The 56,844-nt window shown below is 64.3% G+C and carries 50 protein-coding genes, 1 tRNA gene, 1 pseudogene and 1 riboswitch; of the genes and pseudogenes, 38 read left to right on the top strand and 14 right to left on the bottom strand.

Features of this window, described 5'->3' with window-relative positions; translation table 11 throughout:
- Positions 1 to 21 precede the first annotated feature (21 nt).
- From HMPREF2559_RS00615 to HMPREF2559_RS00565, 11 genes are all read left to right on the top strand, one after another.
- Positions 22 to 1,269: a M18 family aminopeptidase gene (locus HMPREF2559_RS00615; protein WP_066488186.1), complete on the top strand. Its 1,248-nt coding sequence runs from the start codon at positions 22 to 24 to the stop codon at positions 1,267 to 1,269.
- A gap of 29 nt (positions 1,270 to 1,298) precedes the next feature.
- Positions 1,299 to 2,135 carry a tRNA (adenine-N1)-methyltransferase gene (locus HMPREF2559_RS00610; RefSeq protein ID WP_066488184.1) on the top strand — a complete coding sequence of 279 codons (837 nt, stop codon included), beginning with the start codon at positions 1,299 to 1,301 and terminating at the stop codon, positions 2,133 to 2,135.
- Between the two features lie 131 nt (positions 2,136 to 2,266).
- Positions 2,267 to 3,883 carry a proteasome ATPase gene (arc, locus tag HMPREF2559_RS00605; RefSeq protein WP_083297733.1) on the top strand — a complete coding sequence of 539 codons (1,617 nt, stop codon included), beginning with the start codon at positions 2,267 to 2,269 and terminating at the stop codon, positions 3,881 to 3,883.
- The gene (gene dop, locus HMPREF2559_RS00600; RefSeq protein WP_070539208.1) at positions 3,868 to 5,424 is read left to right on the top strand and encodes a depupylase/deamidase Dop; all 1,557 of its coding nucleotides are present in this window, start codon (positions 3,868 to 3,870) and stop codon (positions 5,422 to 5,424) included. The genes arc and dop overlap by 16 nt, the downstream gene beginning before the upstream one ends.
- A 20-nt stretch (positions 5,425 to 5,444) precedes the next feature.
- Positions 5,445 to 5,633, top strand: a complete 189-nt coding sequence (locus HMPREF2559_RS00595; protein ID WP_066488174.1) for a ubiquitin-like protein Pup — start codon at positions 5,445 to 5,447, stop codon at positions 5,631 to 5,633.
- Positions 5,634 to 5,638: 5 nt separating this feature from the next.
- Positions 5,639 to 7,027, top strand: a complete 1,389-nt coding sequence (gene pafA / locus HMPREF2559_RS00590; RefSeq protein WP_066512275.1) for a Pup--protein ligase — start codon at positions 5,639 to 5,641, stop codon at positions 7,025 to 7,027.
- Positions 7,028 to 7,084: 57 nt separating this feature from the next.
- Positions 7,085 to 8,062, top strand: coding sequence for a helix-turn-helix transcriptional regulator (locus HMPREF2559_RS00585; protein ID WP_083297732.1), 978 nt, complete (start codon positions 7,085 to 7,087; stop codon positions 8,060 to 8,062).
- Positions 8,063 to 8,067: 5 nt separating this feature from the next.
- Positions 8,068 to 9,174, top strand: a complete 1,107-nt coding sequence (locus tag HMPREF2559_RS00580; protein WP_066488168.1) for a helix-turn-helix transcriptional regulator — start codon at positions 8,068 to 8,070, stop codon at positions 9,172 to 9,174.
- Between the two features lie 69 nt (positions 9,175 to 9,243).
- On the top strand, positions 9,244 to 9,597 hold the full coding sequence (gene tatA, locus HMPREF2559_RS00575) for a Sec-independent protein translocase subunit TatA (RefSeq protein WP_066488161.1): 354 nt from the start codon (positions 9,244 to 9,246) through the stop codon (positions 9,595 to 9,597).
- Between the two features lie 247 nt (positions 9,598 to 9,844).
- Positions 9,845 to 10,984 carry a twin-arginine translocase subunit TatC gene (tatC, locus tag HMPREF2559_RS00570; protein ID WP_082723233.1) on the top strand — a complete coding sequence of 380 codons (1,140 nt, stop codon included), beginning with the start codon at positions 9,845 to 9,847 and terminating at the stop codon, positions 10,982 to 10,984.
- Positions 10,985 to 11,023: 39 nt separating this feature from the next.
- Entirely contained in the window at positions 11,024 to 13,819 is a 2,796-nt protein-coding gene (locus HMPREF2559_RS00565; protein WP_066488155.1) for a DEAD/DEAH box helicase, read from the top strand.
- A 67-nt stretch (positions 13,820 to 13,886) separates the two neighbouring features.
- Here HMPREF2559_RS00565 and HMPREF2559_RS00560 read toward each other — a convergent pair whose 3' ends face one another.
- On the bottom strand, positions 13,887 to 14,177 hold the full coding sequence (locus HMPREF2559_RS00560) for a VOC family protein (RefSeq protein WP_066488152.1): 291 nt from the start codon (positions 14,175 to 14,177) through the stop codon (positions 13,887 to 13,889).
- Entirely contained in the window at positions 14,170 to 14,790 is a 621-nt protein-coding gene (locus tag HMPREF2559_RS00555; protein WP_068801769.1) for a trypsin-like peptidase domain-containing protein, read from the bottom strand. Before HMPREF2559_RS00555 ends, HMPREF2559_RS00560 begins: the two co-directional genes overlap by 8 nt.
- 33 nt (positions 14,791 to 14,823) lie before the next feature.
- Here HMPREF2559_RS00555 and HMPREF2559_RS00550 point away from each other — a divergent pair, with 33 nt between their 5' ends.
- A complete protein-coding gene (locus HMPREF2559_RS00550) occupies positions 14,824 to 15,945 on the top strand; it encodes a M24 family metallopeptidase (RefSeq protein WP_066488146.1) in 1,122 nt (373 codons plus the stop codon).
- Positions 15,945 to 16,673 (top strand): SDR family oxidoreductase, encoded by a 729-nt coding sequence (locus HMPREF2559_RS00545; RefSeq protein WP_066488143.1) that lies wholly within the window; start codon positions 15,945 to 15,947, stop codon positions 16,671 to 16,673. The genes HMPREF2559_RS00550 and HMPREF2559_RS00545 overlap by 1 nt, the downstream gene beginning before the upstream one ends.
- Positions 16,674 to 16,759: 86 nt before the next feature.
- Here the strand turns inward: HMPREF2559_RS00545 and HMPREF2559_RS00540 are convergent, their stop codons facing one another.
- Positions 16,760 to 17,716 (bottom strand): hypothetical protein, encoded by a 957-nt coding sequence (locus HMPREF2559_RS00540; RefSeq protein WP_070539206.1) that lies wholly within the window; start codon positions 17,714 to 17,716, stop codon positions 16,760 to 16,762.
- A gap of 128 nt (positions 17,717 to 17,844) precedes the next feature.
- Here HMPREF2559_RS00540 and HMPREF2559_RS00535 point away from each other — a divergent pair, with 128 nt between their 5' ends.
- The 9 genes from HMPREF2559_RS00535 (at position 17,845) to HMPREF2559_RS00495 (ending at position 28,052) form a co-directional block, all read left to right on the top strand.
- Positions 17,845 to 18,408, top strand: a complete 564-nt coding sequence (locus HMPREF2559_RS00535; RefSeq protein WP_068801765.1) for an FxsA family protein — start codon at positions 17,845 to 17,847, stop codon at positions 18,406 to 18,408.
- Positions 18,405 to 19,955, top strand: coding sequence for an apolipoprotein N-acyltransferase (lnt, locus tag HMPREF2559_RS00530; protein ID WP_246818441.1), 1,551 nt, complete (start codon positions 18,405 to 18,407; stop codon positions 19,953 to 19,955). Before HMPREF2559_RS00535 ends, lnt begins: the two co-directional genes overlap by 4 nt.
- Positions 19,952 to 20,842 carry a polyprenol monophosphomannose synthase gene (locus HMPREF2559_RS00525; RefSeq protein WP_066488120.1) on the top strand — a complete coding sequence of 297 codons (891 nt, stop codon included), beginning with the start codon at positions 19,952 to 19,954 and terminating at the stop codon, positions 20,840 to 20,842. Before lnt ends, HMPREF2559_RS00525 begins: the two co-directional genes overlap by 4 nt.
- Before the next feature lie 205 nt (positions 20,843 to 21,047).
- Positions 21,048 to 22,181, top strand: a complete 1,134-nt coding sequence (locus HMPREF2559_RS00520; RefSeq protein ID WP_066512266.1) for an ABC transporter ATP-binding protein — start codon at positions 21,048 to 21,050, stop codon at positions 22,179 to 22,181.
- Positions 22,182 to 22,215: 34 nt separating this feature from the next.
- Positions 22,216 to 23,478 (top strand): DUF4032 domain-containing protein, encoded by a 1,263-nt coding sequence (locus HMPREF2559_RS00515; protein WP_066488093.1) that lies wholly within the window; start codon positions 22,216 to 22,218, stop codon positions 23,476 to 23,478.
- A gap of 514 nt (positions 23,479 to 23,992) precedes the next feature.
- Positions 23,993 to 25,333, top strand: a complete 1,341-nt coding sequence (locus HMPREF2559_RS00510) for an ABC transporter substrate-binding protein (protein ID WP_066488091.1) — start codon at positions 23,993 to 23,995, stop codon at positions 25,331 to 25,333.
- Positions 25,334 to 25,571: 238 nt separating this feature from the next.
- A complete protein-coding gene (locus HMPREF2559_RS00505) occupies positions 25,572 to 26,417 on the top strand; it encodes a carbohydrate ABC transporter permease (protein ID WP_066488087.1) in 846 nt (281 codons plus the stop codon).
- 3 nt (positions 26,418 to 26,420) lie between these two features.
- Positions 26,421 to 27,341 (top strand): carbohydrate ABC transporter permease, encoded by a 921-nt coding sequence (locus HMPREF2559_RS00500; RefSeq protein ID WP_066488082.1) that lies wholly within the window; start codon positions 26,421 to 26,423, stop codon positions 27,339 to 27,341.
- 69 nt (positions 27,342 to 27,410) lie between these two features.
- On the top strand, positions 27,411 to 28,052 hold the full coding sequence (locus HMPREF2559_RS00495) for a MusI family membrane protein (protein ID WP_066488079.1): 642 nt from the start codon (positions 27,411 to 27,413) through the stop codon (positions 28,050 to 28,052).
- 352 nt (positions 28,053 to 28,404) lie between these two features.
- On the opposite strand, the gene HMPREF2559_RS00490 is transcribed toward HMPREF2559_RS00495, so the two are convergent.
- Entirely contained in the window at positions 28,405 to 28,782 is a 378-nt protein-coding gene (locus tag HMPREF2559_RS00490; protein ID WP_066488077.1) for an RNA polymerase-binding protein RbpA, read from the bottom strand.
- Between the two features lie 175 nt (positions 28,783 to 28,957).
- Between HMPREF2559_RS00490 and HMPREF2559_RS13165 the strand changes: the two genes are divergently transcribed.
- From HMPREF2559_RS13165 to HMPREF2559_RS00470, 6 genes are all read left to right on the top strand, one after another.
- A complete protein-coding gene (locus tag HMPREF2559_RS13165) occupies positions 28,958 to 29,299 on the top strand; it encodes a hypothetical protein (protein WP_077210065.1) in 342 nt (113 codons plus the stop codon).
- Between the two features lie 2 nt (positions 29,300 to 29,301).
- Positions 29,302 to 30,006: a YceI family protein gene (locus HMPREF2559_RS00485; RefSeq protein ID WP_066488069.1), complete on the top strand. Its 705-nt coding sequence runs from the start codon at positions 29,302 to 29,304 to the stop codon at positions 30,004 to 30,006.
- Positions 30,007 to 30,045: 39 nt separating this feature from the next.
- A complete protein-coding gene (locus HMPREF2559_RS12895) occupies positions 30,046 to 30,213 on the top strand; it encodes a hypothetical protein (protein ID WP_168162224.1) in 168 nt (55 codons plus the stop codon).
- A 508-nt stretch (positions 30,214 to 30,721) separates the two neighbouring features.
- Complete coding sequence (locus HMPREF2559_RS00480) at positions 30,722 to 31,633, top strand: Dyp-type peroxidase (RefSeq protein ID WP_066488056.1); 912 nt, start codon at positions 30,722 to 30,724, stop codon at positions 31,631 to 31,633.
- A gap of 72 nt (positions 31,634 to 31,705) precedes the next feature.
- Entirely contained in the window at positions 31,706 to 32,059 is a 354-nt protein-coding gene (locus HMPREF2559_RS00475) for a heterodisulfide reductase-related iron-sulfur binding cluster (RefSeq protein WP_066488053.1), read from the top strand.
- A 276-nt stretch (positions 32,060 to 32,335) separates the two neighbouring features.
- Positions 32,336 to 33,730, top strand: a complete 1,395-nt coding sequence (locus HMPREF2559_RS00470; RefSeq protein WP_066488050.1) for an MFS transporter — start codon at positions 32,336 to 32,338, stop codon at positions 33,728 to 33,730.
- A gap of 74 nt (positions 33,731 to 33,804) precedes the next feature.
- Here HMPREF2559_RS00470 and HMPREF2559_RS00465 read toward each other — a convergent pair whose 3' ends face one another.
- On the bottom strand, positions 33,805 to 35,088 hold the full coding sequence (locus tag HMPREF2559_RS00465; RefSeq protein WP_070539204.1) for an SAM-dependent methyltransferase: 1,284 nt from the start codon (positions 35,086 to 35,088) through the stop codon (positions 33,805 to 33,807).
- A gap of 203 nt (positions 35,089 to 35,291) precedes the next feature.
- Here HMPREF2559_RS00465 and HMPREF2559_RS00460 point away from each other — a divergent pair, with 203 nt between their 5' ends.
- Positions 35,292 to 36,632: an NAD(P)/FAD-dependent oxidoreductase gene (locus tag HMPREF2559_RS00460; RefSeq protein WP_066488045.1), complete on the top strand. Its 1,341-nt coding sequence runs from the start codon at positions 35,292 to 35,294 to the stop codon at positions 36,630 to 36,632.
- 100 nt (positions 36,633 to 36,732) lie between these two features.
- Positions 36,733 to 36,835: riboswitch (TPP riboswitch) on the top strand.
- On the top strand, positions 36,823 to 38,406 hold the full coding sequence (locus HMPREF2559_RS00455) for a bifunctional hydroxymethylpyrimidine kinase/phosphomethylpyrimidine kinase (protein WP_233423567.1): 1,584 nt from the start codon (positions 36,823 to 36,825) through the stop codon (positions 38,404 to 38,406). (Overlaps the previous riboswitch by 13 nt.)
- 344 nt (positions 38,407 to 38,750) lie before the next feature.
- Here the strand turns inward: HMPREF2559_RS00455 and HMPREF2559_RS00450 are convergent, their stop codons facing one another.
- Positions 38,751 to 39,356 (bottom strand): class I SAM-dependent methyltransferase, encoded by a 606-nt coding sequence (locus tag HMPREF2559_RS00450; RefSeq protein ID WP_066488044.1) that lies wholly within the window; start codon positions 39,354 to 39,356, stop codon positions 38,751 to 38,753.
- Between the two features lie 142 nt (positions 39,357 to 39,498).
- Here HMPREF2559_RS00450 and corA point away from each other — a divergent pair, with 142 nt between their 5' ends.
- A complete protein-coding gene (corA, locus tag HMPREF2559_RS00445; protein ID WP_070539203.1) occupies positions 39,499 to 40,572 on the top strand; it encodes a magnesium/cobalt transporter CorA in 1,074 nt (357 codons plus the stop codon).
- A 21-nt stretch (positions 40,573 to 40,593) separates the two neighbouring features.
- Here the strand turns inward: corA and HMPREF2559_RS00440 are convergent, their stop codons facing one another.
- The gene (locus tag HMPREF2559_RS00440) at positions 40,594 to 41,079 is read right to left on the bottom strand and encodes a PaaI family thioesterase (RefSeq protein WP_066512250.1); all 486 of its coding nucleotides are present in this window, start codon (positions 41,077 to 41,079) and stop codon (positions 40,594 to 40,596) included.
- A gap of 176 nt (positions 41,080 to 41,255) precedes the next feature.
- Between HMPREF2559_RS00440 and gndA the strand changes: the two genes are divergently transcribed.
- Positions 41,256 to 42,710: an NADP-dependent phosphogluconate dehydrogenase gene (gene gndA, locus HMPREF2559_RS00435; protein WP_066488038.1), complete on the top strand. Its 1,455-nt coding sequence runs from the start codon at positions 41,256 to 41,258 to the stop codon at positions 42,708 to 42,710.
- Between the two features lie 111 nt (positions 42,711 to 42,821).
- Here gndA and HMPREF2559_RS00430 read toward each other — a convergent pair whose 3' ends face one another.
- Positions 42,822 to 44,357 carry an SLC13 family permease gene (locus HMPREF2559_RS00430; protein WP_068801758.1) on the bottom strand — a complete coding sequence of 512 codons (1,536 nt, stop codon included), beginning with the start codon at positions 44,355 to 44,357 and terminating at the stop codon, positions 42,822 to 42,824.
- A 335-nt stretch (positions 44,358 to 44,692) separates the two neighbouring features.
- Here HMPREF2559_RS00430 and HMPREF2559_RS00425 point away from each other — a divergent pair, with 335 nt between their 5' ends.
- From HMPREF2559_RS00425 to HMPREF2559_RS00415, 3 genes are read left to right on the top strand one after another with little or no spacing between them, the layout of a single operon-like run.
- Positions 44,693 to 46,171 (top strand): DEAD/DEAH box helicase, encoded by a 1,479-nt coding sequence (locus HMPREF2559_RS00425; protein WP_070539201.1) that lies wholly within the window; start codon positions 44,693 to 44,695, stop codon positions 46,169 to 46,171.
- Positions 46,171 to 47,058 (top strand): 3-methyladenine DNA glycosylase, encoded by an 888-nt coding sequence (locus tag HMPREF2559_RS00420; protein ID WP_070539199.1) that lies wholly within the window; start codon positions 46,171 to 46,173, stop codon positions 47,056 to 47,058. The genes HMPREF2559_RS00425 and HMPREF2559_RS00420 overlap by 1 nt, the downstream gene beginning before the upstream one ends.
- Before the next feature lie 60 nt (positions 47,059 to 47,118).
- Positions 47,119 to 47,985, top strand: coding sequence for a vWA domain-containing protein (locus tag HMPREF2559_RS00415; protein ID WP_070539196.1), 867 nt, complete (start codon positions 47,119 to 47,121; stop codon positions 47,983 to 47,985).
- Positions 47,986 to 48,275: 290 nt separating this feature from the next.
- Here HMPREF2559_RS00415 and HMPREF2559_RS00410 read toward each other — a convergent pair whose 3' ends face one another.
- From HMPREF2559_RS00410 to secA2, 5 genes are all read right to left on the bottom strand, one after another.
- Positions 48,276 to 48,845 carry a MerR family transcriptional regulator gene (locus tag HMPREF2559_RS00410; RefSeq protein WP_066488192.1) on the bottom strand — a complete coding sequence of 190 codons (570 nt, stop codon included), beginning with the start codon at positions 48,843 to 48,845 and terminating at the stop codon, positions 48,276 to 48,278.
- 337 nt (positions 48,846 to 49,182) lie between these two features.
- Positions 49,183 to 49,758 carry a bifunctional nuclease domain-containing protein gene (locus HMPREF2559_RS00405; protein WP_066488027.1) on the bottom strand — a complete coding sequence of 192 codons (576 nt, stop codon included), beginning with the start codon at positions 49,756 to 49,758 and terminating at the stop codon, positions 49,183 to 49,185.
- A 52-nt stretch (positions 49,759 to 49,810) separates the two neighbouring features.
- Entirely contained in the window at positions 49,811 to 50,488 is a 678-nt protein-coding gene (locus HMPREF2559_RS00400; RefSeq protein WP_082723232.1) for a transcriptional regulator FtsR, read from the bottom strand.
- Positions 50,489 to 50,755: 267 nt separating this feature from the next.
- Entirely contained in the window at positions 50,756 to 51,184 is a 429-nt protein-coding gene (odhI, locus tag HMPREF2559_RS00395; RefSeq protein ID WP_070539194.1) for an oxoglutarate dehydrogenase inhibitor Odhl, read from the bottom strand.
- Positions 51,185 to 51,272: 88 nt separating this feature from the next.
- Positions 51,273 to 53,564, bottom strand: coding sequence for an accessory Sec system translocase SecA2 (gene secA2 / locus HMPREF2559_RS00390; RefSeq protein ID WP_070539192.1), 2,292 nt, complete (start codon positions 53,562 to 53,564; stop codon positions 51,273 to 51,275).
- Between the two features lie 230 nt (positions 53,565 to 53,794).
- Here secA2 and HMPREF2559_RS00385 point away from each other — a divergent pair, with 230 nt between their 5' ends.
- From HMPREF2559_RS00385 to HMPREF2559_RS00375, 3 genes are all read left to right on the top strand, one after another.
- On the top strand, positions 53,795 to 54,961 hold the full coding sequence (locus HMPREF2559_RS00385; protein WP_066512230.1) for an alpha/beta hydrolase family protein: 1,167 nt from the start codon (positions 53,795 to 53,797) through the stop codon (positions 54,959 to 54,961).
- Between the two features lie 75 nt (positions 54,962 to 55,036).
- Complete coding sequence (locus HMPREF2559_RS00380; RefSeq protein ID WP_066487997.1) at positions 55,037 to 55,450, top strand: YchJ family protein; 414 nt, start codon at positions 55,037 to 55,039, stop codon at positions 55,448 to 55,450.
- A gap of 65 nt (positions 55,451 to 55,515) precedes the next feature.
- A tRNA-Pro gene (locus HMPREF2559_RS00375) sits at positions 55,516 to 55,589 on the top strand.
- 222 nt (positions 55,590 to 55,811) lie between these two features.
- Here the strand turns inward: HMPREF2559_RS00375 and HMPREF2559_RS12240 are convergent.
- Positions 55,812 to 56,844 (bottom strand): annotated as a pseudogene (locus HMPREF2559_RS12240) (hypothetical protein); the annotation flags it as partial.

The following is a 56,844-nucleotide window of genomic DNA, read 5'->3' as shown; positions in this document are numbered from 1 at the left end:
AAACGTGGCAAGCTAGAGGGCATGAGTTACGCAGAGGATTTTATTGATTTCATTGCCGCCTCGCCGTCGAGCTACCACGCCGCCCACGAGGTCGCGCGCCAGCTCGTCGAGGCAGGCTTTACCCAACAGGACGAGGCCGCCGAGTGGTCCGCCGCACCCGGCGGGCACTTCCTCATCCGGGGCGGCGCCGTGATGGCGTGGTTCGTCCCGTCCCATGCCTCCCAAGACAGCGCCTTCAAAATCGTCGGATCCCACACCGACTCGCCGGGCCTGGCGCTCAAGCCCACCCCGGACTTCCAGAACGCCGGTTGGTCCCAGGTCGCCGTGGAGGTCTACGGCGGCGCGCTACTGCACACCTGGTTCGACCGCGAGCTCACCGCCGCGGGCCAGGTCGTCACCAAGGACGGGACGCAGCACCTCGTCACCACCGGCCCGGTCCTGCGCCTGCCCTCGCTGGCCATCCACCTCTACCGCTCCGACGAGTTCAAGCCGGACCGCCAGGCCCACATGCAGCCGGTGCTCACAACGGCTGAGGGGTCCATCCTCGACGTCGTCGCTGCCCAGGCGGGCATCCAGCGCGAGGATATCGCCGCGTTCAACCTCATTACTGCCGATGCCGCCCGCGGCGCCGTCTTCGGTCCCCGCAACGAGTTCATCGCTGCAGGCCGCATGGATAACTTGAGCTCGGTTTACGCCTCGCTCGTCGCGCTGCTGAACGCCGCGACGTCCTATGACGGCACCGACGTGCTCGTCATGGCCGCCTTCGACCACGAGGAGGTTGGCTCGTCGTCGCGCTTCGGTGCGGCGGGCCCCATCCTCGCCGACGTCCTCGACCGCACGGGCCGCGCTTTAGGGGCAGATGAGGAGGCGCTCCACCAGATGTACGCGCGTTCCTCGTGCGTGTCTGCCGATGCCGCCCACTCCGTCCACCCCAACTACGCGGGCAAGCATGACCCGGGCCACCATCCCATCATCGGCGGCGGCCCCGTGACCAAGGTCAACGGCAACCAGCGCTATGCTTCCGATGCCACCACGGTCGCCTTGTGGGAGTCCGCCTGCGCCCGGGCCGGGGTTCCGGTCCAGCGGTTTGTGGGCAATAACGATGTGCCGTGCGGCTCGACCATTGGCCCGATCACGGCGACGCGCCTGGGCATCGACACCGTGGACGTGGGCGTGCCCATGCTGTCCATGCACTCGGCGCGCGAGATGGTCGGCGTCGACGACCAAGTGTGGCTCTCCCAGGGCCTTGAGGCATACTGGGTAGGTTAGTTTCACCCATCTCGAGGAGAGAACCGCCCATGCCTTATTCCGGCCCGTTCCACTACGGCGACCGCGTCCAGCTCACGGACGCCAAGCGCCGCCACTACACCCAGGTCCTGGAAGAGGGCGGGGAGTTCCACTCGCACAAGGGCCTTATCAAGCACTCCGACATCGTCGGATTGGACGAAGGTTCCGTGGTCCGTTCCACGCTGGGCTCGGACTTCCTGCTCTTCCGCCACCTCCTCGTCGACCACGTGCTGTCCATGCCCCGCGGCGCGGCCGTCATCTACCCGAAGGACGCGGCGCAGATCCTCGTCGAGGGCGACATCTTTATGGGCGCCCGCGTCTTCGAGGCTGGCGCTGGCTCCGGCGCGCTGTCGATGTCGCTGCTGCGTGCCGTAGGTCCTGAGGGCCACGTCTACTCCTACGAGATTCGCGAAGACCACCTCGAGTTCGCCGTGAACAACGTGCAGGAATACTTCGGCGAGCAGCCCGAATGGTGGACCCCGCGCTTGGGCGACCTCGGCGACGTGAAGGTCGAAGACTTGGGCGGCCCCGTCGACCGCGTCATCCTCGACATGGTCGAGCCGTGGCACTACCTGGACACCGTGCGCGACATCCTCATCCCGGGCGGCGTGTTCATGACCTACGTGGCGACGGTGCCGCAGCTCATGAACGTCATGGAGGGCATCCGCGAGCTCAAGTGCTTCACCGAGCCGAAGGCGTGGGAGTCCCTCGTGCGCGAGTGGAAGGTCGAGGGCCTGGCCACCCGCCCGGAGCACCGCATGAACGCACACACTGCGTTCCTCGTGTGGACCCGCCGCCTGGCCGACGGCGTCACGCCGCCGCGCCCGCAGCGCCGCGCCCGCAAGTAGTCCGGCACGCCGGACGACGCAGAACCCGTAGAACCGCCGCCTGGTCTGCGGGTTTCGCGATCCTGGGCCGCCGGTCCGCCACGATAGGGGTGCCTTACCAGGGTGACGCAGCCGCGCGCTAGGGTGGAGATATGAATGACGCCACTTCCTCGCATCAGAGTAGACACGTCAGAGAGGCACGCACGGCGACCAACCTGCGCGAGTCCGCCGAGCTTAAGCGCCACATCGAGCAGTTATCCACCCGCAACACCAAACTCGCGGGCCTGCTCCACGAGGCCCGCACGAAACTGGGCGAGCTCGCCGCGGACTTGAACGCGCTGGCCGAGCCCGCTTCCACGTACGGCACGTTCCTGCGTTATTCCAGCGCACCGCGTGGCGAGGACGGCCGCCAGGACGCCGAGGTCTACACCAACGGCCGGCGGATGCGTCTTAAGGTCGCGCCCCAGGTCGAGCCGGGCAGCCTCCAGCCGGGGGAGTCCGTACGCCTGGGCGACGGCTTCATCGTCGTGGAAGCTTGCGGCATCGAGCCGACGGGCACGCTCGTGAGCCTCGTCGAGGTCCTCGACACCGAGCACGCTGTCATCGCCACCCCCTCGGGCGACGAGCACGTCGTGCTGCTTGCCCAGCCACTGCGCGGCGCCGCCCGCGCTGGGGACAACGTCCTCGTGGATCTCAAGGCTGGCGTCGCGTTCCAGGCCATTGAGAAAACCGAGGTCTCCCAGCTCTCGCTGGAGGAAGTCCCGGACGTCCACTTCGAGGACATCGGCGGCCTTGACGCCCAGATTTCCCAGATCCGTGACGCCGTCGAGCTGCCTTTCCTCCACCCGGACCTCTACCGCGAGTTCGACCTCCACCCGCCCAAGGGCGTGCTGCTTTACGGCCCGCCGGGCTGCGGTAAAACGCTCATCGCAAAGGCTGTCGCGAATTCGCTCTCGGCGTCGCTCGGCGCGTCCACTCCGAGTTATTTCATTAACGTCAAGGGCCCCGAGCTGCTCAACAAGTATGTGGGCGAGACCGAGCGCCGCATTCGCCTCATCTTCGAGCGCGCCCGCGAGCTCGCCAGCGGGGGCGACCGCCCGGTCATCGTCTTCTTCGACGAGATGGAGTCCATCTTCCGCACCCGCGGCACGGGCGTGTCCTCGGACATGGAGACCACCGTCGTCCCGCAGCTGCTCACGGAGCTCGACGGCGTGGAAGACCTGCGCAACGTCATCGTCATCGGCGCGACCAACCGCGAAGAGCTCATTGATCCGGCGATCATGCGCCCGGGCCGTCTCGACATCAAGATTCGCGTCAGCCGCCCGACGCGGCAGGGCGCCCGCGAGATCTTCGCGCGCCACTTCCCGGACACCGTGCCGCATGCCCAGCCCGTGGACGATCTCATCGACGCCGCGGTGGGAGAGCTCTACGCCGACCGTCCCTTCGTCGCCCTGCACTTCGTGGGCGTCGACGAGCCGGGCGTGCTGCACTACCGCGACTTCGTCTCTGGCGCGATGATCGCCAATATCATTTCGCGCGCGAAGAAGCTCGCCATCAAGGAGGCCCTCGGCGCTGGCACGCCCGCCGCCATGTCCAGCGCGCACTTGCACCAGGCCATCGCCGCCGAGCAGGCCGAAAGCGAGCACCTGCCCACCTCCACGAACCCGGACGAGTGGGCGCGCATCGCGGGCAACGGCTCGCGCAGCGGCCGGTCCATTGAACGCGTCGAACTACTCGGATTCAGGAGCCCGACATGGCACAGCAACTAGAGAGCACGCGCGTCCCGCGTTTTATGGGCACGGAGACCGAATACGGCATCTCGTGCCCCACGAACCCGGCGCTGTCACCCATCGTCACCTCAACGCACGCCGTCGTCGCCTACGGCGCGCTGCACACCACCGCGCGCTCGCGCTGGGATTTTGCCGAGGAACACCCGCTGCGCGATCAGCGCGGCTTTGATCTCAAGCGCTACCAGACCGTGCCCGTGGTCGATCCCAACGCCATCGGCGTCGCCAACGTCGTGCCCAGCAATGGCGCACGTTTTTACGTCGATCACGCTCACCCGGAGTATTCCTCGCCGGAATGCCTCGGCGCGTGGGACGCGATGGTCTACGACGCGGCTGGAGACGTGCTTGCGCGGCGCGCGTTGGCCGGAGTGGCCGAGCTCTACGAAGAAAACAACTCCATCCTCCAGGGCCACGAGCCCTGCCCGCCGCTGCGCTTCTACAAGAACAACGTCGACGGCAAGGGCGCCTCGTACGGCGCGCACGAGAACTACCTCTATAACCGGGACACCGACTTTGACCGGCTCGCGCACGCACTCATCCCATTTTTCGTCGCGCGCCAGGTGCTCACCGGCGCCGGCCGCGTGGGCCTAGGCCACGATGGCGACAGGCCGGGTTTCCAGATTTCCCAGCGCGCGGACTACATCGAGCAAGAGATTTCGCTGGAGACGACGCTTAACCGCGGCATCATCAACACCCGCGACGAGCCCCACGCCGAGGCCGGCCGCTTCGGCCGCCTCCACGTCATCATTGGCGACGCGAACTGCTCGCAGACCTCGGCGCTGCTCAAGCTCGGCACGACCTCGCTCGTCCTCGACGCCATCGAGGACGGCGTGGACTTTTCCGACCTTCAGCTTGCCGATGCCGTCTCCGAGGTCGCCGCAGTCTCCCACGACGTCTCCTTGACGCACCGTCTCGTGCTGGGGGATGGCCGCGAACTCACGGCGCTGGAGCTGCTGGGGGAGTACCGCGCCCGCATCACCCCGCGTACCGCGGCGGACGAGAAGGTCATCGCCGCCTGGGACGAGGCAGCGGGCCTACTCGCCGAGGACCCGCTTAAAGCTGCGCACTTGCTCGACTGGGTCGCCAAGTGGCGACTCATCAAGGCTTTCCTCGACCGCGGCATGGACCCGGAAAACCCGAAGCTCGCGGCCATCGACATCCAGTACGCGGATATCGACCCGGCGAAGTCGCTCTACCACGCGCTCGTGCGCAAAGGCCAGATGCGCACGCTCGTCACCGACGCCGAACTCGAGCGCGCCTCGGTGACCCCTCCGCGCGAGACTCGCGCCTACTTCCGGGGTCGCGTAACCGAGAAGTTCGGTGACGCCGTCGTCGCGGCCAGCTGGCAAAACGTCACGCTGCGCGCGAAGGACAGCTACGCCCTGTTCCACCTCGACGAGGTCGACGCCGCGACGGGACCTGACATCATCGCGGCCCTCGAGGACACACCCGCCGGCGATGTCCACGCCCTTCTGGGGGCGCTCGCCAAGGCTGGCCTCAACCCCGAGTATCGTCATCTATAACCCAACCTCAAGGAGAAATCATGGCTGACAAGCAATCCCAGATCTCTGGCGGCGGTGCCGGCGAGGACGACGCCCTGGAGGGGGCATCGGCAAGCCAGGCGCAGATTAATACGGCAGGCACGGACGACTTGCTCGACGAGATCGACGGCCTGCTCGAGTCCAACGCCGAGGAATTCGTGCGCTCCTACGTGCAAAAGGGCGGCCAGTAAGCCTCATGAGCGTGCATTACCGCCGGATTATGGGCGTGGAGACGGAGTACGGCATCACGGCGCGCACACCTGCGGGAAGCCGCCAACTTCACCCGGATGAGATCGCGCGCGAGCTCTTTCGCCCGGTCATCGACGAGTATTCTTCGTCGAACGTCTTCGTGCCCAACGCCTCGCGTCTCTACCTCGACGTGGGCTCGCACCCTGAGGTCGCCACGGCCGAGTGCGACTCGCTGAGCCAGCTGCTCGCCTACGAGCGCGCCGGGGACGTCATGGTCGACCGCCTCGCGCGTCAGGCCGAGGACGCCACCGGCGCGCAGGTCTACCTGTTTAAGAACAACGTGGACTCCGCGGGCAATTCCTACGGCTGCCACGAGAATTACCTCGTGGGCCGCGACCTCGTTCTGCGCGACCTGGGTCGTGCGCTCCTGCCGTTTATGATTACCCGCCAGCTCATCTGCGGCGCCGGGCTTATCCAGCCGGCCAAGGGCGACCAGCCTGCGCAGTTCCTGCTCTCGCAGCGCGCGGACCAGGTCTGGGAGGGCGTGTCCTCCGCGACGACACGTTCGCGGCCGATCATCAATACGCGCGACGAGCCCCACGGCGACTCCGCACGCTTCCGCCGCATGCACGTCATCGTTGGTGACTCGAACATGGCCGAGCCCACGTTCGCGCTGAAAGTCGGCACGACGCTGCTCATGCTTGAGATGATCGAGGCCGGCTTCGAGCTGCCTAACCTGGAAATCGTCGAGCCTATCGCCCGGATCCGCGACATTGCGCGCGACACCACGGGCCGCACGGTCCTGGAGCTCGCGTCCGGCGGCACCATCACCGCGCTCGAGGTCCAGCAGGCGCTTCACGCCCGTGCCGTCGAGTGGCTCGCGCAGCGCCCAGACGAGGGCACTCCGCGCACCGAACTCGAGCGCGTGGTTAAGCTGTGGGGCCGCGTCCTCGACGCGCTGGAATCCGGCGACCTGTCCGACGTTGCACAGGACGTCGACTGGATCATCAAACTCCAGCTCCTCGAGCGCTACCGCGATCGCCTGGGCGGGGACTGGGGCCATCCCAAGCTCGCGCAGGTCGACCTCACGTACCACGACATCCGCCCGGGCCGCGGGCTGTACTCCGTCCTGGAATCCCGCGGGCTCATTAACCGCTGGACCACCGATGCCGCCATCACCCGCGCCGTCGACACCGCCCCGCCCACCACGCGCGCGTGGCTGCGTGGGCAATTCCTCGCCAAGGCGAAGGAGACCGGCGCGAACTACACCGTGGACTGGACGCGCATGAAGGTCAACCGGCCCGAAGCGCGGGTGGAGGAATTTAGCGATCCCTTCATTTCGGCGGACGCGCGCCTCGACGCGCTGCTAGAGTACATGGACGTACACGCCCGTTAACTTGCCGAATAACGGATAACCGACGCTCCCCACCACCACTTTTTTGGAAGGCACTTCATGTCGCGGTACGACGACGCAGTAGAACGCATGACCCGGCTCACCTTCGTGCTTCTTGGCGCGGCTGAGCATAGCCGCAACCCGGAGCGCTCCGCCGCGTGGATTATCGAACACGTCGAGGGCTATAGCGAGTCCAAAGAACCCAGCACCATGCTCAAGCGTGATGCCAAGGACCTGCACCGCGTGGGCGTGCCTATCCATCGCCGTTCCGGCGGCGGCGACGAGAACACGCTCTACCGCATCGACCGGGACAGCTACCGCCTGCCGGAAATTTCGTTTACGGCGGAGGAGGCCCTCGCGCTCTCGCTCATCCGCGGCTTCAACCAGTTTGGCGAGTTGTCCCGCTACTCCGATACCGGCTGGGCCAAGATGGCCGCCGCCGGCGTGACCTCAGCTCCTGGCGCCGAGGAGCACCCGCTTCAGCACGTCCTCGCCACCAACGACCTCAATCGTCTGCGCGCCGAAGACTTCTACATGCTCGTCAACGCCGTCGAGCGTTCCTACCGCATCAGCTTCCACTACCGCGCCACGCCCACCACGCCGCTCACCAAGCGCCGGATGGATCTGTGGGGCATGGTGACCCAGGGCGGCCGCGTCTATCTCGTCGGCTTCGACATCGACCGTCAGGCCCCGCGCGCGTTCCGCATCACCCGCCTGCGCGAGGTCGCCCTCCAGCGCAAGAGCCCCGAATTTACCCAGCCCACAGCGCCGCTCGACGATATCGTTGCGGACATCTTGCAGCCGCACGATCTCATCGACGCCGTCCTCGAGATCCCCGAAGGCACCGCCCAGGAGCTCGCCGTGCGCGGCACCCACCGCCCCGACGGCCGCTACGCGCTCACGGGCGTTTCGCTCGACTGGCTTACCCGCACCGCCGTCGGTTTTGCGCCCGAAGTCGATATCCTCGAGCCCGCCGCCGCGCGCGAGCGCGTGCGCGAACTGCTCCAGGCCGCCCCAACCACTACCGAGGAGGACTAATCGCCATGTCCACGAATCTCGATAAGAACCAAACCCTGGTGCGGTGGCTCAACCTCGTGCCGTACTTCCGCAATAAGCCGGAGGCGTCCATCTTCGAAGCAGCCCAAGACCTCAACATGGATGCCAAAGAGGTCAAGAGCGCCCTCGACGCGCTCACGACCACCGGCGTTGGCTCGTACACGGAAGAGATGCTCGACCTCATCGTCGACTACCGCGGCGTCAATATCCTCAATGATCAGGGTCTGGACAAGCCGCTGCGCTTGACCCCCACGGAGGCCGGTACGTTCCTCCTTAGCCTCGAGGCCCTCGAGGCCATCCCGGGCCTCGTCGACGCCGACGCCGTGCGCTCCGCCGCGGCCAAGCTGCGTGCCGTCCTCGACGAGCGCGGCGTGGGCATCTACGACTCCGCCGCGGAGCCCGACCCTGTCGAGTCGCCCCTGCAAGCCCAGCTTGCCGATGCCCTCCGCGACGGCGTCCAAGTTGCCTTCACGTACTGGGCCGCCTCGAGCGATACCACTTCGCACCGCACCGTCTCGCCCGCCCAAATCTATGTCCGGGAGGGGGAGAGCTACCTCATCGCGTGGCAAGAGGACCGCGGCGCTCACCGCACGTTCCGTCTCGACCGCATGCGCGACCTGCAGGTGCTCGACACGCCCGCCACGCCGCACAAGGACGAGCTCAAGTTCGATGCCGAGGATCCTTTCGGCTATGACCGCTACGAAGAGGCTGTCCTCGACATCCACCCGGATGCCACGTGGCTGGCCGAACACTATGACATTGAGTTCCACATCGTCGACTCGGATGACCGCGTTGTCGAGGGTGAGTTCGCACGCGTCGTGGATTCGGCTGCCCTCGATGCCGAGCTCTCCGGCGCTGACGATGACGGTTACGACCCGGACGATCCGGATGACGCGCCCATCGATGACCCGCTGCCGCAGCTGGCTACCGCCTCCGACGGCTGGGTGCGCGCCACGATGCCCGTCGCCTCCGAGGAATGGATGGTGCGTTTTTGCTTGGGGCAAGCTGACAGATTGCGGGTAATTGGCCCCCAAAAGTTGGTTGATGCTGTTGCTCGCGCCGCGTCTGCGGCCCGCGCCCGTTATACTCAATAAACGTTTCACCCCGGTCGTCGACACCGTCATGACGCCGCCGGATTAACTACCACTGAAAGAGGTCTTGCAATGGGCAGGATTGGCGCTCCCGAGATTATCATCATCGTCCTCATCATCGTTTTGCTCTTCGGTGCGAAGAAGCTGCCGGACTTGGCCCGCTCGCTGGGTCGCTCCATGCGCATCATCAAGTCTGAGGTCAACGAGATGAACAACGACAATGATCGTCCCTCGAGCGACCTCGAGCAGAACCAGCTCCCGCAGGGCCAACAGCAGTTCCAGCAGACCGCGCAGCAGAACTTCACGCAGCAGCCCCAGGCCCAGCAACCACTGCCGCCGCAGCAGCCCAACTACGGCTCTACTGGCAATTACCAGGGCGGCGACTACGGCCAGGCGCCACAGCAACAGCAGAACCCGAACGCCTAAGGCAGGCGTGCTCCAGTTCTCTCGCCTAGAGCTTCAGGCCTAGGCATGCTTAACGGCGCTCATCGTCACCGCGACTCCCGGTGACCGTGGGCGCCTCCTGTGTTGAAGATAAAGGTTGCCCTCCATGACCACAGCCCCGAACCCCGGTTCCGACCCGCAGCGTCCGCAGAGCCCCCGTGGCGCGAAACGCGCGGGTGCCCTCGCGCGTCTGCGCGCGGCGCGTAAGCCGAAGAACCCGACGGGGGACATGACGCTCGTCGAGCATCTCCAGGAACTGCGGCGCCGCCTCTTCTTCGCCGTGCTCTTCATCGGCATCGGCACCATCGTGGGCTTCTACTGGTATGCCCAGGCCCCGTTCGGCTGGCCAAGCCTCGGCGACTTCCTGCGCGGACCCTACTGCGACCTGCCGGCGAACCTTCGCGCCTCGTTTACCAACGACAACGAGTGCCGTCTGCTGGCCACCAAGCCCTTTGAGATGTTCATGCTGCGTCTCAAGGTCGGCGCGCTCGCGGGCCTCGTCATCTCCTCGCCGTTCTGGCTCTACCAGGTTTGGGCCTTCGTCGTGCCCGGCCTGCACAAGAACGAACGCCGCTGGACCTATATCTTCGTCTTCTTCGCCGTCCTGCTCTTCCTCGCCGGCGCCTTCTTGTCCTATTTCGTCATGAGCCAGGGCCTCGAGTTCCTCCTCTCCGTCGGCGACGAATTCCAGACCACCGCGCTCTCCGGCGGCGACTACTACAACTACTTCCTTGCGATGCTGGTCATCTTTGGCATCAGCTTCGAAGTACCGCTCGTCATCGTCATGCTCAACATCCTGGGCATCCTCGCGTACACCGCCATCCAGGGCAAGCGTCGCCTCATCATCGTCATCGTCATGATCTTCGCGGCGGTACTCACCCCGGGCGGCGAACCCATCGCGATGGTCACCATGGGCACCGCCGTGTGCCTCCTCGTCGAAATCGCCTTCCAGTTCTGCCGCATCAACGACAAGCGCCGCAACCGCGAGCGCCCCGAGTGGATGGACCTCGACGACGAGCAGGCTTCCGGCCCCATCAGCGCATCGGGCCCCATTGGCTCCGCGGGACTTGAAGCACCCCAGCCCGTCGATGCCCCCGCGCCTGTCGCTCCCTCCAGCTCCGGCTACTCCCGCGCCCAGGTCCGCCGCGAGCAGGGCCTGCCGCCCCAGTCTCCTCAGCAGATGCAGCAACCGCCGGTACCCGCGCGCCAAGCCAGCACCCAGCGACGCCCGCAGCCCGGCATGATGCCGCCGGCACCGCAGCAGCAAGCGCCGAACCAACAGGCTCCCCACCAGCAGACGCCGCAGGGGAGACAAACGCCGGACGGGGGCGCATCGGCAGGCCCGAGCATCTTTGACGACGTACTCTAAGCCCGCGCGGCGCGGGGCTGCCGTGTAGGGTGAGCAGATATGACTACCACCCACCTTGAGGCTTTCGCCGCTGGACTTTCCCATCCGCTCGATCCGTTCCAGGTGGAGGGCTGCCGCGCCATCGAGGAGGGCCATGGCGTCCTCGTCTGTGCGCCTACCGGCGCTGGCAAGACCATCGTCGGCGAGTTCGCCGTCTCGTTGGCGCTCTCGCAGGGCACGAAGTGCTTCTACACCACGCCGATTAAGGCGCTGAGCAACCAGAAGTATCACGACCTCGTCGCGGAGCACGGCGAGGACGCCGTGGGCCTGCTCACCGGCGATGTCTCCATCAACGGCAGCGCGGAGATCGTCGTCATGACCACCGAGGTTTTGCGCAATATGATTTACGCGGAGTCACCGGCGCTCGATCGACTCACGCACGTGGTCATGGACGAAATCCACTTCCTCGCAGACGCTTCACGCGGCGTCGTGTGGGAGGAGGTCATCCTCAACCTGCACCCCGCGGTCAACGTCGTGGGCTTGTCCGCTACCGTGTCCAACTCTGAGGAATTCGGTGAGTGGCTCTCCGCCGTCCGTGGAGACACGAAGGTCATCGTCTCCGAGCACCGTCCCGTTCCGTTGGATCAGTGGATGCTCGTGGGCCGCAAGATCTACCCGCTCTTCGAGCCCGAGTCCGGCGGCCAGGTCAACCGCGAGCTCGCACACCGCATCCAGCGCCTTGAGGCGGGCGACACGGATGACGGCCGCGCAGATTATCGCTCCGGCGCGTCCTTCCGTTCACGCTCCAAGCACGGCGAGGACCATGCGCCGCGGCGCTCCGGAGCCTCCCGCCAGCAGGACCGTTATCGCCCGCTAGGACGCCCGGAAGTCCTCAAGGTACTCCAAGCACAGAACATGCTGCCGGCGATTACGTTCATCTTCTCCCGCGCGGGCTGCGACGGTGCGCTATATCAGTGCCTACGCTCGCGCATGGTGCTCACCAGCCCGGAGGAGACTGAGGAAATCAAGGCCATCGTCAACTCAGGCGTCGAAGGCATCCCGGAAGAAGACCTCCAGGTCCTCGACTTCAAGCGCTGGCGGGAGGCCCTCTCGCGCGGCTTCGCCGCCCACCACGCCGGCATGCTCCCGGCGTTCCGCCACATCGTGGAAGAGCTCTTCGTCAAGGGGCTCGTCCGCGCCGTCTTCGCTACGGAAACGCTTGCACTGGGCATCAATATGCCGGCGCGCACGGTCGTGCTGGAGAAACTCATTAAGTACAACGGCGAGGCTCACGTCGACCTTACGCCAGGCCAGTACACGCAGCTCACAGGACGCGCGGGCCGCCGCGGCATCGACACACTGGGCAACGCCGTCGTCCAGTGGACCCCAGCCATGGACCCGCACGCCGTCGCCGGCCTGGCCTCCACGCGCACGTACCCGCTCGACTCGACGTTCACGCCCGGCTACAACATGGCCATCAATCTGCTGGGGCTCATGGGCTTCGACGACTCGCTGCGCCTTATCGAGCGCTCCTTCGCCCAGTTCCAGGCAGATGGTTCCGTCGTCGAGGAGGCCGCAGAAATCGAGCGCGCCGAGCAGCGCGTGCGCGAACTCCGTACGGAGCTTGCCAGTGCCGTCTCCGCCCTCGCCCCGCCCACCCGCGACGACGAGGACCCCGCGGAATTACTGGGCGAATACACGGACCTGCGCCATAAACTTACAGGCGAGGAGCGCAAGGCCGCCAAGGATTCCACGGCGCAGCGCAACGTCGAGGTAGTTAAGGTGCTCGCGCGCCTGCAGCTCGGCGACGTCATTGCGATGGCTGGGCGCAAGCACCCCATCCTCGCCGTGGTCAACACGCCAGCGAACCAGGCGCAGGACCCGCGCCCGTGGGTGACGACGGAGCAGGGCTGGTCGGGGCGCATCGATGCCTCTGGCATTGGCAATCCGCCCATCGTCGTGGGCCACATGCGCATTCCGCGCGGCATGAATAAGAACCCGCGCCGCCACACAAAGTTCTTCCAAGACCAGTTCCGCCGCAACCACTACGATCGGCCGCGCAAAATGAAAATGACAACGCGCAACCGGCCCAGCAAAAAGGTGGGGGAGTTGCGCGACGCCATCCGCCAGCACCCCGTGCACGCGTGGCCAGCGGCCGACCGCGAGCAGCTCGCGCGCCTCGCGGCGAAGCTCACCCGCCGCGAGTCCGAGCTCGCCAAGCTCAAGGGCGTTGTCTCCACGGCGCGCGACACCCTAGGCACGACGTTTACGCGCATCGTGGAGCTGCTTGCAGAGATGGACTACGTCGAGTTCGAAGGCTTCGGCGACGACCGCCGCCCGCTCGTCACGGACGAGGGCGACCGCCTGGCACACATCCACTCCGACGCCGACCTCCTCGTCGCGCAGTGTCTCAAGCGCGGCATCTGGAACGACCTGGACCCTGCGGAACTCGCTGGCGTGGCCTCGATGTGCATCTTTGAAAACCGCAAGGCCACCTCCGGCGAGCCCGAGGCCGCCACGGAGCCCATGGCCGACGCCATGAACGCCACTGTGCGCATCTACACCGAGCTCATCGCCGACGAGGAGCGCCACCGCCTGCCGCTCACGCGCCAGCCGGACGCGGGTTTCTCGCTCGCCATCCACCAGTGGACCGCGGGCGCCCCGCTGGGCTACTGCATGGCCGCGGCCAACGAGTCCGGCGCCGAACTCACGCCGGGCGACTTCGTGCGCTGGTGCCGCCAGGTCGTTGATCTTCTCCAGCAGATCGCCAAGACTGGCTACGAGGACGAAATCCGCGCTAACGCCCGGCGCGCCATCGACGCCATCCAGCGCGGCGTCGTCGCCATCGGCGCCTAAGCCGCCGGAAATCCCTCCCACACGGATAAGCCCCTCGCAGCGCTCGACCACGGTCTGAACGGATTTCTTAGGCGTCCTCGCCGGCGATGCCAATCTGGCACGTCACGCCGAAGGGGTCGACCATCCAGCCATGCTGGCCGCGCGCTGGGTCGGCGCTGAGGCACTCGTGCCACGACGCGGCCGCTTGGGCGGCATCGGCAGCCGTGGCGAAGAACGAGGCACCCGGCCGGGCTGTGCAAAGGAACGGGTCACCACGCGAGAGTCGGGGAAGGTCTCCAGGTAATAGTCGAGCGCTGCGGCGGCCTCGTCGACGGTGCGGTTCATCCAGAAGGTGGGAGTAATGATCGGCGTCAGGCATGGGCGCCTTTCATAAGGAGGAGTGCCCGGGCTGCGCGGCGCAGCGACGGAAGATGGGGTGCGACAAGACTCACGGTCGCCAGGCCGAGGTTCGTGCCGAACGGATCGAGGACGAGCGACTGCACGCCCGCCACTGTGTCGCCGAGGAGGACGGGGCCGCCGCTATCGCCTTTGACCGCGCCATGCGCCACGAGCGCGCCGTGGCGCACGCGTGTGAGCCCGTCCCGGGACACGGCCCAAGGCAGCGTCGCGACGAGCAGGCCGCGGTAGTCGTGCACGTCGAGTGCGCGCCCGCCAAAGCCGCGTGTACACGTGGTCTGGCCCAGCTGCACCCGGTCTCGCAGCAGGCCCGGCACCGCGCGCGGACCGGCGGGACGGTCAAGGAGGGCGAGCGCCAGATCCGTGCCGTTGATGACGCGCACGGCGGAAACGCGGGCAGAGACCCCGGCGCGTGTGACGCGGTACGGCCCTGGTTCCCGGAAGAAGTGTGCGCACGTGAGCACAAGCCGCGGCGCCACGTACGCGTGCGGCTGCAGGTCCGGGGCAACCAGGGTGCCCGAGCAGTAGCTCCCGGCGCGCGTGAGCCGCACGACGGGCAGGGGAGAGGTGTTCATTCCCACGACAGTACCGCGATTAAACTAACCAGCATGTCGCATGAGATTAAACCTTTTGCCCCGTCCGTCTACGCCGCGCGCGTGGCACGTGCCCAGGAGGTCCTGCGCGCGCAGGGGCTCGACGCGCTACTTGCTGCGACGGGCCCGGATTTCGCGTACCTCACTGGCTCGTGGATGACCTCCAATGAGCGCCTCACCGCGCTGGTCATCCCGGCCGAGGGGACGCCGCGTCTCGTCGCGCCGCAGACGGATGTGCTCGAGCTGCAGTCCACGGCCGTGCCTGAGATGGGCGTGGAGCTTTCCGGGTGGGCCGATGGCGAGGACCCGTACGGGCTCGCGCTGGGCGAGGCCGGCTACGCGCGGCTCGCGGTCTCGGCGTCGCTCACCGCGGACCACCTCTTTAAGCTCCAGGAACACGCGCCGGACGCGAAGCTCTCACTGGCGTCGACGGCGCTTTCAGAACTATTCATGCGCAAGGATGACGCGGAGCTCAAGCAGCTGCGCGGGGCGGCGGCCGCCATCGACCGCGTCCATGAAGCCGTTCCGGAGTTGCTGCGCGCTGGCCGCACGGAGCGCGAGGTCGCCGCGGATATCGAGGAGCGCATCCTCGCTGAGCACGTCTCCGTCGACTTCATCATCGTCGGCTCTGGGCCCAACGGCGCGAATCCGCACCACAGCTTCTCGGACCGCGTGCTGGCCGAGGGCGAGCCGGTCGTCGTCGACATCGGAGGCACGTTCGGCGCGGGCTACCACTCGGACTGCACCCGCACCTACGTCGTGGGTGGGCCCGAGCTTGCCGATGCCCCCTTCCGCGACGCCTACGCCATCCTCGCCGAGGCACAAGCAGCGGCCCGGGCGCTTGCCGCGCCGGGCGTGCGCGCCCAGGACGTCGATGCCGCCGCACGCTCCGTGATAGCCGAGGCGGGCTTCGGCGACGCCTTCTTTCACCGCACGGGCCACGGCATTGGTCTCTCGGTCCACGAGGAGCCGTTCCTTCTCGCGGGCAATGAGCTCGTGCTTGAGGAGGGCATGACCTTCTCCATCGAGCCAGGCATCTACCTCGAGGGTACGTGGGGCATGCGCCTGGAAGACATCGTGGTGACGACGGCGGACGGCTGTGAGTCGCTTAACGCCTGCCCGCGGGAGCTGCGCTAATGGGAGCGGTGCTGATCCTCGGCGGGCGCAGCGACATTGGCGGGGAGATCGCCCGGCTGCTCGCACTAGGGCGCCCGGTGGTGCTGGCTGCGCGCGGCTCGCATGGACTCGAGGCGCTGCAGCGCGAACTCACGGCGCGCGGCGCCACGGCCGTGTACATTATCGACTTCGATGCAGCGGACCTTGCCGCGCACCGTCGTGTGGTGGAGCAGGCCGTCGAGCTCGCCGGTCCCGTGACGACTGCGGTGGTAGCGTTCGGCATCCTGGGCGACCAGGAGCGGGCGGAACACGACGAGGCGCATGCGGCGGAGATAGCGACCATCGACTACGCAGCGCAGGTATCCATGCTCACGGTGCTCGCCGACATCATGGAGTCGGGCCACATCGCGGCGTTTTCGTCGATTGCAGGCTGGCGCGCCCGACGGGCGAATTACGTCTACGGCTCGACGAAGGCAGGCCTCGACGCGTTCTGTCAGGGGCTCGCGGACCGGCTGCATGGCGGGCCGCTGGCACTCATCACGGCGCGTCCGGGCTTCGTCATCGGCTCGATGACCACGGGCATGAAGCCGGCGCCGCTCTCGGTCACGCCGGACGTCGTGGCACGCGCGGTCGTGCGGGCGATGGATTCGGGGCGCAGCCGCACGCTGTGGATTCCGGGCGCGCTGCGGCTGCTGGCCTGGGTCATGCGCTGCGTTCCGCGCCCACTCTGGCGGCACATGCCCCGCTAGCCGGACCAAACCCCACCGACTCTCGCGAAATTTGTACACGATCGGCGAGTGTGGGTGGGGTTTCGTTCGCTGGGATGGCGAGGAACCTAGAGCAGCGGCGAGTTGATGTCGAAGACGAAGCCGCGTGGGGCGAGGAAGCGGACCACGACGTCTGCGTCAGCGACGGGCAGGTCAGGGAAGACGACGCCGCCCCACGGCGTGAGCACCGTGTCGACGTCCATGCGGCCGATCATCTCGGCGTACTCGGCAGGCATCGAGCCCTCGGGAAGCGCGGCGCCGAGGGCCGCATGACCGTCGGGGAGATGCTCCTCGAACCAGCCGATGGGCGGGTTCTTCGCCTCCTGCACCGGCGGGGTGGCAGGCCCCTGTCCCGCGTCGGCGTCGCCTGCGAGCAACGCGAGGGCTTCCTCGACGAGGTTGTCGAGGAGCATGCGCGCGGTAGCGCCCTGCATCTCCACCGGGGTGCGGCGCTCGCCGCGCGGGGTATAGACCGTCTGGTCCTTCGCCGGTGCGACGAGCAGGTGCGGGCGGTGACGATGCACATCACCTGTGGGGGAGCCGACGCCTACAACGAACGGGTCCGCGGCATCGCGACGTGCCAGCGCGCGGCGTGCCGGGCTGATGAGCGCGATGAGGTCCGCGTACTCAGCGGCGTCCTCATCGTCGGGGTCGGGGCGGACCTTCGGATCGAGGACAAAGCCCGGGGAGGAACCAAAGGCACCACCGTCCGGCTCGAAGTCGATGGCGTAGCGGCCGGCGAAGAGATCTTCCAGCGCCGCGCCAACGTGCTCGGCCATCTCCACGGCGGCGAGATCGAGCGAGTCAAGGAGAACGGGGACTGGGGCCTGGAGGGTCTGCGGGGCGGCGGCGCGGGCGGCATCGGGCTCCTGCACGCCGCGCAGTTCCACGGTGCCACGCGTGCCGAGATAAACCTGGCCGTCGCCATGCGTGCGGGCGAGCTCGGCGAGGGCCAGCCACTCTGGCGAGTGGAGAGCAGCGCCGGTGGGCACGAGGCGGACGGTCGATGGGGTAGAAGTGCTCATAGCGTCCCAGTCTAAGGCGCAGCCGCGCGGGGACGGTATCGGCTCGGGTGCTCGGCCGCACGCTGACAGCGAACGCGCGGGTTGCTATGCGAATTCTCTCGCCTCCAGACGCTAGGCTGGTGGGCACTATGCCAGCACTGTTCTTCTTCGCCTACTTCGTCTTCGAGACGCTCGCCTTCTACGGCGTGGCCAAGCTCCTCGGCGTCGGCTGGGCGCTCATCGCATTGTTCGTCACCATGTTCTTCGGCATGGCCGTGGCCATGTGGGAGGTGCGCCGCCTCATGGCGCGCCAAATCGTCCAGGACAAGGCCTCCGGCGCGCTGTATATGAAGCAAGAAGGCGCGGGTAAGCTCGCGGGCAACGTGGGCCTTACCATCGCCGGCGGCATCCTCCTGTCCATTCCCGGCTTCCTCACGGCTATCGTGGGCATCCTGCTGCTCCTGCCACCGACGCGCGCACTCACGCGCAAGCTCATGGGCTTTTCTTTCATGCGCGGCGTCGAGCGCATGGGCATGCGTATCTACAAGGCATCGCCCATTCCGGACGCGCAGCACAACTCGTACGGAACGTTCGGCTCCGGCGGCTACGAGGTCATCGACGAAGAAGAAATCCATCGCTGGAGCGAGTCCGTCAATCCCGAGGACTTCGGACGTCCGCAGGATCCTGGCAACTCCAAGGGCAACGCCCAGTGAGACTCCGCGCGGCCCTCTCGGCCACGGCGACGCTGCTCCCGCGCCTGCTGCTTGCGGCGTTGGCCGGCGTCGCCGTCTATTTTTCCTACGAACCGCACGGATTATGGTGGGCGGGGCTAGGGGGCATCGGCATGCTCTGGCTCTCGTGCGTGCCTTGGCGCGGCGTGCCTGTGCGCGCCGGCCGAGCCGCCCTCATCGGCTTTGTCCATGCGCTCACGCAATACCTGCTCATGCTGCCCTGGATTGGCGAGCTGGTGGGCACAATGCCGTACGTCGCGCTCGCGCTGTGGCTGTCCGTCTACGCGCTGCTGCTCACGCCCGGCGCCGTACTGCTCGCGCGCTGGCGCTGGGGCTGGCTCGGCTTCCCGTTCTTCTATCTGGCGATTGAGCTGCTGCGTTCCTCGGTGCCTTTCGGCGGTTTTGCGTGGGTGCGGCTGGCCTGGGGCCAGATGAATGGCCCGCTGGCGAACCTCGCGGCATGGGGCGGCACAGCGCTCGTCTCGCTCGCGGCGGCACTCGTGGGTACGGGCGTAGCGGCGCTCTACCTGGCAGTGCTACGGCACGCCTGGCGCGAGTCGTGGGCTGCGGCGGCCGTCGTCCTGCCGGTGGTGCTGGGGCTCGTGGCGGGGCTGGGTGTCAACGACCCAGGACGCACAGTGGGGACGACGAAGGTCGCGGCCATCCAAGGCAATGTGCCGCGGCCGGGGCTCGACTTCAACGCGCAGCGCCGCGCGGTGCTCGCGAACCATGTTCAGGCCACGGCGAAGGCGGCGAAGGCTGACCCTGACGTGGACCTGTATATTTGGCCCGAGAATTCCTCGGACGTCAATCCTTTCCGCGACGCCGAGGCCATGGCGCTCATCCAATCCGCGGTGCAGGCCGCGGGGGCACCGATTGTGGTGGGCACGCTCACCGTGGACGAGGTAGGCGAGCGCAACACCATGCAGGTCTTCAACGCAGACGGCTCCGTGGGCGAGCACCACTATAAGAAGTACCTCCAGCCCTTCGGCGAGACCATGCCGTGGCGCAGCTTCTTCCGCACAATCACGGACCTGGTGGACCTGGCGGGAGATTTCAAGCCGGGCAACGGGCCGGGTGTCGTGCACATGGGCGGCATCGCCGTGGGACTGGCCACGTGCTACGAGGTGGCGTTCGACGCGGCGTACCGCACGTCGGTGCGTAACGGTGCGCAGATTCTCGCCACGCCGACCAATAACGCGACGTTCGGGTTCTCGGATATGACGTTCCAGCAGCTCGCCATGAGCCGCCTGCGCGCCATCGAGACGGACCGCGCGGTGGTCGTTGCGGCAACCTCGGGCGTATCCGCCATCGTCCATCCAGACGGTCGGGTCTCGCAGGAGTCCGGTATTTTCGAGCAACAATATCTCATTGAGGAACTCCCACTGCGAGAAGGAATCACGCCTGCGGTAAAATATGGCGCGTTACTGCAAGCCGTGGCCGTTCTCATCGGCCTCGCCGCGGTCGCCGCCGCGTGGCGGTCCAACCGCCTCCCGCGCACGCAGAAAACTAACGAGGAGAATTCATGACCACCATTGCACCGGAGCGCCTGGAGAAGACGCTCGTCATCATCCCGACGTACAACGAGCTCGAGAACCTGCCGCTCATTACGGGCCGTGTCCGTAAGGCCCTGCAGCAGGTCCACATCCTCATTGTCGATGACAACTCACCGGACGGCACGGGCAAGGCCGCAGACCAGCTCGCCGCCGAGGACGCGCGCCTGCACGTCCTCCACCGTGAGGGAAAGGGCGGCCTGCTGGGTGCCTACCTCGCCGGTTTCGAGTGGGGTCTCGAGCGCGACTACCAGGTGCTGTGCGAGATGGATGCCGATGGCTCCCACGCGCCGGAGGAACTCCACCTGCTCCTCGAGGAGATCGAGAAGGGCGCCGACCTCGTCATTGGCTCGCGCTACGTGCCGGGCGGCAAGACCGTCAACTGGCCGGTCAACCGCCAGCTACTCTCGCGCCTGGGCAACGTCTACATCTCGATGGCGCTCGGCGCTGGCCTGTCCGATATGACGGCAGGCTACCGCGCCTTCCGCCGTGAGCTGCTTGAGTTCCTCGACTTCGATGATCTGTCCCGCAAGGGCTACATCTTCCAGGTCGACGTCGCCAACCGCGCCATCCGCGCTGGCTACGACGTGCGCGAGGTGCCGATTACCTTCACCGAGCGCGAGCTGGGCGAGTCCAAGCTCGACGGCTCTTTTGTCAAGGATTCCCTCGCCGAGGTCACCAAGTGGGGAGTCGCGCACCGCCGCGACCAGGTCGAGGGCTACGTCAACGATTTCGGCGCCGTGGGCAAGCGCATGATCCAGGACCTGGATCTGGGTACCAAGGTGGGCAAGAAGAAGGACTACCTCGTCGGCTTCTTTGGCGAGATGCGCAAGCTCGTCGAGCACGAACTCAACAAGAAGTAACAGCGCACTGCGCAGAATTCCCCGGGCACTCGTTCGGGGATTTTTTATACCGCCAGGACGGTGAGATATGTGACACCGCGCGATATTCAGGTTGAGCGAGTCACAGTGCTAGGCTCGAGGATAGGTCGTACATCAATCGGAGTGCGACGCCACCCACACTACGGATCGTTCGGCACGTACCTGCCGATGGAGGGACAGAAAACTCATGGCAACCGTTTCATTCAAGAAGGCCTCGCTCACCTACCCGGGGGCCGCGGAGCCCACGGTCAAGGAATTTGACCTGGAAATCGCAGACGGGGAGTTCCTCGTCCTCGTCGGCCCGTCCGGCTGCGGTAAGTCGACCACGCTGCGCATGCTCGCCGGCTTGGAGCAGGTCACCAGCGGCAATATCTACATCGGCGACAAGGACGTCACGAACGTCGCGCCCCGCGACCGCGACATCGCCATGGTCTTCCAGAACTACGCGCTCTACCCGCACATGACGGTCCGCGACAACATGGGCTTCGCCCTGAAGATCGCAGGAAAGTCCAAGGAGGAAATCAACGCCCGCGTCGACGAGGCCGCGAAGACCCTGGGCCTTACGGAGTTCCTCGAGCGCAAGCCCAAGGCCCTGTCCGGTGGTCAGCGCCAGCGTGTGGCCATGGGCCGTGCCATCGTGCGTAACCCGCAAGTCTTCCTCATGGATGAACCGCTGTCCAACCTGGACGCGAAGCTGCGTGTCCAGACCCGTACTCAGATTGCAGCCCTCCAACACAAGCTGGGCGTGACGACGGTCTACGTCACCCACGACCAGACCGAGGCCCTCACCATGGGCGACCGTATCGCGGTGCTCAAGGACGGCTACCTCCAGCAGGTGGGCAGCCCGCGGGAACTCTACGACCGCCCGGACAACGTCTTCGTCGCCGGCTTCATCGGTTCGCCGGCTATGAACCTGGGCACCTTCACCGTGGGCGCCGACGGCGTGGCAACCTCGGGCGAGGCGCACATTAAGCTCTCGCGCGAGACGCTCGATGCCATGGTGCCGGAGGACAACAACAAGATCACCATCGGCTTCCGTCCGGAGGCTCTCCAGATTATCGGCGAGGGCGAGTCCACCGAGCACTCTATTCCGATCCAGCTCGACTTCGTCGAGGAGCTCGGCTCGGACTCGTACCTCTACGGCAAGCTCGTGGGCGATGGCGACCTAGGCTCCAGCGCCGAAGACGTCGCCGAGTCCGGCCAGATCGTCGTGCGCTCGGCACCGAACACCGCGCCGGCGCCGGGCAGCGTCTTCCATGCGCGCATCGTCGAGGGCGGCCAGCACAACTTCTCCGCCTCGACGGGTCGCCGCCTACCGTAAGCAACCCCTGCCCTGAAGCGCAAAGGAGGGCGCCGTGCGCGAATCGATGAATATTACGTCGTCGACCTATGCGGCGGCGCTACTTACCCTGCCCTGGGGCGTGCCGCTGGAGCAGTGGCCAGCCGAGCTCATCACGGCCCTGCCACGCGGCATTTCGCGCCACGTGGTGCGGTTTATCGAGCTCGGCGCCGCGCCGACGCAGGGGGTCGACGCGCGCACCGGCGTCGTGGCTGTTAAGGAGATTGGCGTGCGCACGGCTCACCACGAGTACAAGATGCTGCGCGAACTCCAGCGCGTGGGCGCCCCGGCAGTGGCACCGGTCGCCGTCATCACCGGCCGCCAGCCCGTTAACCCGCGCGATGGCGAGCTCACGGCGGCGCTCATTACGGAACACCTTGAATTCTCGTTGCCCTACCGCGAGCTCTTCTCGCAGGACATGGTGCCGGGCCAGCCGGAGAAACTCATTCAGGCGCTCGCCGTCCTGCTCGTGCGCCTGCACCTCCTGGGGTTCTACTGGGGCGACGTCTCCCTGTCCAACACGCTTTTCCGGCGCGACGCAGACACCTACTCGGCCTACCTCGTCGACGCCGAGACCGGGGAGTTCCAGGCCCAGCTTTCTGATGCCCGCCGTGCCTACGACCTCGACATCGCGCGCGTCAACATCATCGGCGAAATGATGGACCTCCAGGCAGGCGGGTACCTCGCCGAGGACATCGACGTCATCGCGTTGGGCACGCTTGTGGAGTCGTCCTACGAGGACTTGTGGCGTGAGCTCACGGCGGAAGAAGCCATTGACGCGGGCGAACCGTGGCGGATTACCGAACGTGTCGAAAGGCTGGCGAGCCTCGGCTTCGACGTGGGGGAGTTGCGCGTCGAGACCGAGGCCGACCGCGCGAACGTCACACTCCGGCCCGTTGTCGTATCGCCTGGGCACCACCATCGCCTGCTCCTCGAGCTCACCGGCCTGTCGGCGGAGGAACACCAGGCACAGCGCCTGCTGGGGGCCATCCGCACCTTCCGCGCCTTGGAATGCGCCGAAACGGCGAGCCTCGAGCAGGCGGCGCACCGTTGGCTCACGGAGGAATACGAGCCGACCATCGCCGCCGTGCCGGAAGACGCACGCTTCAAGCTCGAGCCTGCGCAGCTCTTCCACGAAATTTCGGACCACAGGTGGTTCATGGCCGAGCATCGCGGCGCCGCCGTGCCCTTGGCCGAGGCCACGCAGTCCTATCTCATGACGGTCCTACCCAGCCGCCGTGATGAGGCGCGGCTTCTCCAGCCACCCCTCTCGGAGTGACCCGGAGTGACGACGCCGCCTTAGGATATAGCCTGCAGGAAAGTGGACACTACCGCAGGACGGTGGGATTTGTTCCGGATGGGACCGTTCCGCTCCGTATAAAAGATTTCAGACGCGAATTTACACCGAGCATTGACCGTTTATGCCCGTTCACCCCCCTATATGAGGGGCAGTTAACTGTGTTAACCTATGCAACATGTCACAAAATACCGCGCATGTTACATTCATGTTTGGCCCAGCTCAATAGAATCACTAAGCTGATTGTTGAGGTCAGTAGCACCTTGGACACCAGAAAAGTCCACACTCACGGACACAAGGCTGGGCATCGTCACCATTGGACATGTCCACACCGCGGCAAGGTACTACGACGCCACCCCGGTGGTTAGGACCAGTGACGAGCTTGACTCAGGCTCCCGCGCGACCACCAGGGGATAACTCCACAGGCATTCCGTAGCCTTGCCCGCCGAACATCGGCACCATCAGGGTAGGGCTTCACACCTAGAAAGAGGACCCGATGAAGCGTCTTACTCGCATCGCATCTATCTCCCTGAGCGCTCTGCTCGCCACCACCACCCTCGTTGCCTGCTCGTCGGGCGATTCGGGGGATGACTCCGGCTCCGTCTACTTCCTGAACTTCAAGCCGGAGCAGGACGCCGCCTACCAGGAGATCGCCAAGGAGTACACCGAGAGCACCGGAGTGCCCGTCAAGGTCGTCACGGCGGCATCGGGAAGCTACGAGCAAACGCTCAAGGCAGAAATCGGCAAGGATGAAGCCCCGACTCTCTTCCAGGTCAACGGCCCCGCCGGCTTCATCACGTGGCAGGACTACATGGCTGACATGTCTGACACCAAGATTGCCCAGGAGCTCACCGAGGACGTCCCGGCGCTTCAGGATGACGAGGGCACCACGAAGGGCGTGCCGTTCGCCGTCGAGGGCTTCGGCATCATCATCAACCAGGAGATCTTCGACAAGTACATCGCGCTGCCCGGCGCGAAGATCAAGTCCACGGACGAAATCACGAGCTTCGACAAGCTCAAGGAAGTCGCGGACGACATGCAGGCCAAGAAGGGCGAGCTCGGCATCGAGGGCGCCTTCGCTTCCACCTCGCTTACCCCGGGCGAGGACTGGCGCTGGCAGACCCACCTGGCCAACGCACCGATCTGGCAGGAGTTCCAGGACGACGGCGTCGAGGATAAGACGGAGGTCGAGTTCAAGTACTCCAACGAGTACAAGAACCTCTTCGACCTGTACCTCACCGACTCCACCGTGGAGAAGACCCTGGCCCCGGCGAAGACCGTCTCCGACTCCATGGCCGAGTTCGCACAGGGTAAGGCCGCGATGGTCCAGAACGGTAACTGGGCATGGTCCCAGATTTCCGAGACCAAGGGCAACGTGGTCAAGGAAGACAAGATCAAGTTCCTGCCCATGTACATGGGCCTGCCGAATGAGCAGGACTTCGGACTCAACGTGGGCACGGAGAACTACCTCGGCGTAAACGCCAATGCTTCCGATGCCGACCAGCAGGCCACCAAGGATTTCGTCGATTGGCTGTTTACTTCTGATGAGGGCAAGCAGCACGTCATCAACGACCTGGGCTTCGTCGCGCCGTTCAACTCCTACAGCGAGACCGACACCCCGAATGACCCGCTGGCCAAGCAGATCCAGGAGTCCATCTCCAACAAGGACATTACGACCATCCCGTGGGCATTCCAGTACTTCCCGTCCCAGCAGTTCAAGGACGACTTCGGCCAGGCGCTGAGCCAGTACGCCTCCGGCACCATGAAGTGGGAGGACGTCGTCACCCAGTTCAAGGATGACTGGAAGGCCGAGAAGGAAGCCAACTGGACTGAGTAGGCGAGCAGGCTCACCCGCCCGCATACCTAATACGCCGCGGCCCAAAACCCTACCGGGCCGCCTCCTCGGAACCTACCCGCGTCGCTGACCCCCATTGCCGGCTGGTGGCGCGGCGCAGGGGCGTGTGCTGGTTCCTTCCCGCCACCTACGGCAGGAAAGCACCAGCACATTCTCCTGCGAATGACTCCAGGCTCGCCGCAGAGCCCCTCACATACCAACCAAATTAGGTGAGATATTCATGCAAGCAACACTGAAGAAGTACTTTCCAGTCTTCGTCTTGCCCACCCTCCTCGCGTTCCTCATCGCATTCCTCGTGCCCTTCGTCATCGGCTTCTTCCTGTCGTTCACGAAGTTCACCACCATCACCAACGCCAAGTGGGTCGGCCTGAGCAATTACACCAAGGCCTTCTCTGAACGCGAGGGCTTCATCGACGCGTTCCTCTTCACGGTCCTCGTCGTCATCGTCTCCGTCATCACGGTCAACTTCTTCTCCTTCATGCTCGCGTGGATGCTCACACGCAAGCTCAAGGGCACCAACTTCTTCCGCACGGTCTTCTTCATGCCGAACCTCATCGGCGGCATCGTGCTGGGCTACACCTGGCAGACCATGATTAACGCGGTGCTCTCGCATTACGCCACGACGATCAGCGCGGACTGGAAGTTCGGCTACGCCGGCCTTATCATGCTTCTCAACTGGCAGCTCGTGGGCTACATGATGATCATCTACATCGCGGGCTTGCAGAACGTTCCGCCAGAGCTCATCGAGGCCGCCGAGCTCGACGGCGTGAGCAAATGGGAGATGCTGCGCCACGTCACCATCCCCATGGTCATGCCCTCGATTACCATCTGCCTCTTCCTTACCCTGGCGAACTCCTTCAAACTCTTCGACCAGAACCTGGCGCTCACCAACGGCGCGCCGGGCGGGCAGACCGAGATGGTCGCCCTCAATATCGTCAATACCCTCTTTAACCGCATGAACGTCGAAGGAGTGGGCCAGGCCAAGGCCGTCATCTTCGTCGTCGTCGTGGTCGTCATCGCGTACTTCCAGCTACGCGCGACCCGAAGCAAGGAAGTCGAGGCCTAAACCATGACTGCCCCCGTCACCAACAACCCGCACGAGGCCAAGAAGCCCGCGGCCAAGGTCCACAAGCTGCCCACGGACAACGCAACCAAGATGTCCGGCGGCGCGAAGACCATCATCTACTTTGTCCTCGCGTTCTTCACCGTCGTCTTCCTCGGCCCCATCCTGTTCATCATCATCAACTCGTTTAAGTCGAAGTTCGCCATTTCCTCGGACCCGTTTTCCATTCCGGTAGGAGAGACCTTCGTCGGGTTTGAGAACTTCGCAGTAGGCCTGATGAAGCAGGGCTTCCTCGAAGCCACCCTGTGGTCGTTTGTCATCACCATCCTGTCCGTCGCCGTCATCGTGTTCTTCTCCGCGATGACCGCGTACTACATCACCCGCGTGAAGACGTGGTGGACGAACCTTCTGTACTACCTCTTCGTCGTGTCCATGATTATTCCGTTCCAGATGGTCATGTTCCCCACGGTGAAGATCGCAGATATGCTCCACCTCAACAACCCGCTGGGCATCGTCGTACTTTACTTGGGCTTCGGCTCGGGCCTGTCGGTGTTTATGTTCGCTGGCTTCGTCAAATCCATCCCGGTGGAGATCGAGGAAGCCGCCATGATCGACGGCTGCGGCCCCATCCAGAACTACTTCAAGGTAGTCCTGCCCATGCTCAAGCCCACCGCCGTCACGGTGGCCATCCTCAACGCCATGTGGGTCTGGAACGACTACCTTCTGCCGTACCTCGTCATCGGCCTTTCCACCCGGTACAAGACCATCCCGGTCGTCGTCCAATCCTTCGTCGGCTCCAACGGTAACCGCGACATGGGCGCCATGATGGCCATGCTCGTGCTCGCCATCATCCCCATCGTCATTTTCTACTTCGTGACGCAGAAGCACATCATCGAGGGTGTCGCCGCCGGCGCCGTCAAGGGTTAAACGCCACGCACTCCGCCCCGCACGGCCTGTGCGGGGCGTTTCCATGTCCATCGAATAGGGTAGAGGCTTATGAATAGATTCCTGGGACCCGAATCCAAGTTCTACGAGGTGCTCTCCCTCTTCGCTGATTTGGTCATCGTCAACGTGTTGCTCGTGGTCTCCAGCTTCCCCATCTTCACGGCGGGCATGAGCCTGCGCACCGCGCACGACGTCATCGGGGACATGGTCCGCGAGGAAGGCACCAGCCGCGGCCGGACATTCCTGCGCCGCTTGCTCGTGCGCCCAGGCATCAATTCGGCATGGTGGCTCATCGTCCTCGCCGTAGGTGCATTGGCCGCCTATGAGTTCGCCATCATCGCCCGCGCTGAGCTCGGCACCGCGGGCCTCGTTCTCCGCGCGGGCCTACTCTCAGGCCTCATCGTACTCGCCGGCATTACCGTCTGGTTCTTCCATCTGGACCCCCAGCTTGCCGATGCCCCCTTCGCCCACCGTCTCGCTGCCGCCGCAACGTCCGCCGTGCGCTTCCTTCCGCGCACGCTTCTCGCGCTGGTGCCGTGGGCGCTGCTCCTCGGCTTTCCTTTCTTCGTGCCGAGCGCGTGGGGCGGCTGGCTCTTCTTCGTCGTCGCGGTGGGGCCTGCGCTGGCCATCTACCTGGGCGAGCTCGCGCTGCAGTGGCCGGCGCTGTCCATCAAAGACGACGCGGGGAGCTAGCCCGGAGTCGAGTGCAGCGTAGGGGGAGTATCCAGCAGGAAACTGTCAGGAATTGCCAGCCGACGCGAAGTTGCGCGGAAGCGTCCAAGCAGCTCCGTGCCCCATAATGAATTCATGCGTTTGAGAGAGCGCATACCTTGAGAGAGTTGAGAGCCCCTGGTTCCGGGGGCGGCGGCGTAAGACACCGCCGAGAGGGACCGCTTGCGAGAGATAGAGACGCCGCGAGCCCCAACCTTCGGGTTGGGGCTTGCGGTGTTTTCGGCGGCGGACGGGCGCACCGGCACAACACGGAAGCACCCCGCCACCAGCAGCGTGCTGGGACGGGGTGCTTCGGGGAAGTCTCGCGGGGGACTTACTTGGACTGCGCCTCTTCCTGCTCCTTGAGCAAGCGAGCGGCAGTGCGGCGGCGACTGCGCAGGTTCTCGATGCGCTGCTGCAGCAGCTCCTCAAGCTCGTCGATGGAACGACGCTCGAGCAGCATGTCCCAGTGGGTGCGCGGCGGCTTGGCCGGCTTGGACTCGACGCCCTCGCCCTCGACGAGGGTGCCCCACTTGCCGTTCTTGCACAGCCATTCCTCGGGGATTTCGGCCTCGTCCGCGAAGGGAACCTCGAATACGTCGCCATCTTCGGTGCGGTACTTCACCATCTGACGCGGCGCGAGATCGTGGTCGCGGTCGGTTTCATAGCTTACGGCGCCCATACGGCTGCCGCGCAGTACGCGATCTGCCATTGCCTCATCATCCTTTTTCTGCTTCTAGTCCGGCCGTGAACGCACTCGTTCGGCTCTGCCGCGCCGCAGGGGCGAAACAGGGGAGAGCGAGACCGTCCACACAAGGTATATAAGTATAACGGACCACCGGGTGCGTTTGTTCCCAAAGCACGCAAAGTGGGCTAAGATCGCCTAAGTGACTCAAACTTTTGGCCAGCGACAGCGCCCCGCAACGTGCCAATGGTGCGGTCGCGAACTGCACTCAACTGGTCGCGGACGGCCCCGCAAGTTCTGCAGTCCCGCATGCAAGCAACGCGCCTACGAGCAGCGTCATAACGTCTCCGGAACCACCATTCCTTCAGACGCAGTCATCATGACGCGAGCCCGGGCAGACAGCCTGCGCGATGGGCTTTTTGAACTGCGGTGTTCGGCCGAGGACATCGCCACGGCAACGAGCGAGGGCGCCGACGCTCACGAGGTTAAACAACTGTGCGACGAGCTGGTAGAACTCGCTCGCCGTTTGGAGGAATTGAAATAGCAATGAAGAATCTTTTGGCGAACCGCAAGCTCGTTATCACCTTTTTCATCGTGATCATCGTGCTGCTCACGCTCGTTGCGTTCGTGCCGCTGGTTATCTCTCTCGTGTCCGGCCGCGGCGTCCAGACCGAGGGAGTCAACGCGAGCCACGCGAAGGCCGCTGAAGTCGAGCTCGATGGCGACTGGACGGTCACGAAGGGCAAGCCGGACAACCACACGTCCGTGGGCTTTACCTTCCACGAGGTGCTGCCTGCCGAGAAGAAAGATACGTCCGGTTCGACCACGGCCGTGAGCGGCGACGCCACAATTGAAAATAATGTCCTTGAGCAGGGCACCATCACGGTGGACATGAACGAGCTGACCACGGACAAGAAGGTCCGCGATCAGAACATGAAGTCCAAGCTCTTTGAGACCACAACGTACCCGGAGGCCACCTTCATGGTCACCAAGCCGGTCGATCTCTCCGCCGTCCCGGACGATGGCACCATTGGCAAGGTCAGCCTCACCGGCGACCTCACCATCAAGGACCAGACGCACGAGGTCACCGAGGACTTCGACGTCCTGCGCGATGGCAAGGAGCTCGTCGTCGGCGGCGATATTCCCATCAACCGCACGGACTACGACGTCAATACGCCGGAACTCATCGCCGCTAAGATCGACGAGGACGGCTTCATCAACATCCGTATCTCGTTCAAGCACGCCAACTAAGCACGCGCCACGCACGCAGCGTCCAAGGGAAACACTCGTATGAACTCTCGCGTCATGATTCCGGTTATCTGGTTCCGGCTCATCATTGTCATCGCGTTTACGATTTTCGTCGCCACGCAAAAGATGTGGATCGTCGCGGGCATCGCGGCGCTGTTGGCGTTGCTCAGCGTCTGGCAGCTCGTCGCCGCGTATCGAAACCGCGACTAAACCCACGATCGCGGCACGCAGACCACCGAACCAACGTCCGGCGCTATAGCGCTAGTTTCGTAACTGTTACGTTAATGGGGTTGCATCGAGGACACGGGGAGAAGGGGAATTTCGCCCCAGCAGCGCAATCGGAACACAGCGACACAACAGTGCCGAAAGACTCGTTCTATACACGCGCCAGACATAAGGGACTGAATAGTTCTGCGGCGGTTTCGAAGTCACGATGAGCCCGGACGTGCCGAAGGAATTTCTGGCGACAGGCTCAGCGAAGGACGCTGAAGCCTAGGCGAGCACAACGGTGCGCCAGCGGACGGTGGACGGGAATGCGGCGGGCGATATTGGGGGCATCGGCAAGCGCTGCACGATAACATGCAGATCGTGATAGATGTCCGATAATGCACATTATGTCAAAACAGCGATGAGGAGACTTCCCCACGTTTGGGCCTGTCTGCCAGATTACTGCGCGCAATCCCCGTGGCACAGACGCCGAAGCCTTACTATTGAGTCCATGACTATTCAGCACATCGTTGACAAGCCGTCGCGCGCCGCCCTGTTCCTCGTTCTCGACGTCACTCCGGGCGGCGAAGTTGCCGTCCGCGACTTCATCGGCGGATTCAAGGGTCTGGTCAAGTCACTGAATTTCCGTTATAGCGCCGAGGATCTTTTCGCGGTCATCGGCATTGGCGCGAAGCTCTGGCCGCGGCTCACGTCCGCACCCGTGCCGGCGGGGCTTAAGGAGTTTGAGGAAATCTCCCAAGGCAAGTACACAGCCCCGTCGACGCCGGGTGATCTCCTCTTCCATTTCCGCGCGGAGTCCTATGACGTATGTCACGAGCTGGCGTCGCAGATTCTCACGAAACTCGGTGACGCGGTGCGCGTGCTCGATGAGACGCAGGGTTTCAAGTACCTGGACGGCCGCGACCTGTTGGGCTTCGTGGATGGCTCGGCTAACCCGACGGATAACGAGGCGCTCGAGACTGTCCTCCTGCCCGAGGACGCGGATTACCCGCGCGGTTCCTATGTCACCGTGCAGAAATACACGCATGACCTCAAGGCGTGGGCGCAGCTCACCGTCGAGGAACAAGAAGACGTCATTGGCCGATCCAAGGTCGACGACATCGAGATGGACGACGACGTCAAGCCGTCTAACTCCCACGTAGCACTCAACGACCTGGACGAGGATATCTACCGCGAGAACATGGCGTTTGGTTCTTTCGCCTCGGGCGAAATGGGCACGTACTTCATCGGCTACGCGCGCGACCCGGAGTTCGTCAACGAGCGCCTGCGCAATATGTTCATCGGCGATCCGGTGGGCAATTACGACCGTATCCTGGACTTTTCCACGGCCGTGACGGGCACGAACTTTTTCGTGCCGAGCCTCACCCTCATGGGCGAGTTCAGTGAGCTGCCACTTCCCTAGCCTGCTGTATTAAATAGTAAAGCGCGGTGCCAGGACGGTCCCGCGCTTTTAGCGTTAGTTAAGCGCGCGGCGATGGATGAGTGCCGCGACGACCGCGCCGGTGATATGGGCGTCCACCCGACATGCTCGATGCACCACATGGGTATCAGTGACTCGCTGCTAGCCCTGGCCAACGCGAGCGGCGAGGCCAAGGTGCCAGAGGGTGCGACGTGCTGTGGCACCGCCGACGACCGCGGGCTGTTCCACCCGGAGCTCGTCGAATCCGCGACCCGCGAGGAGCGCGCCTCCCTCAACGCAGAGCACTTCGACGCGTTTGTCTCGGACAACCGCACGTGCGAGATGGGCTTGGAGATGATGACCGGCCGCACGTACGACTCCATTGCTGTGCTGCTCGAGCGCGCGTCTCGCCCAGTGGTCACACCCTAGCCTGTGCCACATTGCCCACCGCGCCTAAACGCGCGCGTTTCATTCCGTGGAACGATGCGACACGCCGTGGAACCGCTGCCCGCCTTCGTTGTGACGAGGGCGGGCAGTTGCCGTTTTTCGGGTTGACCTCGGAGTCTTGGAGTGCCAACGAAACGCGCGTGAGAAATCGATGGACTAGTTCAAAGAATTCCGTAGAATGGTCTTGCAATTTCATGACATGAGATATTATGCTTGGGCACATTCACCAATTGGGTGATAGAAACTTCATTTCTCTTAATGCACAAGGAGGGTTTTGCCGTGACGACGACCGCACCTGCCACAGCACCCGCCGCCACTACCACGACGGCACAATTGACTAAGCGCGATCGTCGACGCATCGCTTTCGCGTCGACCATCGGCACCACCATCGAGTTCTACGATTTCTATATTTATGCCACGGCTGCCGTCGCCGTGTTCCCCTACCTCTTCTTCCCGAAGACGGAAGACCCCACGATTGCACTGCTCCAGTCCTTCGCCACCTTTGGCCTCGCGTTCGTTGCCCGCCCGCTGGGCTCGGTCGTCTTCGGCCACTTCGGTGACCGCATCGGCCGCAAGGCCACCCTGGTGGGCGCGCTGCTCACCATGGGTATCGCCACCTTCATCATCGGCATCCTTCCCACCTACGCCACCGCGGGCATCCTTGCACCAGCGCTGCTGGCGCTCATGCGCTTCTGCCAGGGCCTGGGCCTGGGCGGCGAGTGGTCCGGAGCGGCCCTGCTGGCCTCCGAGACCGCCGAAGACGGCAAGCGTGCGAAGGCCGCCATGTGGCCGCAGTTCGGCGCCCCGTTCGGCTTCTTTCTCGCTAATGGCTTCTTCCTCACCTTGGTCGCCACCATGGACTACCACCGTGGCGACACGACGGGCACGTTCATGGAGTGGGGCTGGCGCCTGCCGTTCCTGAGCTCTGCGGTGATGGTCCTCATCGGCCTCTACGTCCGCCTGAAGCTGGAAGAAACTCCGGTCTTCCAGCAGGCTGTGGACTCCGGCAAGAAGGCCAAGTCCCCCATCCTCGAGGTTTTCAAGACTGCATGGCTCCCCACCCTCATCGGCACCTTCGTCATGGTGTCCTGCTACACGCTGTTCTACCTGGTCACCACCTGGATCCTGTCCTACGGCATCGGCGATAGCTCCAAAGGCCTGGGCCTGAACATCCCGTACATCCAGTTCCTGGAAATCCAGCTGATCTCCATCTTCGCCTTCATAGTCGGCATCCCTGTCGCCTCGCTGCTGGCTGATAAGTATGGCCGCAAGCCGGTCCTCACGGTGACCTCCGCCATCATGATAGCCTTCGGCTTCACGTTCCCGTTCTTCCTAGACATCGAAACGGCGACCACCGGTTCCGTCCTGGCCTTCCTCACGCTCGGCATGTTCATCATGGGCCTCATCTTCGGTCCGATGTCTGCGGTCCTGCCTGAGCTGTTCCCGACCAACGTCCGCTACACCGGCTCCGGTATCGCGTACAACGTCTCCTCCATCCTGGGCGCTGCGGTTGCGCCATTCATCGCCACCTGGCTGGTGAAGACGCAGGGTGTCGCCGCCGTCGGCTACTACCTCATCATCGTCTCCGCCCTCTCCCTGGTCGCTATCATCGCGATGCGCGAGATGAGCAAGGTCGACCTCACCGAGGTCTAAACCCCACACTCCGCACAGACCAATCCCCCGCGAACAGGAGCGCGGGGGATTTCTCGTGTGCGAGCTCGGCTGGCCTAACGGCGGCCGCCGCGATTGCGGTGGACGAGCGTGAACTGGACGGAGTCCGCCATGCCGAGCGCGAAGAGCGCCTCGCGCAGCGCGAATTGATAGGTCCACAGGCGGCGGTAGACCGGGTCGAAGCCGGCGGCGGCGGCCTCGCGGAGGTGGCCCACGAAGAAGGAGCGCTCCTGCTCGAGAGACTCTCGGTAGTGCGGTCCGGTGTGGGTCTGGGCCACAATGCGCAGGCCGGTGCTACGCTCGACCAACTTGTTGATCTCGGGGACGGTGAGCAGGCCAAGACCGGGCCACACGTAGGCCTTGAGCGCCTGCAGCGCGTCGCGACCGGGGCCGGTCATCTGCTCCGTGGCGACGGTCGCTTGGATCACGGCGCGGCCGCTGGCATCGAGAAGCCGGTCGATGGCCTGCACGTAGCGTCCACGCTCCCGACTGCCCAGGGATTCCAGGGCCTCGATGGAGATGATCGCGTCATACCGACCGCGCCATTCCTGCGGGCTCGGCACGAGGTGCTCGATATCTTGGCAGGCCACGTTGTCAGAGACGCCAGCGAGCACGAGATGCTCGCGGACGGCCTCGGCACGCTCGGGGTCAGCCGTAAGAATATCGACGACAGCGCGGCGCTCGGCCGCCTGAACGGCGGCCTGGAGACCCGTCGCCGGGAAAACCAGGACGTGGGAGCCGGCGCCGACACGGGTGGCATCGGCAAGCCAGGCTGCGGCGCGCTCTTGGGCGGAGCGCAAATCCTCGCGGTCGACGGCGGTGGGCTCCGACAGATGGGTGACGTCGACGAAGTGCTCCTTGGCGCCGGAGCGCTCATAGGCCGGCACTGACTCGCGAACCGTCGTCGGCACGCCCGTGGAAAAAATTCCGCCCTGGTGGCTCACGCGATCCCCGGCGTAGAGCTTTACCAGCTCTGTGGGCAGCTCCCCGCCCGTCGCGGGCGATTCGGGCACTGCGGGGGTCTTGGGTGCGTACCCAGCACCGAGCAGGCGCTTGAGGACACGCACGAGATGCGCGGAGTCCGGCGTCGTCCACTCTCCGGCGAGATAGGACTCCGCGAAGCCTACCCAGCCGCCGTGCGCGAGGCGGTCGAAGAGCGCGTCATGCGCGACCCGCAGGTCAGCGTCAGCGCCCTCTAGTACCAGTCCCGCCGCGTCGCAGGCCTGCGCAAACTGAGCCTCCGCGCGCCGGGCACGCCACGCGCCAAAGCGAGGAACGGGCACCTCCGCCACGCCTGGCCACAGCTGCGCATCAATGGCGTCAAGATGGGAATGGCTCACGGTGCCCCTTACTCATTAGAACCGGCGAACGACGGACAATACCCGCCAGTTTAGGCGGCGCAGAGCGCCGCAGCGCCCAGGCGGGGCCGCGCGCCCGGAGTATTTTGTGACCTAAACTATGCCGACCAAGGAGCAACCTATTACACTAGCCGGGTAGCTAAAAACACGGCTGTATATCTTTACAAGAGAGGTTTTACTCACACATGGCTGAGAACGCTTTCCGTCCCAACGGCGGCCGCCACCACGTCGTCGTTATTGGTGCAGGCTTCGGCGGCTTAAACGCCGTCAAGTCCTTGAAGAACGCTGATGTTGACGTCACGCTCATCGACAAGAAGAACCACCACCTGTTCCAGCCGATGCTCTACCAGGTAGCCACCGGCCTCGTCTCCTCCGGCGAGATCGCTCCGTCCACCCGCCAGATTCTGCGCGACCAGGACAACGCCCACTTCGTCAACGGCAACGTGACGGACATCGACATCAAAGCCCAGACCGTCACCGCGGCTCTGGACGACACCGAGCGCACCTTCGAGTACGACTCCCTCATCGTCGCCGCTGGCGCTGGCCAGTCCTACTTCGGCAACGACCACTTCGCCGAGTTCGCGCCGGGCATGAAGACCCTGGATGACGCGCTCGAGCTGCGCGCCAACATCATTGCCGCCTTCGAGAAGGCAGAGCTGACCGATGACCCGGCTGAGCGCGAGAAGCTCCTCACCTTCGTCATCGTCGGTGCTGGCCCGACCGGCGTCGAGCTCACCGGCCAGATCGCAGAGATGGCCAAGCGCTCCTTCAACGGCCAGTTCTCCAACTTCTCGCCGTCGTCTGCGAAGATTTACCTCCTCGACGGTGCACCGCAGGTCCTGCCGCCGTTCGGCAAGCGCTTGGGCCGCAAAGCACAGCGCACGCTGGAGAAGCTGGGCGTCGACGTACGCCTCAACGCCATGGTCACCAACGTGGACGAGAAGTCCGTGACCTACAAGGACATGAAGACCGAACAGGAGACCACCATCGAGGCTGGCGTCAAGATCTGGTCCGCCGGTGTTGCCGCTTCCCCGCTGGGCAAGATGGTTGCCGAACAAGCTGGCGTCGAGACCGACCGCGCAGGCCGCGTCCCGGTTAACGAGGACCTCACCCTGGGCGAGTACTCCAACGTCTACGTCATCGGCGACATGATGGGTCTTAACCGTCTGCCGGGCCTGGCACAGGTCGCCATGCAGGGTGGCGCACACGCTGCCAAGCTCATCGAGGCCAAGCTGGATGAGGAGTCCACTGCGAACGAAAAGGAGGCCTTCGACTACTTCGATAAGGGCTCCATGGCCGTCATCTCCCGCTTCAACGCTGTGGTGAAGATGGGCAAGACCGAAATGACCGGCTTCCCGGCATGGATCGCCTGGCTGGCTCTCCACGTCGCATACCTCGTCGGCTTCCGTTCCCGCGCCATCGTGGCCCTCAACTGGCTCATCAATGCCGTGTCCCCGGTCCGCGGCAACCTCGCAATCACGGACCAGCAGCGTTTGGCCCGCAACAAGATGGGCAAGGACGCGTAAGTCTTCTCTTCCCCATCATTCCCCCGTCTCGCTGTATCGCGAACGGGGGATTTTTATGCCCAAAACCGCGCACACACCTACGGTCCTTTGTTAGTGTCGAGAGCGCAACATGGGGTGCCAAGGCTCGAAGCCGCGGCTGAGATAACACCCATCGAACCTGCACTGAGTTAGAACTAGCGAAGGGATCGTTGTGAACGACGCCGTTATTGGCGCGCCTGCTTCGGCGCGCATTCCTGCAGTACCCCGCGTACTCTCCATCGCCGGAACGGACCCCACGGGCGGGGCCGGCATCCAGGCAGACCTCAAATCCATCGCCGCGGCAGGCGGCTACGGCATGTCCGCCGTGACCGCCCTCGTCGCACAGAATACCCAGGGCGTGCGCGAGGTCCACACCCCGCCAGTCGAGTTCCTCCGCGCGCAGCTTACCGCCGTGGCCTCAGACGTCACCATTGACGCGGTGAAGATTGGCATGTTGGGCAGCGCCGCCATCGTGGCGGAGGTCTCACGCTTTCTCGCCCAACTCTCGGACGTGCCCGTGGTCCTCGACCCCGTCATGGTGGCCACGAGCGGCGACCGCCTCCTCGACCGCGACGCGGAGGCCGCCGTGCGCGAGCTGTGCGCACGTGCCACCGTAGTCACGCCCAACCTCAAGGAGCTCGCCGTGCTCACGCAGACGGCCGAGGCCACCACGCTCGAGGAAGCCATCGCCCACGCCACCGCATGGTCCGCCGACACCCGCACCACGGTCATCGTCAAGGGCGGGCACCTGCGCGGCGACCTCGCCGATAACGCCGTCGTCACCCCGGACGGCGCCGTCCACCGCGTCTCCTGTCCGCGCGTGGACACCCCGCACACCCACGGCACGGGGTGTTCCCTCTCCTCGGCGTTGGCCACCCGGCTCGGCGCCGGCGCCTCGCTTTCCGATGCCCTCTCCTGGTCCACCCGCTGGCTCCACGAGGCCATCTCCCACGCGGCCGCCCTTGAGGTCGGCCAGGGCCACGGCCCCGTCGACCATGGGCACCGCGCCCGCCGCCTCGCGGCGGCAGCTTCCACCGTCCCGGCGCGCTTCTACAGCGATGTCACGAGCACTGCGGCCGCCCCCGCGCCCCACGTTTCCGCTGCGGGCCCGGAGACGGCCCGTCTCTGGGAACTCACCGGCGACGCCTGGCAGTCCATTACGCAGCTGCCTTTCATCCAGGCGCTAGGTACCGGCACGCTGCGCGAAGAGGACTTCGCCTTTTACCTGGCGCAGGACGCGCAGTACCTCAACCAGTATTCGAAGGCGCTGGCGCGCTTAGCCGCCCTCGCACCGGACGCCGGCGCGCAGCTTCATTGGGCCTCGGGTGCCGCCGAGTGCCTCGCCATTGAGATGTCCCTTCACAAGGATTGGATTGCGCACCACACCACGACGGTCCCCTCCACAGCGCTCACCGCCCCTTCACGGGTGACAAGCGCCTACACCGACTTCCTTGTCGCCACGACGCACACCGACGACTACGTCGTCGCTGCTGCCGCGGTCCTGCCCTGCTACTGGCTCTACGCTGAGGTCGGCCTCCACCTTGCGGCCCAGAACTCGCCCGAGCACCCCTACAACGCCTGGATCACGCAATACGGCGGCGAGGAATTCCTCACCGGCGTGCGCGCCGCCATCGCGCTCGTCGAAGAAGCGCTCACTGCCGCAGACCCCGCCACGCGCTCGCGTGCCACCCGCGCCTACCTTGCGGCATGTTGGCACGAGGTGGACTTCTTCGACCAGGCTGACCGCCGCTGGTAGCTTCGTGCGGCGGCGTGAGCGTGCCGGTGACACTGAGGTGCTCTTGAGAAGCATTATTCTCTGTGGATAACTGGGCCGATTTTGCCCACTGCATGTGGAAACCTGCGCAGGTTGTCCAGAACAAAAAATGTTCCCCTAGCTTCTTCTGGCGCGTGCCTTGAGCTTCTGGGGCATGACAGTTTCTCTCTTCGCAGCTCTTAGCATAGGCGTCTCCTCGCTTCCCGAAGCCGCCGGCACGTCGCTTACTGACATCCTCACCCGCGGTGTCTCCCGCCCCGACGCGCCCACACGAAAACCCCATCGACTAGGCCGATGGGGCTAGACGTCGTGGGCTCCTCGCAGTTCTATGCGAGCAAGCTGCTCGCGTTGGGGCGACGGAAGACGACCACGAGGAACGTCGAATTGGGTCCGAAGGGCTTGAGGTCCCACGACGAGAACGTGTAGTCGGTAACAAAGCCCACGGCCTCGGCGAGTGCAATCATGTCATCGAATTCCCAACCGCGTCCCGCACCCAACGCGACGACGAAGCGGCCGCCTGGCTTGAGCGCGTTGTAGATATTGCGGTACGCGGCCTCGCGGCCGTCCGGCGCGAAGAAGCCCACCACATTGCCAGCGGCTACCGCGATATCAAAGTCATGCTCGTCGATCGCGTCCTCAGAGAGGTCACCCACACGCCAATCCCCCTCCGGGAAGTCATGCACAGCGTGTTCAATGAGGATGGGGTCGACGTCGACGCCCACCACGTCGTGGCCGAGCGCCGCCAGACGCCCGCCAAGGCGGCCGGTGCCGCAGCCAGCGTCGAGGACGCGCGAACCGCGCTCCGCCATCGCGTCAATGAGGCGCGACTCGCCGTGGATGTCTTGGCCCTGCGCCTCTAGCATCTTCCACTTGCGTGCAAAATTATGGGAATGTGCAGGGTTAGCGGCGGTGACTTCTTTCCAGGTAGGCATGCCGTTCAGTATAGGTCGCAAAACGCGCTACTATTAAGCCCGCACTGCGGTGCGTCCGTGTCAGATTGACCACGGCGTGTAGCCCGCACCGTCCAGGCCCCGCCGCGGACGGCCACACCTTACTGCGCAAGGGAGGCAGATTATGGCAGGAGTACCATCTCCGTTCAGGTCGCGTAAGCCGAAGGACCCTGCACCTGCGCACGCCCGCATTCGTGTCCCCGTCGAGCGCGCCATTGAACACTGCCGCGTCTTCGTCGACGGCGAGTCCCTCCCCGGCGAATTCACGCCTGCCACTGCGCAGGACACCGTGGATGAGTACGGCCGCGGCTTTATTTGGGTCGGTCTCCACGAGCCGGACGAGCACCAGATGACCTCCGTCGCCGAGGAATTCCACATCCACGAACTCATCGTGGAAGACGCCGTCCAGGCACACCAGCGCCCCAAGCTGGAGCGCTACGATGATCAGCTCTTCGTCGTCGCCCGCTCCGTCAACTACCGCGACCACGACGAGGTTATCGATAAGCGCCAAATCATTTCCACCGGTGAGGTGCAGATGATTATCGGCCATAACTTCATCATCACCGTCCGCCACCGCGCGAAGCTGCCCAACCTTGCCTACACTATCGGCGACGACCAGGACCTCGTGGAGCTGGGTCCCGTCGCCATGGCGTGGAAGGTGCTCGATATGCTCGTGGACCGCTATGGCGAGATTGGCAAGCTGCTGGCCATCGAGGTCGACGAACTCGAAGAGATGGTCTTTACGCCCGGCTCCAACTTTGAGATCGACCGTATCTACATGTTCAAGCGCGAGGTCCTCGAGATGAAGCACGCCATCGCACCGCTCTCCGACGCATTGAGCGCCATGATCAGCAACCACAAGGACCTCATCTCAAAGCAGCTGCGCTCCTACCTGCGCGACGTCAACGATCACGAGCTCGTGGTCAAGGACGAGGTCGCACACTTCGACGAGCGCCTTACCTCGCTTATCGATGCCTCCGTTGCCAAGGTCTCCATGCAGCAAAACGCCGATATGCGCACCATCTCCGCCATCGTTGGCATGTGGGCCGCACCCACCATGATCGCTGGCGTCTACGGCATGAACTTCGACAAGATGCCGGAGCTCCACTGGGCGTGGGGCTACCCCTTCGCCGTCTTCCTCATGGTGCTCGTCGTCGCCGTGCTGTGGTTCTGGTTCCGCAAGAATAAGTGGCTCTAAGCCGCCCAACTCCCCCAGCGACTACGCGCCCACAACGATGGTGCGCAACGTCGACTTCGCCACGAGCTCTCCGCCGTGCGACATCTCGGCTTCCCACAGCTGGGTCCGGCGTCCTGTCTGCAGCGGGCGCGCCACGCCCTCGATCGGCCCTTGTTCAACCGAGCGGATGAAGTCGGTCGAGTTGTTCACGCCCACCACGGGTCCGCCGGCCACGATGACGCCGGCGATGGACCCAAGCGACTCCGCAAAAGAAGCGTACACGCCGCCGTTGACGAGCCCCCACGGCTGATGGTGCTGCGGCCCCGCATGAATGACGCCGCGGACCTCGCCGCGGGAAAGGTGCGTATAAAGAATGCCGACCTGGGCATCGAAACCGGTATTCGACTCATTGAGCTCCGCGAGTTCCTCCTGCGTGAGTGGGCGCTGCGCGGCCGTAACAATGAGTCGGTTGAGCAAGTCCTGGCGCGCGTCGGCCGAGGAGTCCTGGTTGGTGTGGTGGCGTGTCATAAGCGTCAAGCTTAGCGCCCAACCTGCCCGACCTCGCCCACTGTGGCTGGCAACGGGCTCCCCGCCCGCGACTCCACACACTCCTACGACAGCACGCACGCAGCCACTACAGATATTCACCACACAATCCCACGCAGACGGGCATCGGCACCGCTCGGTGACGTAGGATAGACCCCATGACTGAAACGAAGAATCTCGCATCGATCGGCGTTGTGGGCCTGGCCGTGATGGGCTCCAACCTGGCACGAAACTTTGCACACAACGGCAACACCGTCGCCGTGTACAACCGCAGCCCGGAAAAGACCCGCGCACTCATCGCGGACCACGGTGATGAGGGCTCGTTCATCCCTTCCGAGACCATCGAAGACTTCGTTGCGTCCCTCGAGCGCCCGCGCAAGGCCATCATCATGGTCCAGGCTGGCAAGGCCACCGATGCCGTCATCAGCCAGCTCGTCGAGGCCATGGACGAGGGCGACATCATCATCGACGGCGGCAACTCGCTCTACACGGACACCATCCGTCGTGAGAAGGAAGTCGCCGCCAAGGGCCGCCACTTCGTCGGCGCCGGCATCTCCGGCGGCGAGGAGGGCGCGCTCAACGGCCCGTCCATCATGCCGGGCGGCCCGAAGGAGTCCTGGGAGACCCTCGGCCCCATCCTCGAGTCCATCGCCGCGAACGTGGATGGCACCCCGTGCGTGACCCACATCGGACCCGACGGTGCCGGCCACTTCGTGAAGATGGTCCACAACGGCATCGAGTACGCAGACATGCAGGTTATCGGCGAGGCCTACCAGCTCCTGCGCTACGGTTTGAACCTTGAGCCCGCCGCCATCGCGGACATCTTCCGCGAGTGGAACCAGGGTGACCTCGACTCCTACCTCATCGAAATCACCGCTGAGGTTCTCGCACAGAAGGATCCGGCCACCGGCGCCCCGCTCGTCGACGTCATCCTCGACGCCGCGGGCCAGAAGGGCACGGGCCGTTGGACCGCCATCAACGGCCTGGAGCTGGGCACCCCGGTTACCGCCATCGCCGAGGCCGTCTTCGCCCGTGGCCTCTCCTCCGCCACCGCGCAGCGCGCCGCCGCTCAGGAAGGCGGCCTGCCCGCGGGCATCATCGACGACGGCGGAGTCGACCCGGACGAGTTCGTTGAGGACGTACGCCGCGCTCTCTATGCTTCCAAGCTCATCGCCTACTCCCAGGGCTTCGACGAAATCAAGGCTGGCTCAGACCAGTACGGCTGGGACGTCGACCCGCGCGATCTCGCCACCATCTGGCGTGGCGGCTGCATCATCCGCGCGAAGTTCTTGAACCGCATCCGCGAGGCCTACGACACCAACCCGGAGCTTCCGGCCCTCATTCTCGACCCGTACTTCAAGGGCGAGCTGGAGGACCTCATTCAGCCCTGGCGCCGCGTAGTCGCTGCTGCCACGCACATGGGCCTGCCGGTGCCGGTGTTCGCCTCGTCGCTGTCCTACTACGATTCCCTGCGCGCCGAGCGCCTGCCCGCCGCCCTCATCCAGGGCCAGCGCGACTTCTTCGGTGCCCACACCTTCAAGCGCACGGACCGTGAAGGCACGTTCCACATCGAGTGGTCCACGGACCGCTCCCTGACGCAGACCGACGCCTAAGCCTACTAACCGCCTAGGCGCAACCAGCGCACAGGCCAACGCCCCGACCACCTCTTTCAATGAGGCGGCTGGGGCGTTTCCTGTGTCCGCGATCCACTGCTAGAAAGTGGCTTAAACCAAGCCCATCCACTTCCAGTACGTCGCGGAGAAGAGAAGCACAAGCAGGTAGCCCACGATGGTGAGCGGAACACCCGTCTTGAGGAACTGCTTGGTGGAAAACGCGCCGGTACCGTAGGCCAGCATGTTCTGCGGTGCGGAAACCGGCAGCAGGAAGCCGAAGCAGATAACGAACTGCTGGATGACGACGAAGCCAATGCCGTCGTTGGGCAGAGACAGCGTCGAGGCGAGCGCAATGAAGACCGGGATAAGGGCCGAAGCCAACGAGGTCGCGGACGCGAAGCCTAGGTGGATGAAGATATTGAACAGTGCCACGAGCGCAATCGTTGCGAGGATGGGCAGGGAGTCAAGGCCCATGAGACCGAAAGTCTTCTCCGACAGCCAGGTCGCAGCACCCGTGTCCAAAAGGAAGGAGCCGAGCGAGATACCGATGGCGAAGACGATGAGCGTACCCCAGCTCACCTTGGCCTGAGCTTCCTTCCAGGTAAATACGCCCACGCCCGGAAGCAGCATGATGGCCACAGCCACGGCTGTGACGACAGCGGAGCTGATCGGGTGGAGAAGATCCTCCGTCGCCCAGAAGCACAGCAGCAGAACGGAGATGACCACGAGTCGTTTCTCAGCACCGGACATGGGACCCAAGTCACGAAGCTGCTTGGCGACGAGTTCTTTGCCACCCTCAATCCGGTCGGTCTCGGGCTTGATAACTGCGCGCATGATGAAGTACAACGCAACGGACATGAGCACTGACCACGGTGCGGCCCAGAGGAACCACTGGCCCCAGCTCACGGACTGGTCCATCTGCTTTTCAATGAAGCCAACCGCTACGAGATTCTGCGCAGCTGCGGTCTTAATGCCCACGTTCCAGATGGACACGGCCTGCGCCGCAGTGATGACCAGGAGCGCACCAAGCTTCGAATTATTCGACAAGCCGAAGGCCGCGACCATGCCCAGCAGAATCGGGACCACTGCACCAGCACGCGCAGTTGCGGACGGTACGAAGAAAGCCAGGATAATGGCGATGACGATGGCGCCGGCCACGATATGCGACGTCTTCTCCCCCGCTACTTTGAGCACGACGAGCGCAATGCGCTTGTGCAAGCCCGTGACCTGCATGGCACCGGCAAGGATAAGCGCCGCCGCGACGAGCGCGACCGCCGAGGACGAAAAGCCGTCCATGGCCACGCCGAGCGCCTTCGAGGTACCGATGATCTCACCGGGATTTTCAGGATCGGGCGTGAGTCCCAGGATCACCGAAATAAGGCCCACGATAAGGAGGGCACTCACCGGATACGACACGGCTTCCGTCACCCACATGATGACAGCGAACGCAAGCATCGCCAAGGCCACTTGACCCGGCTGGTTCAAGGACTCGATGGGAAGCACAAGCACGGTGACCAACGCCGCGACAGCGACGAAGAACCAGGCCGCGTTAATATCGAACGCACGCTTCTTCACAGGGGCTGCTGCGCTGTCCGCTCGCTTTTCGTGCACGGCAGCGGCGCCGCCTGACGTGTTTTCTTGAGACATTCGTCTTACTCCTTTAGTGCTCTCACCGCACGGTGCCACACATGCCCCGGCGGCCGCAGGAACTCCCACGGGGTGATGCGCGCCAGCCCCCCGCGGGACCACCTCATAGGCCCACTTTGGCGAATACTCGCCCATGCATGCCATATAGTCGCGCCCTTGTCCTCTGGGCTTTCGCGCCGTACCCCTTTAGGTTATAACCTCTTGTGGATATCTTCTAACCAAGCAGTCCCTCACGCCTATGGGATTTCTCACGTCACGGTCACAAAAGCGAATAAAACACCCATTTCACCGGCGATCCGTGTTTTCATCCATCCCGGCTATAGACTGGATAAACAATGACTACTTTCGCCGATCTTGGCCTGCCTCGCGACATCGTTTACATCCTCTCCCGCCAAGGGATCGAGTCCCCCTTCCCCATCCAAGAAGCCGCCATTCCGGACGCGCTCGCGGGCAAGGACGTCCTCGGCCGCGGCCCCACGGGCTCCGGCAAGACCTTTACTTTTGGTCTGCCCATCATCACCCGCCTGGCGGACTCCGGCGCGTCCAAGCCACAGCGCCCGCGCGGCCTCATCCTCGCGCCCACCCGCGAGCTCGCCATCCAAATCCAGGAACGCCTCGACGAGCCCGCTAATGCGCTGGGCCTGCGCACCCTCGCCGTCGTCGGCGGCGTCAACATCAACCACCACATCCGCGCACTCGCCCGCCCCGTCGACATCCTCGTCGCCACCCCAGGCCGCGCACAGGACCTCATCAACCAGAAGAAGCTCTCCCTCGCCGACGTGCAGATCACAGCCCTCGACGAGGCCGACCACATGGCTGACATGGGCTTCCTACCTCAGGTGCGCAAGCTCCTCGACCTCACGTCGAACACTGGCCAGCGCCTGCTCTTCTCCGCCACGCTTGATGGCGACGTCAACAAGCTGGTCAAGCAGTACATGCACAACCCGGTGACGCACTCCACCGCGCCGGTCGAGGCCGCCGTGGGCACCATGGAGCACTTCGTCGCCTTCGTCGGCGACCGCGACACCCGCAACGACGTCGTGCTCACCCTCGGCGCACGCGAGGGCAAGACCATCATGTTTATGCGCACCAAGCACGGCGTCGATCGCCAGGCGAAGAAACTGCGTCGCGCCGGCATCAACGCGATGCCGCTGCACGGTGATAAGGGTCAGGGTGCACGCACCCGCGCCATCGAGGGCTTTGGCGACGGCTCCGTGCCGGTCCTCGTCGCCACCGATATCGCTGCCCGCGGCATCGACATCGACGATGTCTCGCTCGTCGTCCACGTCGATCCGCCCGCGGAACACAAGGCTTACCTCCACCGTGCGGGACGTACGGCCCGCGGTGGCCACTCCGGCACCGTGCTCACTCTCGTCATGGACCAGCAGCGCGACGAGGTCGCCGCGCTGCTGAAGAAGGCCGGCGTCGAGGCCCGCAAGCTCGAGCTTGCCGATGCCCCCTCGCCCGCCCTCGACCCCGAGCTCGTCCGCATCACGGGGGCGCGCAAGCCTACCGGCGCTCCGTTGCCGCCTCCGGGCCAGGCCGTGCAGGGCGGCCAGTCCTCGGCGAAGAAGTCAGGCGCACCGAAGTCGTCGGGCGAGGGCCGCAGGTCCCGCTCACGTCGCGGAAAGTCCTCGAACGGCGGCGCACGCGAGGACTCCGCAGGCGGCTCACGTTCTGGCTCGCGCCGTCGTTCCACACGTCGCAGCAATGGCGGTCAGAATGGCCAAGGCGGCGGCAACTCCCACAGGGGTGGCCAAGGACGAGGTGGTCAAGGTCGCGGCGGACGACAGGGTCGCCCGGGGCGCTCGTGATGGCGAGCTTGTCCGCACTCACATACCTCACCCCGGAGGAGTGGAAGCCGCGCCATGCGGCTCACGTCGCCGCGGCCGAGGAACGCCTTGCGCGGTTCCGGCACCCCGGCGGCTATCACCCGGTCTACGACTTCCTCTTCGAGTACTACCCGGTCCGCCCGTCCCACCTCACGCGCTGGCACCCGGGCTTCGGCACGGCGCTGCTCGGCGAGCCGACGGATATACCGCAGGCGGAATATCGCGACTATCGCGTCGTCGACACCCCGCGCGGTCCGGCCGTCACCGTAGACCTCGACGCATTGTGGGCACGCCGCGGCGAGTCTTTTACGTATATACGCGACCTCATGGCGAAATCGACGGTCAACCCCACGAGCTTCGATTGCTTTGGCTTGCGCGAGTGGGCGATGGTCTACAAAACGGACACTCCGCGCCACGACCTTCCGCTGCGCCTTGGCGCGGAGGGAACGAATACCGTGGTCGAAGCCAATCGCATCAAGTGCACACACTATGACGCGTTTCGCTTCTTCACCGAACCGGCCCGGCCGCTCAACCTCACAGTCTTGACGCGCGAGAGTCAGCCCGACCACGACCAGGCCGGCTGCGTCCACGCGACGATGGACCTCTACAAGTGGGCCTGGAAACTCGGCCCGCTCGTCCCCGGCGAACTCTTCCTTGAGGCGTTCGACCTCGCGGTGAAGGCACGTACGCTCGACATGGAGGCATCGCCCTACGATTGCCGTGAGTGGGGCTTTGGCGTCGTGCCCATCGAGACCTCTGAAGGCAAGGCAGAATACGTCCATCGCCAGCGTGCACTCGCGGCGGAGGGGAATCCGCTTCGTCAACGGCTTGTCGCACTCGTTGACGCCGCGCGCGCCGCTACACTTTAGCCATTGTGTAATGGGTCGCACATGCGGCCAGACCTCAGGCGGGAAGGACAGCACTCACTCATGGCACGTCATTCAAACGGTAAAGGTACGTATTCGGTGGCCTGGTGGATCATTGTGCTGGCCATCCTCATCGTCGCCGCCCTCGTCTTCGGCATCGGTTGGCTGCTGCGCGGGGGCTCCGATGAAGGGTCCACCTCCGCCGCACCCGCCGCAGCTTCCTCCAGCGCAGGGCCCGCAGACGACAACGCTTCTCAAGCACCTGCCAGCGAGAAGGAAGCACAGGACTCCCCTGCTTCTTCGTCTGCGGCAGAGTCCAAGGACGCCTCCGAGTCCTCGGCAGCTCCTTCCAGCGCCGCCCCGGCGAGTGAGAAGCCCAGCGCCGCACACGCACCTGCAGCGCCGGCCGACACGCTCTTCCTCCTCGACACGTCCGACCAGATGGCACCGAACTATGGTGCCGTCGCTGGCGCACTCGCCGACACCGCACAGGCGCTCGGCGTCGCTGGCCAATCCGTCGCGTTGTGGAATTACTCCTCGCCGCTCTCGCCCACCGCAACAGTTGGCTACCGCGACAATGTCGGATTCGGTGCCGCTGGTGACGTAGCTGCCGCCGCAACGCAGTTCGGAACCGGTGGCGTCCCGCAAACGCGAAGCGCTGTCATCGCAGCACTCGCCACCGCCCGCGATCAAGCCAACGCCACTGGCAAGGGCGCCCGCGTCGTCCTGGTCACCACCGGCACCGCCCAGGACATGGACGACGCCGCCTTCACCGCGGCACTCGACGACGTCCGCAGCGACAATGTGAAGCTCTCCGTAGTCCAGATCAGCGGTGACAAGGATGAGGCCTTGGCTAAGGCAGCAGCCTCCTACGCCACAGCATCCCCGAACGACGCCGCCAAGGCTCTCGCCACCGCCTCCGGCGTTTAACCACGTGCCTACGTGGCTTCCCAGCCTCCGTTCCTTTCACCGGCCCCGCTCACGCGGGGCCGGTGCCCTTCTTGGTCGTCGATGAATCGACGTTGCCGAACGCACGCGCTGGCGGCGCGCGCCGATCACACTGTTGCCCTCTACCTTCCTGCGACGTGGAGCGGGTTCCCGATTCATGCCCATGCACGAACGAGACCGCTGTACACAACACCGTCGCACAAGACAGCACGAACCCCGTCGTCTATCCCGTGAGCGTGGATAGACGGCGGGGTTACGCTTGAAGCGCTGCCTTAGGAGGTCTTGCGCTGGCGGCGAGCAGCGAGCTCGTCGAGACCAACAACCTCGGCCACTGGGGCATCGACAGGCTCGACGCGCTCGGACGGGAAGTTGGAGATGGTACCGGTAAGTTCCTTGACAATGCCCGGCACGGCAATGCCGAAGACGCCCTGGCCACCGGCGAGAAGGTCGATGACCTCTTCGTTGGAGCGGCACTCGTAAACGGTCGTGCCGTCGGAGACGAGGGTGAGTTCAGCGAGGTCGTTCACGCCGCGGTCACGCAGGCCCTCGACGGCCAAACGGATATTCTGCAGCGAAATACCAGTGTCAAGCAGGCGCTTGACGATCTTGAGGACGAGGACGTCCTTGAAAGAGTACAGACGCTGCGAACCGGAGCCGCGTGCGGTGCGGATGGACGGGTTGACCAAGTCCGTGCGTGCCCAGTAATCAAGCTGACGGTAGGTGATGCCGGCGACCTGGCAGGCGATCGGGACGCGGTAGCCCACTTCCTCGTCCGGGCCGAGGTCGAAGAGGGACTCTTGCACTGCCCGTTCCTTCAGCTGATTGTCTTCGGTATTGCTCACGGTATTCTCCACTGGTCTAGGCCTAGCGATCCTTGTCTCAGCCAGAATTGCAGCTGGCGAGTCAAGTCCTAGGACTTATTAAATTCCACTCACGCCGCCTAGTCAACCGTTCTTCGTCGACTGGGCGGCGTCTAACTCTTAAGTAGAACTTTAGACCTTGGAATAAACCTCTGCACCACGAGTCACAGGCGTGTCATTACATCGGCGAAATTTCTTTCACAGATTACCCCCAGGTGTTACCCCCGTGGCGCGTGTGACTGGTGTGAATAGTGTGCGCGTCGGCTTCCTGACGCGATTCGGACCAGTGCTTTCGCCCTTTGATTGGCCTTCGGCGCGTTTAGTCGGTCTCGCCGAAGTCCTCGTCTTCCATGCCGAGGGAGCGCATCATCGCTTCGAAGTCGGCGTCGGCTTGCGGGTCCCCCGAAGCCGAGGTGCTCTTGGCGTCCCCCTGCGTCGCAGGCTGGTCCGCTTGAATCTCGAGTGGGTAGGACGAGCTTAAGTATTCATCGAGTGCCTCAGGCGTGGTAAAGATAGCGACCTGAGCCAAGTCCTCCTCGTCCATGGTGAGGTCGACGCCAAAGCGGTCCGCCAGGATAATGGCGTCGCAGGCTGACACCTCGACGCTGCTGCCGCTGGCAGAGACGACATCGAAGAGGAAGACTCCCTCGTTATATGTCGACAGGGAGATGGCCTCGACGCCGCCCTGGTCGTCGAAGACGTCAATGAGAGCATCGATGGCGCGGCGGCGCTGACCTTCATAGCCCTTGACATACGCGGCGGCGAGACGCGGCTCCTGGCCCGTGGTCCAGATGGGCACGACACGCTGCTGGCCTTCAGGCTGCAGAGCGATGCAGCTGAAGTCCTCGGTGACGTCCAACACGATGTCGATGAGCGCAAGTGCGACGGTGGCCATGATTCCTCCCTAAAGGAAAGCGGGTACGACGAACAGCGGCGAGAGCGAGCGTTTAGGCGTTGAACTCGTTGCGCAGGTCCGTCTTCACCAGCGTGCCGTGCAGAGACACCACGAGCGCGGTCATCTGCTGAGAGAGTTCTTCGGCCTTCTGGCGCGCGGTATCCGACTTGCCGTTGGCGACGGGAGTGGCGGCCTGGGCGATGAGGTCAGCCTGACGACGTGCGTTGTTGCGCAGCGTCTTGAGCGAACGCTCATCAAAACCGAAAGCCTTGAGTGCGAGCGCCGTGGATACGACAGCGGCGTCATCCGCGGTGAAGAAGCCGGACTCGTCCGGCGTGATGAGGCCCAGTTTGGCGAGGGAGGCGACCTCTTCTTCGGTGCAGCCGGCCTGCGCGGCGACATCGGCGTCGGTAAGCCGCGTCAGGGCCGGGGCGCGGAACTGGTCGGCGCGCACGAGGGTCTCGCCGAGGCTGGCGCCCACGATGGCGGTCACCTGGCCGGAATCCATAGCTTCGAGCTGCTCACGGATGACCTTGAGCGGCGTGTAGTTGTCACGCTGGGTCTGCAGAATAAAGCGCAGACGGTCAACGTCGGACTCCGTGAAGCGGCGGTAACCCGAGGCCGTGCGCTGCGGTGTGATAAGCCCCTCGGACTCCAGGAAGCGGATCTTAGACACGGTGACGTCAGGGAACTGCTGATTAAGTGTCTGCAACACCACGCCAATAGACATGGTCTTAGCCTTCTTCACTCCTGCCTTGGGCTGCGTGCGGAATGCCGCGGAGCCTTGGTCGCGTGCTACTGCGTTCACTGGTTTATAACTCGCCGTATCTCTCGGGATTGTCTACTTCACTAAGGGGTATGACTTCGCGCCGCTACTATGCGGTGGCGCTACGCCGAGCCGGTGGTACAAGCACGGGCGACGCAGTGCGCGGGAAGCCGAATACGCCGCGCGACGGCCAAGTGTGCCGGACCGCCGCGCTACGCGTTTTTGTCTAGATTAGTTCTTGCCGGTGATGAAGACCAGACGGAACTTACCAATCTGGATTTCGTCACCCACCTCGAGAACCTGTGAGTTGCGCGGCTCGCGGTTCACGTAGGTGCCGTTGAGGGATCCCACGTCGACGACCTCGAACTGGCCGTCTTTGATGCGGAACTCCGCGTGGCGGCGGGAAACGGTGACATCGTCGAGGAAGATGTCTGCCTCCGGGTGGCGGCCCACGGTGGTGGTCTCCTGGTCCAAGAGGAAGCGCGCACCCGCGTTGGGACCACGCTTGACAACAAGCAGGCCCTGGCCGGCGGGCAGGTTGTCCGCACCCGTCACGGTGTTATCGGTGGCGGCGCCGGATTCCATCTCCTTTAGAAGGTCTGCGCGGAAGACAGAAGTGGTTTCCACCTGCGGTTCCGGGGTTCCAGTATGTTCGCTCATTATTACCTCCGATGTTTCGGACCAAAAGTTAACTGCTCTCAATCATAGCGATCCGCCTCGCTCGGCGGCGCCGTTGGAGCTATTTAATTTAACGGAAGATGTTTCCGATGCTGCTCATGACGGAGTTTCCAGAACCGGACAGCGGGTTATCGGAAACCATGTACGTCCACGTCGCACTCGGACGCGACAAACCCAAATCGTTAAGGTGTGCGCCGTCCTCGTCGATGAGGACGTCGTTAAAGGTCTCCACCGCCTGATCCACCGCGCGTTGAGCCAGCTGCTTGAACTCGCGCACAGCAATGCGGTGATACTCGTCGATGGGCGTCTGGCGCGCGATGGCACGCAGGTGGATGGACTCGCGGACATCGTCCATGAGCTCGAGGTGATCGGCCCACGCGAGGTCGAGGTGATAGAGCATGATCTCGCGCGCGGCAGCGACGCGGGCTTCCTCCGGCAGGGCTTCCAGCGCGGCGGCCTTCTGCGGCGCGCGCTGCTGGAATTCTTTCCACGCTTGGTCCGTGTCGAGAAGCACGGCGCGGCGCTCATCGATGATGATGCGCTGATCCGCGAGCAGCTGGTTGTACTTCCACGTCTGGGCGTGGATTTCCAGCAGCTGGCCTTCCGTCACGCGCTGGCAATGAGCGATGAAGTCGGAAACGCGCTTGGACTCGATGCGCCCGTCCGGCCCGGGCTGCGCGGACAACGACTCATCCTCGCCGCCCTGACGGACCACGTCATCCTCGAGGGAGACGAAGAAGAGGCTCAAACCGGGATCGCCCTGGCGCCCGGCACGGCCACGCAGCTGGTTGTCGAGACGCGCCGTGCGGTGGCGGGTCGTGCCAATGACGGCGAGGCCGCCGAGGTCCGCGACCGTGTCGTGGTCGCCCTCATCCGCGCCGCCGAGCTTGATGTCGGTGCCGCGGCCTGCCATCTGCGTGGAGACCGTCACGCGGCCGATATCGCCGGCTTCGGCGACGATGCGTGCTTCCTCCGCGTCGTTCTTTGCGTTGAGGACGTTGACGTCGATTCCGCGCTCGCGCAGGACCTCGGCCAGATCCTCAGACTCGGCGACATCGTGGGTGCCCACGAGCACCGGCTGGCCAGTGGAGTGGATGGCGATGATCTCTTCGACGATCGCCTTGTTCTTCTCCTCGGCTGTGGCGTAGATGCGGTCCGCCTCGTCGAAGCGGCGCAGCTCCTTGTTGCGGTCGATGACGGAGACGTGAAGGTCATAGAACTGACGCAGCTGGTCGGTCGCCTCGACGGCGGTACCAGTCATGCCGCACACGAGCGGGTAACGGCGCATCAGCTCCTGGAGCGTGACAGTGTCGAGGATGCGGCCGCCCTCGGAGACCTCAAGGCCTTCTTTGGCCTCGACGGCGGCCTGCAGGCCGTCTGGCCACCGTTGGAGGTCTGCGACGCGGCCGCGGGAGGCATCGATAAGCTGCAGCTTGCCGTCGGTGACGATGTAGTGAATGTCGCGGATGAGCAAGGCCTTGGCGTGGAGCGCCAAGTTGACCTTGACCAGGATCGTGCCGATGTTCTCCTCCGAGTAGAGGGAGTCGATGCCCAGCTCGCGCTCGACGCGCGCGGCACCGTCGTCGGTGAGCGCCACGGTGCGGCCATCCTCGGCGATGGTGTAGTCCAGGTCCTCGCGCAAGCGAGAGACGACATTCGTGATGTGGCCTGTGGGGGCCTCGCCCGGGCGGTTACCGGCGAGCACGAGCGGGACGAGAGCCTCGTCGACGAGCACGGAGTCTGCCTCGTCGACGAGCGCGACATCCGCGCGCGCTTGGACGGTCTGGGAGCGGTCCGTGATTTGGTTATCGCGCAGCACGTCGAAGCCCAGCTCGTTGACCGGGGCGTAGATAATGTCGCTGCGGTAGGCCGCGCGGCGGGAGTCCTGGTCCAACTTCTCGGTAACCGAGGCAACTGTGAGGCCAAAGAATTCGACGAGCGGGCGCATCCACTCCGCGTCGCGCTCGGCCAAGTAGTTGTTCACGGTGACGAGGTGAACGCGCTTGCCTGTAAGTGCGAACCCGGTGGCGGCCATGGCACCCACGAGGGTCTTGCCCTCACCTGTGGCCATCTGGATGACGTCGCCCTCGAGCAGACGCAGCACGGCCTGGGACTGGACGTTGAAGGGGTGCATGCCCAGGCGGCGCTCGCTCGCGACGGCAAGCGCGGCGAGGAAGGCTGACTTATCGGCGATCGCGCCGTCACGCACGGCGTCGCGCGCGTGCTGCGCGACCTCGGCGTCGCTGAGCTGCGCCAGAGACTGCGTCGCCGCAGCCGAATCGTTGACGATGGCTTTGGATTTCTTATCGTTGCGCTCGGATTGCGCACCCATCGCTTTCCAGAACCAGCCAAATGCACCCATGCGGGGCCTCCTTCATGCTTGACGTCGCCGCTCACCGCGCGGCCGCTGCGATCGCACGGGCGGCCCATTCACGGGAAAGATGAATTAGTATCTCTCCTACTCTAGCCGCCGCAGCCCACGGCTTGGTCGGAAGCATGGGGCGAGCGTGCTATGAGTTACATCTACGCGCACACTTCGTGTGCCGCACGCTCGCTCGCACGAGTTCGCTCGTGCCCGCTATTGTGGAATCCATGCAATCCGTGAATGTGACTGTCCCTTCGAGTGCCGGCACCGCGATGGCGGGAACCATCGACTTCCCTGATTCAGCGCCCAAGGCTTTCGCCATCTTCGCGCACTGCTTTGCAGGCTCGCGCCACACCCCGGGTGCGGCGCGCACAGCCAAGCAGCTCACCAACTTCGGCATCGCCACGCTGCGCTTCGACTTCCCGGGTCTCGGCCAGTCCGAGGGCAACTTCGCAGAGACGAGCTTTAGTCAAAATGTCGCGGATATCGTCGCGGCCGCCGAGTGGCTCACGGAGAACTACCGCGCCCCGCAGCTACTCATGGGTCACTCCCTCGGCGGCGCCGCATCCCTGGCCGCCGGCAGCAAGATCGACTCGCTACGTGCCATCGCCACGCTCGGCGCACCGTTTGACCCGGCACACTCGGTGCTTCACTATGCAGACAAGATCGGCGAAGTCGACGCCAACGGTGAAGTCGAGGTCACTCTCGGCGGCCGCGCGCTTACCATTTCCCGCCACTTCCTCGAGGACCTCGCAGATACCAACCCGGTGACCTACCTCTCGCGACTACGCAAGCCTCTCATGGTGCTGCACTCGCCCATCGACCAGACCGTGGGCATTGATAACGCGCAGAACATCTTCCTGTCCACGCGCTACCCCAAGTCCCTCGTGGCGCTCGATAAGGCGGACCACCTGCTCACCAAGCAAGACGCCGCCGCGCGCGCTGCCGATCTCATTGGCGGCTGGGCCGAGCAGTTCATCATCCCGGACAGCGAGCCCGAAGACGTCTCCCCGGACTCCGCCGTCACGCACACCGCGATCGGCACCAAGGTGGGCGTGGTCGTGCGTTCCAATAACCAGTCCGTCTTTGCAGACCGTTCGCGCAAGAACGGCGGCAAGGGCAAGGGCATCACGGCTGAGGGCCTGCTCATGTCCGCCATCGCCACAGGCACCCACCAGTCGCTCATCGACGCGGCCAAGGCAGCCAAGGTCGACAAGGCGATCGAAGATATCTCGGTGACGGTCACGCACGTGCACGACTCAACCTTCGAGCGCCGCATTGAGATCACCGGCGATATCAGCGAAGGACAGTGCGCCCAGCTGCGCTCCACTGCCCGTGGCGCCGGGATTGACACCCTCATTGGCCATACTCATATCGTCGACGTGGAGCCCTAAACCACTCCGCGTCCCCACGCCCCTGTCCCGCACCACATGTCGGCGCGCCGGGCAGGGGCGTCTACTATTTTCCTCATGGCTTCCACTCCCCTCGTCCTGCACCCGCTTGCCGATGCCGCCCGCTGCCCCTGCGGCACAGGCCTCACCTTCGGCGAGTGTTGCGGCAAGTACCACAAGGGCGCCGACGCCCCCACGGCTGAGACCCTCATGCGTTCACGCTTTAGCGCCTTCGTCACCGGCGACGAGGAGTACCTGTTACGCACGTGGGACCCGGACACGCGCCCTTATGATCTCCAGCTCAAGGAGACCACCATCCGCTTCTACCGCCTTGACGTCCTCGACACGGAGGGCGGCGGACTCCTTGACGACACCGGCGTCGTCGAGTTCGAGGCCTTCTACAAGGGCTCCGCCAAGGGCTCGCAGCGGGAGCGCTCGCGCTTTTTTAAGCGCGATGGCCAGTGGTTCTACTCCACCGGCGAGGTATCCTAGCGGCACTTTTGTGTCAGCGAACTACCGTGGTGTAATCTAGACCAGTCGCTAACACCAGCGACGGACGGGCTATGGCGCAGTTTGGTAGCGCACTACACTGGGGGTGTAGGGGTCGCAGGTTCAAATCCTGTTAGCCCGACAGCACTAGACGACGGTTTTGCGAATCTAGCTTAAATCATTTGTGAAACCGTCTCCGACAGATAAACCCACCGCTTAGATGCGGTGGGTTTAGTCGTTTTCGCTCTGTTCCAGTCGTTGACTAATAAGGAACACAACATGGTTCGTCCCCTCTAAAACGACTTCTAGCCCGGAACCCTTTATCGGTTTTCCGAGCTAGATGGATAAAAGTATTCAGTTGGTCTTAAGCCGCCTCGCGCGCAGGCGGTGCGTTCGGGCTTGCCTTCTCGCGCGCCGGATCGCGCGGCGGTACAGGTTTACCAGAGTCAGGAGGCGGAGTCTTTTCATCCCGATCCACCCGGCCAAGAAAACGCCGAATCATAGATACATTGGCCGCGACCACATCAAGAGCTGTATAGAAGAAGGCCGCAGCAAAACCGCGTACAGGTCTTCTCGTATGGTCACCAATAGCAGCACCACCACGATTGTTCTTTACATAGTCGTTGCGGGTTTCAATCACATTGCGCCACGTGCCATACACCTTCTTCCATTCCGGTGTCTTAAAAGCAGGGCCAGTTTGGCGGTAGCGCATTCCCTCCTTATTCGGGATGGTTACCGAGACCTTATTGGTACAGCACTTTCCTTTTGCCTTGCGCGCGGTAGATAGATTTGGCCCGGAGATGGAGGGTAGTCCTCTGTCTCTCGCGTCCTGGCGCTGACTCTTTTCCACCAAGGGACATGCCAGTGTCTTTCCTTTACCTCGTCCCGGACACATAAACATCTGGCTCTCACCGGAGAGCTTCTTGCCTTTTCTCCGCATGGCAAAGGCGCGGCGCTCGTTGATCCGCTGGTTGTAGGTGGCCTCATCAACACGTCCGGCATAGAAGTCTTCGGTGGCTTCCACCAGAGGTTTCGGCATGGCAGGACAATACCAGTGGCCTTCAACTAACCCCATGGTTTCATAGGATCCGCGCTTTCCCAGCTGATTGGTTCTGTAGTCTCCCACCAGGGTATAGCCGAGTTTGCGCAGTGGTTCATGGAAGTCTTTGGTCTTAGCCACCGCGAAGTAAGCACGATCGCCCACCACTGTGCCCTTAGGTGTCTCAGGATCATCCGTTAAATGCCGCATGGCTTCCAACCCACGGATCGCAGGGTTGTGGCTGGGCCGGTCGAAGGCCATGCCCATAATCAGGTGTGGCTGTGCATATGGGCCTTGGTCGCGGATGACTCCGGCAACAAGTGTGGTGAAGCGTCCTGGGTTTAGTTCCGCTTCTTTT

It is taken from the genome of Corynebacterium sp. HMSC072G08 (genome assembly GCF_001809185.1).
In the GTDB taxonomy this organism is placed as follows: domain Bacteria; phylum Actinomycetota; class Actinomycetes; order Mycobacteriales; family Mycobacteriaceae; genus Corynebacterium; species Corynebacterium phoceense.
This window is presented reverse-complemented; position numbering and strand designations above follow the sequence as displayed.

What these genes read in the sequence shown, in the direction of transcription:
- HMPREF2559_RS00615 (WP_066488186.1), top strand. Translation starts at nt 22, where the DNA reads ATGAGTTACGCAGAGGATTTTATTGATTTCATTGCCGCCTCGCCGTCG.
- HMPREF2559_RS00610 (WP_066488184.1), top strand. Translation starts at nt 1,299, where the DNA reads ATGCCTTATTCCGGCCCGTTCCACTACGGCGACCGCGTCCAGCTCACG.
- arc (WP_083297733.1), top strand. Translation starts at nt 2,267, where the DNA reads ATGAATGACGCCACTTCCTCGCATCAGAGTAGACACGTCAGAGAGGCA.
- dop (WP_070539208.1), top strand. Translation starts at nt 3,868, where the DNA reads ATGGCACAGCAACTAGAGAGCACGCGCGTCCCGCGTTTTATGGGCACG.
- HMPREF2559_RS00595 (WP_066488174.1), top strand. Translation starts at nt 5,445, where the DNA reads ATGGCTGACAAGCAATCCCAGATCTCTGGCGGCGGTGCCGGCGAGGAC.
- pafA (WP_066512275.1), top strand. Translation starts at nt 5,639, where the DNA reads ATGAGCGTGCATTACCGCCGGATTATGGGCGTGGAGACGGAGTACGGC.
- HMPREF2559_RS00585 (WP_083297732.1), top strand. Translation starts at nt 7,085, where the DNA reads ATGTCGCGGTACGACGACGCAGTAGAACGCATGACCCGGCTCACCTTC.
- HMPREF2559_RS00580 (WP_066488168.1), top strand. Translation starts at nt 8,068, where the DNA reads ATGTCCACGAATCTCGATAAGAACCAAACCCTGGTGCGGTGGCTCAAC.
- tatA (WP_066488161.1), top strand. Translation starts at nt 9,244, where the DNA reads ATGGGCAGGATTGGCGCTCCCGAGATTATCATCATCGTCCTCATCATC.
- tatC (WP_082723233.1), top strand. Translation starts at nt 9,845, where the DNA reads ATGACGCTCGTCGAGCATCTCCAGGAACTGCGGCGCCGCCTCTTCTTC.
- HMPREF2559_RS00565 (WP_066488155.1), top strand. Translation starts at nt 11,024, where the DNA reads ATGACTACCACCCACCTTGAGGCTTTCGCCGCTGGACTTTCCCATCCG.
- HMPREF2559_RS00560 (WP_066488152.1), bottom strand. Translation starts at nt 14,177, where the DNA reads ATGCCTGACGCCGATCATTACTCCCACCTTCTGGATGAACCGCACCGT.
- HMPREF2559_RS00555 (WP_068801769.1), bottom strand. Translation starts at nt 14,790, where the DNA reads ATGAACACCTCTCCCCTGCCCGTCGTGCGGCTCACGCGCGCCGGGAGC.
- HMPREF2559_RS00550 (WP_066488146.1), top strand. Translation starts at nt 14,824, where the DNA reads ATGTCGCATGAGATTAAACCTTTTGCCCCGTCCGTCTACGCCGCGCGC.
- HMPREF2559_RS00545 (WP_066488143.1), top strand. Translation starts at nt 15,945, where the DNA reads ATGGGAGCGGTGCTGATCCTCGGCGGGCGCAGCGACATTGGCGGGGAG.
- HMPREF2559_RS00540 (WP_070539206.1), bottom strand. Translation starts at nt 17,716, where the DNA reads ATGAGCACTTCTACCCCATCGACCGTCCGCCTCGTGCCCACCGGCGCT.
- HMPREF2559_RS00535 (WP_068801765.1), top strand. Translation starts at nt 17,845, where the DNA reads ATGCCAGCACTGTTCTTCTTCGCCTACTTCGTCTTCGAGACGCTCGCC.
- HMPREF2559_RS00525 (WP_066488120.1), top strand. Translation starts at nt 19,952, where the DNA reads ATGACCACCATTGCACCGGAGCGCCTGGAGAAGACGCTCGTCATCATC.
- HMPREF2559_RS00520 (WP_066512266.1), top strand. Translation starts at nt 21,048, where the DNA reads ATGGCAACCGTTTCATTCAAGAAGGCCTCGCTCACCTACCCGGGGGCC.
- HMPREF2559_RS00510 (WP_066488091.1), top strand. Translation starts at nt 23,993, where the DNA reads ATGAAGCGTCTTACTCGCATCGCATCTATCTCCCTGAGCGCTCTGCTC.
- HMPREF2559_RS00505 (WP_066488087.1), top strand. Translation starts at nt 25,572, where the DNA reads ATGCAAGCAACACTGAAGAAGTACTTTCCAGTCTTCGTCTTGCCCACC.
- HMPREF2559_RS00500 (WP_066488082.1), top strand. Translation starts at nt 26,421, where the DNA reads ATGACTGCCCCCGTCACCAACAACCCGCACGAGGCCAAGAAGCCCGCG.
- HMPREF2559_RS00495 (WP_066488079.1), top strand. Translation starts at nt 27,411, where the DNA reads ATGAATAGATTCCTGGGACCCGAATCCAAGTTCTACGAGGTGCTCTCC.
- HMPREF2559_RS00490 (WP_066488077.1), bottom strand. Translation starts at nt 28,782, where the DNA reads ATGGCAGATCGCGTACTGCGCGGCAGCCGTATGGGCGCCGTAAGCTAT.
- HMPREF2559_RS00485 (WP_066488069.1), top strand. Translation starts at nt 29,302, where the DNA reads ATGAAGAATCTTTTGGCGAACCGCAAGCTCGTTATCACCTTTTTCATC.
- HMPREF2559_RS12895 (WP_168162224.1), top strand. Translation starts at nt 30,046, where the DNA reads ATGAACTCTCGCGTCATGATTCCGGTTATCTGGTTCCGGCTCATCATT.
- HMPREF2559_RS00480 (WP_066488056.1), top strand. Translation starts at nt 30,722, where the DNA reads ATGACTATTCAGCACATCGTTGACAAGCCGTCGCGCGCCGCCCTGTTC.
- HMPREF2559_RS00475 (WP_066488053.1), top strand. Translation starts at nt 31,706, where the DNA reads ATGGATGAGTGCCGCGACGACCGCGCCGGTGATATGGGCGTCCACCCG.
- HMPREF2559_RS00470 (WP_066488050.1), top strand. Translation starts at nt 32,336, where the DNA reads ATGCACAAGGAGGGTTTTGCCGTGACGACGACCGCACCTGCCACAGCA.
- HMPREF2559_RS00460 (WP_066488045.1), top strand. Translation starts at nt 35,292, where the DNA reads ATGGCTGAGAACGCTTTCCGTCCCAACGGCGGCCGCCACCACGTCGTC.
- HMPREF2559_RS00450 (WP_066488044.1), bottom strand. Translation starts at nt 39,356, where the DNA reads ATGCCTACCTGGAAAGAAGTCACCGCCGCTAACCCTGCACATTCCCAT.
- corA (WP_070539203.1), top strand. Translation starts at nt 39,499, where the DNA reads ATGGCAGGAGTACCATCTCCGTTCAGGTCGCGTAAGCCGAAGGACCCT.
- HMPREF2559_RS00440 (WP_066512250.1), bottom strand. Translation starts at nt 41,079, where the DNA reads ATGACACGCCACCACACCAACCAGGACTCCTCGGCCGACGCGCGCCAG.
- gndA (WP_066488038.1), top strand. Translation starts at nt 41,256, where the DNA reads ATGACTGAAACGAAGAATCTCGCATCGATCGGCGTTGTGGGCCTGGCC.
- HMPREF2559_RS00430 (WP_068801758.1), bottom strand. Translation starts at nt 44,357, where the DNA reads ATGTCTCAAGAAAACACGTCAGGCGGCGCCGCTGCCGTGCACGAAAAG.
- HMPREF2559_RS00425 (WP_070539201.1), top strand. Translation starts at nt 44,693, where the DNA reads ATGACTACTTTCGCCGATCTTGGCCTGCCTCGCGACATCGTTTACATC.
- HMPREF2559_RS00420 (WP_070539199.1), top strand. Translation starts at nt 46,171, where the DNA reads ATGGCGAGCTTGTCCGCACTCACATACCTCACCCCGGAGGAGTGGAAG.
- HMPREF2559_RS00415 (WP_070539196.1), top strand. Translation starts at nt 47,119, where the DNA reads ATGGCACGTCATTCAAACGGTAAAGGTACGTATTCGGTGGCCTGGTGG.
- HMPREF2559_RS00405 (WP_066488027.1), bottom strand. Translation starts at nt 49,758, where the DNA reads ATGGCCACCGTCGCACTTGCGCTCATCGACATCGTGTTGGACGTCACC.
- HMPREF2559_RS00400 (WP_082723232.1), bottom strand. Translation starts at nt 50,488, where the DNA reads ATGTCTATTGGCGTGGTGTTGCAGACACTTAATCAGCAGTTCCCTGAC.
- odhI (WP_070539194.1), bottom strand. Translation starts at nt 51,184, where the DNA reads ATGAGCGAACATACTGGAACCCCGGAACCGCAGGTGGAAACCACTTCT.
- secA2 (WP_070539192.1), bottom strand. Translation starts at nt 53,564, where the DNA reads ATGGGTGCATTTGGCTGGTTCTGGAAAGCGATGGGTGCGCAATCCGAG.
- HMPREF2559_RS00385 (WP_066512230.1), top strand. Translation starts at nt 53,795, where the DNA reads ATGCAATCCGTGAATGTGACTGTCCCTTCGAGTGCCGGCACCGCGATG.
- HMPREF2559_RS00380 (WP_066487997.1), top strand. Translation starts at nt 55,037, where the DNA reads ATGGCTTCCACTCCCCTCGTCCTGCACCCGCTTGCCGATGCCGCCCGC.